41 protein-coding genes (2 of these 41 cut by a window edge) are annotated in these 57,671 nt (G+C 52.3%); 17 read left to right on the forward strand and 24 right to left on the reverse strand.

All coding sequences use genetic code 11. The features are described 5' to 3' along the window. From AC6I8V_RS23740 to AC6I8V_RS23750, 3 genes are all read right to left on the reverse strand, one after another. Positions 1–764, reverse strand: the 5' portion of a protein-coding gene (locus AC6I8V_RS23740) for an Fpa/YlaN family protein (RefSeq protein WP_497846846.1). 412 nt of this gene lie to the left of the window's left edge; the window shows 764 of its 1,176 coding nt (coding positions 1–764); its start codon is at positions 762–764; the stop codon falls past the left edge of the window. Positions 765–821: 57 nt separating this feature from the next. Further along, positions 822–1,847, reverse strand: coding sequence for a hypothetical protein (locus tag AC6I8V_RS23745; RefSeq protein ID WP_497846847.1), 1,026 nt, complete (start codon positions 1,845–1,847; stop codon positions 822–824). Positions 1,848–2,171: 324 nt separating this feature from the next. After that, positions 2,172–3,884, reverse strand: coding sequence for a membrane-targeted effector domain-containing toxin (locus tag AC6I8V_RS23750; protein ID WP_497846848.1), 1,713 nt, complete (start codon positions 3,882–3,884; stop codon positions 2,172–2,174). A 669-nt stretch (positions 3,885–4,553) separates the two neighbouring features. On the opposite strand from AC6I8V_RS23750, the gene AC6I8V_RS23755 reads away from it, so the two are divergent. Further along, on the forward strand, positions 4,554–5,273 hold the full coding sequence (locus tag AC6I8V_RS23755; protein WP_497846849.1) for a hypothetical protein: 720 nt from the start codon (positions 4,554–4,556) through the stop codon (positions 5,271–5,273). A gap of 170 nt (positions 5,274–5,443) precedes the next feature. Beyond that, on the forward strand, positions 5,444–6,184 hold the full coding sequence (locus AC6I8V_RS23760; protein WP_497846850.1) for a hypothetical protein: 741 nt from the start codon (positions 5,444–5,446) through the stop codon (positions 6,182–6,184). Between the two features lie 165 nt (positions 6,185–6,349). Here the strand turns inward: AC6I8V_RS23760 and AC6I8V_RS23765 are convergent, their stop codons facing one another. From AC6I8V_RS23765 to AC6I8V_RS23790, 6 genes are all read right to left on the reverse strand, one after another. Continuing rightward, positions 6,350–6,967: a hypothetical protein gene (locus tag AC6I8V_RS23765; RefSeq protein ID WP_497846851.1), complete on the reverse strand. Its 618-nt coding sequence runs from the start codon at positions 6,965–6,967 to the stop codon at positions 6,350–6,352. A gap of 50 nt (positions 6,968–7,017) precedes the next feature. Next, positions 7,018–7,656, reverse strand: a complete 639-nt coding sequence (locus tag AC6I8V_RS23770) for a hypothetical protein (protein ID WP_497846852.1) — start codon at positions 7,654–7,656, stop codon at positions 7,018–7,020. Positions 7,657–7,690: 34 nt separating this feature from the next. Next, positions 7,691–10,027 carry a fimbria/pilus outer membrane usher protein gene (locus tag AC6I8V_RS23775; RefSeq protein WP_497846853.1) on the reverse strand — a complete coding sequence of 779 codons (2,337 nt, stop codon included), beginning with the start codon at positions 10,025–10,027 and terminating at the stop codon, positions 7,691–7,693. A 6-nt stretch (positions 10,028–10,033) separates the two neighbouring features. Continuing rightward, positions 10,034–10,735: a fimbria/pilus chaperone family protein gene (locus tag AC6I8V_RS23780; RefSeq protein ID WP_497846854.1), complete on the reverse strand. Its 702-nt coding sequence runs from the start codon at positions 10,733–10,735 to the stop codon at positions 10,034–10,036. A gap of 1,313 nt (positions 10,736–12,048) precedes the next feature. Further along, a complete protein-coding gene (locus AC6I8V_RS23785) occupies positions 12,049–12,528 on the reverse strand; it encodes a hypothetical protein (RefSeq protein WP_497846855.1) in 480 nt (159 codons plus the stop codon). A 152-nt stretch (positions 12,529–12,680) separates the two neighbouring features. Next, the gene (locus tag AC6I8V_RS23790; protein ID WP_497846856.1) at positions 12,681–13,904 is read right to left on the reverse strand and encodes a hypothetical protein; all 1,224 of its coding nucleotides are present in this window, start codon (positions 13,902–13,904) and stop codon (positions 12,681–12,683) included. A gap of 623 nt (positions 13,905–14,527) precedes the next feature. On the opposite strand from AC6I8V_RS23790, the gene AC6I8V_RS23795 reads away from it, so the two are divergent. Further along, entirely contained in the window at positions 14,528–16,090 is a 1,563-nt protein-coding gene (locus AC6I8V_RS23795; protein ID WP_497846857.1) for a phosphoethanolamine transferase, read from the forward strand. A 59-nt stretch (positions 16,091–16,149) separates the two neighbouring features. Here AC6I8V_RS23795 and AC6I8V_RS23800 read toward each other — a convergent pair whose 3' ends face one another. The 4 genes from AC6I8V_RS23800 to AC6I8V_RS23815 all read right to left on the reverse strand — a co-directional run bounded on the left by AC6I8V_RS23800 (position 16,150) and on the right by AC6I8V_RS23815 (position 19,640). Then, complete coding sequence (locus AC6I8V_RS23800; RefSeq protein ID WP_497846858.1) at positions 16,150–17,544, reverse strand: L-serine ammonia-lyase; 1,395 nt, start codon at positions 17,542–17,544, stop codon at positions 16,150–16,152. A gap of 32 nt (positions 17,545–17,576) precedes the next feature. After that, complete coding sequence (locus AC6I8V_RS23805) at positions 17,577–18,842, reverse strand: serine/threonine transporter (protein WP_497846859.1); 1,266 nt, start codon at positions 18,840–18,842, stop codon at positions 17,577–17,579. A gap of 335 nt (positions 18,843–19,177) precedes the next feature. Continuing rightward, on the reverse strand, positions 19,178–19,387 hold the full coding sequence (locus AC6I8V_RS23810) for a hypothetical protein (RefSeq protein ID WP_497846860.1): 210 nt from the start codon (positions 19,385–19,387) through the stop codon (positions 19,178–19,180). 4 nt (positions 19,388–19,391) lie between these two features. Further along, positions 19,392–19,640 carry a hypothetical protein gene (locus AC6I8V_RS23815; protein ID WP_497846861.1) on the reverse strand — a complete coding sequence of 83 codons (249 nt, stop codon included), beginning with the start codon at positions 19,638–19,640 and terminating at the stop codon, positions 19,392–19,394. 220 nt (positions 19,641–19,860) lie between these two features. Between AC6I8V_RS23815 and AC6I8V_RS23820 the strand changes: the two genes are divergently transcribed. Beyond that, on the forward strand, positions 19,861–20,727 hold the full coding sequence (locus tag AC6I8V_RS23820) for a CPBP family intramembrane glutamic endopeptidase (RefSeq protein WP_497846862.1): 867 nt from the start codon (positions 19,861–19,863) through the stop codon (positions 20,725–20,727). Here AC6I8V_RS23820 and AC6I8V_RS23825 read toward each other — a convergent pair. Then, entirely contained in the window at positions 20,686–22,266 is a 1,581-nt protein-coding gene (locus tag AC6I8V_RS23825; RefSeq protein ID WP_497846863.1) for a hypothetical protein, read from the reverse strand. The two genes, AC6I8V_RS23820 and AC6I8V_RS23825, sit on opposite strands and share 42 nt — an antisense overlap. A 44-nt stretch (positions 22,267–22,310) precedes the next feature. Further along, on the reverse strand, positions 22,311–25,007 hold the full coding sequence (locus AC6I8V_RS23830) for a hypothetical protein (protein WP_497846864.1): 2,697 nt from the start codon (positions 25,005–25,007) through the stop codon (positions 22,311–22,313). A 307-nt stretch (positions 25,008–25,314) separates the two neighbouring features. On the opposite strand from AC6I8V_RS23830, the gene AC6I8V_RS23835 reads away from it, so the two are divergent. After that, on the forward strand, positions 25,315–25,869 hold the full coding sequence (locus tag AC6I8V_RS23835; RefSeq protein WP_497846865.1) for a VOC family protein: 555 nt from the start codon (positions 25,315–25,317) through the stop codon (positions 25,867–25,869). Positions 25,870–25,918: 49 nt separating this feature from the next. Then, complete coding sequence (locus tag AC6I8V_RS23840) at positions 25,919–26,368, forward strand: nuclear transport factor 2 family protein (protein WP_497846866.1); 450 nt, start codon at positions 25,919–25,921, stop codon at positions 26,366–26,368. 50 nt (positions 26,369–26,418) lie between these two features. Here the strand turns inward: AC6I8V_RS23840 and AC6I8V_RS23845 are convergent, their stop codons facing one another. Beyond that, positions 26,419–27,516, reverse strand: a complete 1,098-nt coding sequence (locus tag AC6I8V_RS23845) for an alkene reductase (protein WP_497846867.1) — start codon at positions 27,514–27,516, stop codon at positions 26,419–26,421. Positions 27,517–27,617: 101 nt separating this feature from the next. On the opposite strand from AC6I8V_RS23845, the gene AC6I8V_RS23850 reads away from it, so the two are divergent. Then, on the forward strand, positions 27,618–28,532 hold the full coding sequence (locus tag AC6I8V_RS23850; RefSeq protein WP_497846868.1) for a LysR family transcriptional regulator: 915 nt from the start codon (positions 27,618–27,620) through the stop codon (positions 28,530–28,532). A 33-nt stretch (positions 28,533–28,565) separates the two neighbouring features. Here AC6I8V_RS23850 and AC6I8V_RS23855 read toward each other — a convergent pair whose 3' ends face one another. From AC6I8V_RS23855 to AC6I8V_RS23875, 5 genes are all read right to left on the reverse strand, one after another. Next, a complete protein-coding gene (locus tag AC6I8V_RS23855) occupies positions 28,566–30,317 on the reverse strand; it encodes a hypothetical protein (protein WP_497846869.1) in 1,752 nt (583 codons plus the stop codon). Between the two features lie 99 nt (positions 30,318–30,416). Further along, positions 30,417–32,102, reverse strand: coding sequence for a hypothetical protein (locus tag AC6I8V_RS23860; RefSeq protein WP_497846870.1), 1,686 nt, complete (start codon positions 32,100–32,102; stop codon positions 30,417–30,419). A 105-nt stretch (positions 32,103–32,207) separates the two neighbouring features. Further along, positions 32,208–33,989 (reverse strand): hypothetical protein, encoded by a 1,782-nt coding sequence (locus tag AC6I8V_RS23865; RefSeq protein WP_497846871.1) that lies wholly within the window; start codon positions 33,987–33,989, stop codon positions 32,208–32,210. Positions 33,990–34,287: 298 nt separating this feature from the next. After that, the gene (locus AC6I8V_RS23870; protein WP_497846872.1) at positions 34,288–34,875 is read right to left on the reverse strand and encodes a hypothetical protein; all 588 of its coding nucleotides are present in this window, start codon (positions 34,873–34,875) and stop codon (positions 34,288–34,290) included. 582 nt (positions 34,876–35,457) lie between these two features. After that, the gene (locus AC6I8V_RS23875; RefSeq protein ID WP_497846873.1) at positions 35,458–36,846 is read right to left on the reverse strand and encodes a hypothetical protein; all 1,389 of its coding nucleotides are present in this window, start codon (positions 36,844–36,846) and stop codon (positions 35,458–35,460) included. A 189-nt stretch (positions 36,847–37,035) separates the two neighbouring features. Here AC6I8V_RS23875 and AC6I8V_RS23880 point away from each other — a divergent pair, with 189 nt between their 5' ends. Together AC6I8V_RS23880 and AC6I8V_RS23885 are read left to right on the forward strand one after the other, a co-directional pair. Further along, entirely contained in the window at positions 37,036–45,648 is an 8,613-nt protein-coding gene (locus tag AC6I8V_RS23880; RefSeq protein ID WP_497846874.1) for a hypothetical protein, read from the forward strand. 276 nt (positions 45,649–45,924) lie between these two features. Next, entirely contained in the window at positions 45,925–46,167 is a 243-nt protein-coding gene (locus AC6I8V_RS23885) for a hypothetical protein (protein WP_497846875.1), read from the forward strand. Positions 46,168–46,209: 42 nt separating this feature from the next. Here AC6I8V_RS23885 and AC6I8V_RS23890 read toward each other — a convergent pair whose 3' ends face one another. Next, a complete protein-coding gene (locus AC6I8V_RS23890) occupies positions 46,210–46,614 on the reverse strand; it encodes an H-NS family histone-like protein (RefSeq protein ID WP_497846876.1) in 405 nt (134 codons plus the stop codon). Positions 46,615–47,116: 502 nt separating this feature from the next. Between AC6I8V_RS23890 and AC6I8V_RS23895 the strand changes: the two genes are divergently transcribed. Further along, positions 47,117–47,956 carry a MetQ/NlpA family ABC transporter substrate-binding protein gene (locus AC6I8V_RS23895; RefSeq protein WP_497846877.1) on the forward strand — a complete coding sequence of 280 codons (840 nt, stop codon included), beginning with the start codon at positions 47,117–47,119 and terminating at the stop codon, positions 47,954–47,956. Positions 47,957–48,001: 45 nt separating this feature from the next. Here AC6I8V_RS23895 and AC6I8V_RS23900 read toward each other — a convergent pair whose 3' ends face one another. Continuing rightward, the gene (locus AC6I8V_RS23900; protein WP_497846878.1) at positions 48,002–48,772 is read right to left on the reverse strand and encodes a GntR family transcriptional regulator; all 771 of its coding nucleotides are present in this window, start codon (positions 48,770–48,772) and stop codon (positions 48,002–48,004) included. A 79-nt stretch (positions 48,773–48,851) separates the two neighbouring features. On the opposite strand from AC6I8V_RS23900, the gene AC6I8V_RS23905 reads away from it, so the two are divergent. From AC6I8V_RS23905 to AC6I8V_RS23935, 7 genes are read left to right on the forward strand one after another with little or no spacing between them, the layout of a single operon-like run. After that, entirely contained in the window at positions 48,852–50,135 is a 1,284-nt protein-coding gene (locus AC6I8V_RS23905; protein WP_497846879.1) for a M20 family metallopeptidase, read from the forward strand. 18 nt (positions 50,136–50,153) lie between these two features. Further along, entirely contained in the window at positions 50,154–51,752 is a 1,599-nt protein-coding gene (locus AC6I8V_RS23910; protein ID WP_497846880.1) for an ABC transporter substrate-binding protein, read from the forward strand. Between the two features lie 9 nt (positions 51,753–51,761). Then, positions 51,762–52,709, forward strand: a complete 948-nt coding sequence (locus tag AC6I8V_RS23915) for an ABC transporter permease (protein WP_497846881.1) — start codon at positions 51,762–51,764, stop codon at positions 52,707–52,709. Then, the gene (locus AC6I8V_RS23920) at positions 52,702–53,529 is read left to right on the forward strand and encodes an ABC transporter permease (protein ID WP_497846882.1); all 828 of its coding nucleotides are present in this window, start codon (positions 52,702–52,704) and stop codon (positions 53,527–53,529) included. Before AC6I8V_RS23915 ends, AC6I8V_RS23920 begins: the two co-directional genes overlap by 8 nt. Then, positions 53,529–55,169, forward strand: coding sequence for a dipeptide ABC transporter ATP-binding protein (locus AC6I8V_RS23925; RefSeq protein ID WP_497846883.1), 1,641 nt, complete (start codon positions 53,529–53,531; stop codon positions 55,167–55,169). Before AC6I8V_RS23920 ends, AC6I8V_RS23925 begins: the two co-directional genes overlap by 1 nt. Positions 55,170–55,179: 10 nt before the next feature. Further along, positions 55,180–56,403 (forward strand): M20 family metallopeptidase, encoded by a 1,224-nt coding sequence (locus AC6I8V_RS23930; protein WP_497846884.1) that lies wholly within the window; start codon positions 55,180–55,182, stop codon positions 56,401–56,403. A 2-nt stretch (positions 56,404–56,405) separates the two neighbouring features. After that, complete coding sequence (locus AC6I8V_RS23935; protein WP_497846885.1) at positions 56,406–57,512, forward strand: M24 family metallopeptidase; 1,107 nt, start codon at positions 56,406–56,408, stop codon at positions 57,510–57,512. A gap of 13 nt (positions 57,513–57,525) precedes the next feature. Here AC6I8V_RS23935 and AC6I8V_RS23940 read toward each other — a convergent pair whose 3' ends face one another. After that, positions 57,526–57,671, reverse strand: the 3' portion of a protein-coding gene (locus tag AC6I8V_RS23940; protein ID WP_497846886.1) for a hypothetical protein. The gene runs 1,174 nt beyond the window's last position; only the last 146 of its 1,320 coding nucleotides appear in the window; the start codon falls outside the window, past its right edge; its stop codon occupies positions 57,526–57,528.

Genomic DNA, 57,671 nt, shown 5'->3' on the forward strand with positions numbered 1-57,671 from the left:
TTAGTGGGTAAAGTTTCTGTTAATGGACAGTCTGGCATCGTCAAATCATCCGCTTGCACGGGAATATATTTAGCGACCAGTGCTTTGGCGGAAGTGAATAAACCCTGTAGCGATACCTCGCGGTGCGACATGGCTTCCGCCATAAATATTAAGTTGGCAGTCATTATTCTGGCGTCTTTTTTTGTGACTACCTTCCTGGCAAGAATTTGGTGGGACTGCGCTGCTCTTACCACAGCATGAGTAAAAGGTAAGCGTGGCTGTTTTTTGTTTTTACAATTGCAGTAATTATCTATTTTTTTACAGTCTGCCAGCCATTTCGCGCTACTGTAAAAGTCATGCAATTCCTGCGTTGGCGAGAATTCCCCGGTAGCTTTCTCTTTTACATCGTGGTGCTGGATGTTGTTTAGTCCTGAAAATTGCGCCGTCCGTAGAGAGAATGCGGGCGTCTGGCTGGCGATCTGCTCGCGACCCGCTAACGCAAGCTGATGCGGATTGGACAGATAAGGAGCGGTAGCCGATTGATAAGGTGATAATTTGGGCGAGCGGAGGATTCCGGCCACGGAGGAGCTGGGTTGAGACGCGCTGTTCAGAATTGGATAAACCGGTCGTAACGATGGCAAAGACGAGGAGCCGGAACAGGGAAAAATAGCGGGGCAATTTGTGACATCTGAGATGACGCTCATACGTTGCATGGAAGATATTTGAGGGGCCGTCCTGGATGTGAGGTTCAGCGTAGTAGAATTGATGTAACTAAAATCACTCATGATATTGCTCCCTGCTATTTTAATATATTAAGTCTGATCTGATCACCGCGCCTGTCCTTACGGTGTTTTTTTGTTAATTTCAGACTCGTTTATCATAGATTGATTAATATGCGTTGCCAGCCATGTATTAAATCCGGCAATGTCGTCGTTCAGTTTTTTGATAAACCGTTGCGTATCGCTATCTGGCGCCTGACACTGTGCCTTGTTGGGGGGTGCTAATAACGATTCGTTGCTGACGCGTCGCTTTGAGTTAGCCGTCGGGGAACAGGCAAGTATTCTTTGCTGGGTAGACGGCGATAAGGACGAAATTATCGACCTGTCTGCGTTTATTACTGTTGCTGCTGCCGTTGCTCTATTGATAACGGTTGTTCGGCCTGGACGGTATCCATGGATATACACCACGGCCGGTTCTGAAAGGGTGTCGACGGTGATCCTGCTGTCCTTCATTTCAGCAGCGATACGTTCTATCTCTTCGTCGATTTGTCGCGAGGTAAAATCTTGTTTGATTCTTCCTGTTTGGATTGATGATATTATAACGGCATGATTGTATGGAGCTTTTTTTGTTTCCTCCATCGCTTCACATAATGTTTTCCATTCAGGACCCATATAGCTGTGCGGAACATTTCGTGTTGCCTGGAATGTCTGTTTTGGTGGTCGTCCCCTCTTCGAACCCGGAACAAATCTTACTCCACTGGATTCCTTTTTTTTATTGCCGACAGGGCCACTGGCTTGTGGCCCTGCCGGATGTAAATTAACGCCTGCCATCATCTGTTTTTTCCCTTGCAGTGATACTGAAGAATCATAGCCTGGGGATTGCGTTGACGCCGATTGCTGTGAGGGCATGGCACTGAGATAGCGTGAATCGTAAGTGCGACTGTATGCAGCAAACGCGCCTGGTGCATAAGATAACGGGGTAAATTGTGTAGGTATTGGATTTTGATTATTCTGCCGGGATAAGGACAGCAAGGGTAAGTCTCTATTTTGTATTTGCTGAACAGAAGCTGGCGTTATGAACCGTTGTGGAGCAATATTGGAAGGTTGCCTTAGGCTATTTTTGTCAACCGGAAACCTGGAAATATCCATACTAATCCCCCCGTTATAAATCTATTTTGAGGGTATTTTATCTGTTAACGACACCCTCTACCTGAGTCAGAACGTCCTGATTAGCTAACATATTAATCCGCTTCTCGCAAAAGTTTGAATATTTTTCTCTGATAATAAGTTGATATTGTTTTTATCAGGATGGCAAAGAGTGAGAAAGTTTTTTAACACGATGTTTATGATGGTGGATGAGTGTTAACAGCCAGAAGCTGGCGGAGATGTTTTATGCATCAGAGTTCATGGAATAAAATCAGCGGCGTCCTGAGTATTGCAGGTAACTGCAATACTCAGGAGAGCACCGATAGGTTACGTATTTGTGCTGCGAGCCTTGAGCGATCGGCTGCCATCGGGATGCAGAAAGGTGATAGGGTGGGAAGCGCTAAATTTCACCCCTTTAGTCGGTATAAAGGCCAGCCCCTCCTCTTTTAAGCTTTTTATCAAATGTGACACGGTGTCAAATTTTCTATCGCTGATTTTTGTTAATAAAGCAGAATCAACATAGAATTTACCCTCATTATTGGTTTGAATTTTTGTGATGTGAATCAGACCGGCATCTGACTTATGTATCAATCTCAATTTTTCAATATCGTATATAACTTCACGCGGCTGCAAGGCGGTGGTCATTTTGCAGGTTACTGTGTCCGGCGATTTAACCGGCAAACTTAACAGCATATCCGACTGAATATAGCCCGGTCTTTGCTCAATGACGTGCGCATATCCCCAGTTATCCTGGGTGAGGGTCATGGACGTGTCTGAGGACTCATTAACTCTGATAGCCATCGCCCCGGTTGCAAGAGCGAGACCTGGCCTGTTGTAGCTTGAGAAAAACGCTGCATCGTCGACCAGGGCAAGCCATTTACCCCCATCCTTTTCCTGATAATCACTAATGACCTTCTGACTGTAATATTTGCTGGTCAGCGCTGTGTCTTCAGCGGTTAACCGAAGTCTATGCATGTAGAAGGTTGCTAATGAGTCAATCGCGACGACTCTGATGCCGTAGTGTCTGGCTTCTTTTACCAGTTCTGTAAATGAATGCTCTGGCGCGGTATTTGGCGCATTAATGTTATTGAGCTTTCTTTCCAGATCTTTGGAAAGAGCAAGATCGTCAGACGAGAAAAATATATCCAGGTCATGCTGGAAAAAATCAGATTCCAGCGAGCTGATATATATCGTTTTGACGTTCTGTTGCTGAAGAAATGACAGATTATCGACCAGGAAGCGGCTCCTTGCATCACTTCGATTATTACCACCAAGAACAATACCATCTGTTCTCTGAAAAATAGTTTCGATGGTATCCTGCGGCGTGTCGCTCTCCTTTGGTGTGGGCAGTAATAATTTTTTGGTGTCTGGCGTTAATGTGGGATAGTTGGCTTTGGCATCTTTGACCAGGTTTTCCACCGTAGCGTAAAATATTTTTTTGGCCTGTTGTTCATCTTCATCCCAGGAACCGTAGTTTTTATCTAAACCGCGATAAGCGTGCGCGATTTTCATGGTGGTTTCGCGCAAGTCCTGCGGAATTTCATAGGCATTGTGGGAAAAGGTCGTTGCGTTTTCTGCGTGAGGCTTATTCTCTGTATGCTGAACGACAGGTTTGGGGAAGGCTTTTGGTACCACCTTCGTTACGGCTCCTTTTGGTTTCACAGACTGATGGCTAAGGGTTGGGTTATCGGCTGATCGGGACGTGGCCAGTTGCTGATCACTTACATCGCGTAATGAAGCAAAGTTAGAACTACTTTGTCGCAAGCTGGGTTGTGGAAAAGTAGCACTTAGCATCTGCCTGGGTGGAACAGGTGAACCAGGAAAAGGGGGTACTGATGATACCGGACCGGGTATATGTGAACGGAATCCCGCCATGGAAAATGTCTGCGAGGTCGATGCTGATGCAATTGTCGGTAAGGAAACCGGAATCTGTTGAGTTGAGACGACTTGCGTTACGGGTACGGTTCTGTTTGGTGCTGGAACCGATTGGGTGAGAGATGTAGTTTGCGGTGGAGAGTTCCTTTGGATGCTATCAGGCATGTTATTTATCCTTTTGTTTAATAACTACGCGTGGATAGAGTGATTAACGTGAATAAAGTCTGATGGTTTTTGACTATATTTAAGACAGAAATGAAACCCGCTCAGGGTTTTCCGGATTATTCTCCTTATATATTGAAAAATAAAATCGATAAATTATCTGACTGATTTAATGGTATCAATTCAGACGACCTTCTGAATTTAATAGTAAACTGACCAGATTCCGGCAGGAGGTGATAACTGTCTTGCTTGTGAATGGACATAGTAGTCATCCGATTTCATCTTTTTCAATATTCACCTGCCTGATTTCAGGGTTTTATTATGAATGGTGAATCTGGTTACATCGCCTGTCACCCAGGTGAATCTTCCCCGGATTATTATGTTGCCGCTAGCAGAACACTCTTCCCGAGTTAATCAGGTCAAACTCCGCACGGCGTCTGATAAGTAGGCGGGAAGACGCTGAGCAACAAAAAGAGGATTCTGCCCAAATTGCCGTCCTGTCAATACAGGCGGTGAGCGGTCTTGATATGAACCAATCTGACCAGATGTATGGCAGGTGATGTGTACATCCTGAACTGTTTTTATTGATGTAAGTCAACAACATTAGAAAATGCCTGGCGGCAGGGAGAATGATGGCTAAAGATAATAAAAACGGTCAGGAGGTAATAAATCATGGAAGCTGTCACTTTAATAAATACATCCGGCTGCGCCTGTTTCAGAGAACAATCTTACCCGACAGAACGAAAAATCCTTATTGGTAATGACTGTCGTTCTGGCGAGATAACATCCAATAAACAAGGCGTCAGCATCCGACCCACGACGCTGGGCTATTTTAAGCGCGCAGTGCTATTTGTCTCCGCTGCCGGGCTTATTATGGGCGGGATTGTGAGTGGGCGTTATTTATTATCAAAGGGCAGCTCAGGAAGAAAATTACTGGCGACCCACGCTGGAAACGCTATTGACTGGAAAGAGCGGGATTTTAACGGCAATGCGACACCGGTGAGCCGCACAGCAACAACTTTGCAGCATAATCTTGATGAGATTCAGCATAGATACGAGCAGTCGCAGATCCAATGGTTCAAAGAGAGGGTGGATAAATTAACTAATGATAAAGGCTTCCCTGAGTTCTTTGTATTATTTGATGGCAGCGCGGAAAGCCTGAAAAAAGCCGTGCCGAGATTACATAAAAGGGATAACCGACGATTTATGCTGGATTTCGGCTTCCAGCGAGGACTGCATTTTTGTCTGGATAAGTTTAAAGAGATGCTGCGCGATGGATATTCTGGCAAGTTACCCTGTTTTAGCGTCGTAAAACCCACGCCAACGGCAGAAGAACGGACGCGCGGACCCAAATTGCGCCTGCCAGATAACCCTTTCAGGTATGGCGGATGATCGGCCCTCTCAAAAATCTTATTGCCAGAAAACGCCATTCTCCATCCGGAGTTGGGCGTTAAATCGGCCAGTTTAGCCTTTGTCATTTTTGACACTGGTCAATAAAAGGTAAGGAATTTCATCGAACCCTTATTTGCGGTATATAGTTATTATAAAACAGGAGGAAGGTTATGGAGTATAAGGTTGATAATTCAAGATGTCTCTATTTTTCGGTTTATGATAAAACCACAGAGGATGTGGAACCAAAGGCTTTAACACAAAAAATCAAGGCTGCTTTTAATTGTTCAGAACATTTTTCCTCCATTAAGATGGTAGCGAAGGTGGGAGCAAGTGTGTTTTTTTTAGGGGCGGTTCTGGTTTCGCTCTCTTATTACAAAGGAGGAGCGGCTAACGGTGCACTTCAAAATAATGATGACCGGCTAGCTGCACGTCATATGCCCCCGGCAGAAAAACAGACGATTTCCTCAGAGAATCAGGATAATGCTTTTATTTTAACCGGAATGAATGATCTGATTGATGCCGTTTTGCTGCTTGGCAATCCTGTCGAAGCCGCGAAAGTGATTGGTGAAGGAATAAAGAACGATCCCAATATTGTCCTGTTTAGCCGATCCTTAAAGAAATTTACCGGCCCGGAAACAAAGCGTCATAAAAGGAATATCAGCGAGGCAGAGTTTCTGGCGATGGCTGATCAATTGAAAGATCCCGTAAATAAACAGCTGGTAAAGCGGCTGGCAAAAGAGCTTAAGGCTGATTTCGGTCTGGAGAGATCGTATTCCGGAGTAAAAGAAGCAAAACACCATATAGGAAATGCGTTAATTGAACAAAAAACATGGACGAAACCGCGGGAAAAACCGCCAGCCGATATCGATGAAATATTGCGCGCATTGCTGGTAAAGCAAAATGAAAAATAACGGATAACCTTTTTCACCTCCCGGTTGCTCGTCACCTGATGCAAACAAGCGTAGCCCGTTGCCGGACTGCGCTTTGCTGCTTTTGTCATGCTCACAACCGTAGATTTCATGTTTCGCCGGGCGCTGACAAATCCATTCCCCTTTGGCTCATCGTTGCTCTCACCCTCACAAATAGGTCAGCTGAACCGTTACCCTGCCACTGACCGGCGTCGGACCGGAGAGATTCGCGATGGCTGTGCGCTCAAACCACGCCTCAATTGCCAGCAGGGCAGTGGTGGACTTCGGGGTGTTATAAGTATGATTTTCCGTCAGCGCGACGTCATCCTGGCTGCCGGGCTGGCTTAACACCAGCGCTACCGGGGCGCTCGAAGGGCCGGTCCAGCCGCTGTTATCCCAGGTCCGTTTTGCCACTCCCACCTCCCAGTTACCGTCACCTTTGCCTTGCCCCTGCAATGTCATTCGAAACGCCCCTAATGGCTGGCTGCGTCCCGGCGTGGTGAGCGCGCCAAGATTTTTGGCGGCGACGCCGTTGCTGCTTTGCGTCATGGGCGTGGCGGCGATGAAACGCAGGCCGGGGCGTTCACCCTGGGTACATTTCAGCGTCAGGTTGAGGGTTTTGCTTCCGCTCCATAAGGGAATGACCGCCGCACTGCCTTGTATCAGCGTGGCTTTTTTCCATTTCTGGTTCTCCAGGCTGGCGGCTGACTGGATGGCGATATCACAACTGGCGTAAGCCTGGCTGAGGGGAGTCAATAGCAGCAAAGCGAAAAACAGGCGGCGCATAGGGATTCCTGACAGAGGCACCCGGCAGCCTGGCCGCCGGGAACGCCTGATTAGTTATAAACCAGGGTCAACACCGTGGTTCCGGTGAAGGTGGTTTTTTCTTTGTTTTGCAGGGTGCTTTCGTCCAGCACAGCATTGACCTGCAACGTCCCTTCAACGGTCCTTGCCGCCGTTGCCGTGGTGGCGCTGGTACCCCAGCTCAGCGTCTGGGAATCGTCCAGTGTGAGCGGCGTGGTGGGCTGTAACTGCGTGAAGGCGGTAGCGAAGCTGCCACGCGCCAGTACGCTGTTGTCTTTGCCGTCGGCTTTAACGTTGTTCAGCGCCAGGGTATAGCTGCCTACCGCCGTGCTACCGGCTTTCAGTCCCCCCATCTGGGCGGCGCTGGCACCGTTCACCGGCGCAGAGCTGAGACCGCTGCTGTTGGCCTTCAGGGTGATACCGGTGCTGGCGTTGCCGTCACAGTCGATGGTGAAGGCTGCGGTGGTCGGCTTCAGGGTAATCAGCCCATTGCTGGCGGTGACATCCGCCCGTTTCAGGGTGCCAAAATCGGCATGTTTGCTGACCACCACCCCACAGGCAGCGGGTTCGATGGTGCCGCTGATATTCAGTTGTGCCGTGGTGGCGCTGATGGCTGATTGTATGCCAGTTGCGGCCAGCAGCAGTGCCAGCACGGTAACGCGTTTTTTCATAGTTTCCTCAGATTGGTTAGTAAAATTTCCTGCATCACAGGCAGGTGGCCGTCACGGTCTCAAAGGGCAGCGCAGCGTTCTGTTCTGCGGGCAGAGACCAGTGCATCCGGCATTGCCGCGCGGCACCGGCATCCCAGTGCGCATTAAGTTGCGGCGTGTCTTCCACATTCGGCACGTACACCGTGCCTTCATCCACCGCGGTGGTGATAAAGCGTCCAGACGGCGTGAGCACCGCGCTGCCTTTAGGCAGCGGGCGACCATCCGCCAGTAAAACGTGCATCAACGCGCCACGGTTATTGATCATCCTGAAGCGCAGCTGCGCCACGGTGGCAAATCCGTAGTTCATCTGCCGCGTGCCGTTATCGACATCGATGTTGTGCGGCAGGGTTTCGGTGTTCAGTTCCACCACACCCGGCTGATAACTGCCGGTCTCGGCAATCACCGCCTGGCCCCAGCGATCGCTCCAGACCGGCCCGGCAGGGGTGTCGATCTGAATACCGCTCACCGCCGGTTCCAGTCGGGCAACCGCAAAAGTTTCGCCCACCGGATAGGGGGAGAAGGTCACGCCGTTCTGATGCGCGACCACGGCGCCGGACAGCGAGCCAGAGAGATGTCCGTCGCTGCTGGCGCCAAGCGTGGCGGAAGTCAGATGCAGATTGCTCTGCATATCGCCGCTCATCCGGCTTTGGCTGTCGCGATCGTGTTCAACGGTCAGGCTGTAGCGGGTCTGTGGCGCGAGATCGCCCGCGGCGCTGACGCCCTGCTGATGACTCTCACGATCCTGACGGTAAAATCCGCTCAGCGTATGGCCCGCCAGCGGCAGCGACAGGTTCAGCCACAGGCTCTGTTCGTTGTGGTCAGCGTGATGGAGAGGGGACGTACGATGATCGTCCTGCCAGCTCATGGTCACGCTGGCCTCAGCAATCTGCCGCTGCCAGCTGAGGTTCAGGGAATGCGCGCGGCACGGCCCCTCATGCGACTGGCTGAGCCGCGTGCTCAGGGCGCCCGTCAGCGGGTGTTGCCAGCTCACGCCTTCGCTGATCACCTCCCGTCGCTGGCGGACCGGCTGCTCAGCCACCCCGTGGTATCCGGCACTGCTCAGGCTGTAGCCGGATGAGAGCGCCACACCGGCCGGGAGCTGCCAGTTGGCCTGCGTCTGGCTCTGGCTACCCGCCGTTTTATCGGCCGCGAGGCTGCTCGCCAGCTGGCTGTTAAGTTGCACGGATTGCCACGGTGTCAGGTTGATCCCCAGCGCCGCGTTGCCATAACGCGGCGTGGCAAGCGCTGCCAGCGCCAGCGTGGTCTGCCGGTTCAGCGTGAACGCCCGGCTGCCAGAGACCAGCCACGGCTGCTGTGGCGCCGAGCGCATCTGGCCGAAAGCGAACTGCCAGCCGCTGGGCGCTGACTGCCGGTTGAGATAATCGGCCGGTGTCAGACGCGACTCCCGCTGGCTGCCGTCACTGCCGGTGACGCGCAGCTGGATATCGCTGGTACGGTTAAGCAATGGCACGTCAGTCAGGCTGAAGGGACCGGCAGGCACCCGCGTGGCGTAAATCAGTTTCCCGGACTGGAACACCTCGACGCGTGAGGGATTGCTGCTGGCGTAGCCGTCAATCGCGCTGTCACTGTGCGTCGGTTGTAATGGCGACCAGGGGATGAGCTGCATCCCGGTGATCGGCCCACCGCTTACCAGCGGCGTGGCGAGGTTGATTTCTCCCACCTGCAGCTGCTGTCCCAGCGGTTCCAGCACGCGACGGGCATAGAGCCAGTTGCGGTCATAACGCAGCTGACCGTTTTCGTCGCTGATGGCCGAGGCGTGGCGCACCGCCCAGTTTTGCCAGTTGATGCCAGCCTCAAGATTGGCGTAATCCCAGCTCTGTCGTGCACCTGATACGCTGCGCAGGCTGGAGAGACGGTAATTGAGCATCGCTGCGGTGCCTCCACGCGTCCAGGACTGCGCCCGCGCGCCCGGTTGCGCCAGACTGGCGGCAGGTACCACCAGATGGACCTGTTGCACGCCCGGATCGAGCGTCACCGATGCCTGGTTAAAGCGATCGCTAAAGCGCGGGCAGGTTGCGGAGCCAGCGTCTTTATCCGCACGCAGACCGAGGGCAGCGAGAAAATCATCCCCGGCGCAGAGTTCTCCGGCGTCATCGAAACGCGCAGTATGGGTGCCCACCGGGCTGTCGTTGAGGGTGATATCGACGGGGGTTAATCCGCTGGCGAAGCGGTTACCGGTGGCAAAGCTCTCGGCGACCTGGCTGCTGATGCCCAGCATACGCAGGTAATCCGCATCAAAGGTGACGTTTTCCGCCAGGCACGCCTGCCAGGGCAGCAAGCCAAGCAGCAGGCGGATGGCTAAGCGCTTCATGGTTTATCAGCGTGAAAGCTCGAACAGCTGCGCATCGTCAGCTTTGCCATAGCGGGAGATCGGGGTCACCATCACCTGAGTCTGGTGTTTCAGATGGTCGGCGCAGGCTCCCTCAATGACCAGTGTTTCACCCGGCAGCACGTAGGCTTTTGCCAGTGAAATCGGTAATTTCCCCGGCATCAGCATGGCGTTCTGTTCCAGACGAATGACCTGCAAGCCGCTGTTGGTGACCGTCAGCTCGCCATTCTTCGCTGACCAGATCAGATCGCGGATCGGCTGCGGGCGCGCTTTACCCTCTTTCGGCACAATCAGCATCGGCAGATCCTGACGGATCACCAGCGACAGGTCATTTCTGCTGTCATGACTGGCCGGAATACCTTCAAACGAGACGCGCTTCAGGTGCTCACGGTCCAGTTTGTCTTTGCTGGTCAGGATAAAACGCACGCGCTGTGTCTGACCGGGTTCCAGGCGGGCCACCGGCTGGGTAGCCACCACCTGGCTGATCGGGTCGTCGGCCAGATTGGTCACTTTGCTGTACAGCAGCACCGGGGTGTCATCGGTATTTTTCACGTTGATACTGCCGCCACGCTCGGCCTCATTGATAATAACGACCGAGGTTTCTGGCACGACGCCGCTCGCGTGCAGCAGCGGGGAGCACATTAAGGTGAGCAAGCCGGCAAACAGCGACTTTTTCGTCTGTGTTTTCATGATTGGATAATTCTCGTTAGTGAGTGACTTGCCCATCATGCGTATGGCTGAAAAATGCCATGACATGATTCCCCGGCGGCGTAAATATCCGGGTGACAGGCTTTGTTATTTAATAATGGGATCAGAGGGTTCTTCTTTTCTCCGAATTTATGGGCGGTATGATAATTTCCCATTGATGGAAATCAATAGGCTGAAGTAAAGGCAGCGCCCTGTCTGTTGCGGGAATTAACAACTTATTAAAAACAATGTTGGCTTAACTGGCTGGTAATGGAGGGCTTTTCTTTTTTTATGTAATTATTGTGTTTGTTTTGTCGGGATAATAACAGTGATGGCCTGGTGTTGCAGAGAATAATCTTTAACCTGACCCCCTTATTCTTAATAATATCAGGTGGCAAAAAAAAGCCCTTCAGAATAGTCATTCTGAAGGGCGGGGAAACCGATTCCCAATGGGCACTCACTAACTAAAAACAAGCGTGAGGGATTACGCAAAATACCCATATGGGTATTCACCACGATAATCCATTTTAGAAATGATAATTTCCGGATAACCACCATGTCCGTCGGTGTTCGGACACAGATTCCCTGTCGCTATTTCCCCGGTGTGCAGGGATATCCGGGGATAACCCAACGGTGAGGCTGGCGTTCCTCTGATGCCACAGGCTGGTTTCATGGTCCTCTCTGCCCGTTGCATCGTTGATAACGACGGGCTGACGTAGAGTAGGGTTTACAGAGGCGACCATACCTGCCTTATCATGGGCAAAGGCTATCATTCTCTCATTGTCCGCGTACGCAGAGGGGGCGACCACGCAGCACCATGCCAGCAAAATCGAGCCGGGGAGTGTGCGTGTTGTTACGCGTCTGCGACCAGTAACGAGAGAATTCATAACCGTGCTTCCAGATATTATTCTTTGCCTGACGTTGTATTTTTAATGCGGCCATTCTGGCGATGATCGCTGACGGAAAAAAGGCATGACTACTAAGAATTTTTGTCGAGATGAACAAGAATATTCTTTACGAGGTGTTGTAATAAAAAAGGACGAAAACATAAAAAAAAAGGTTGGCCAATTATTCGGCCAACCCCAAGACCCTGGTCGAGGCACAGCTTGTATCTTCTGTATTCTGGTTCAGAGGAAGGTGTTGAGATACTGAGCTGCCTGTACAAATTTGCCACGTCAGCGTTAAAAAGCAATCATCAGATCAGAAATATCATGCCTAACTCTTGTTTTCACATTTCATAATTTCTGAACTCGGTCTGATTAAAATAAAATTATCCTTTACGATCCGCAAAGTTACGCCAGAAATATTTCGTTGTTTTAGTAACCAGCCACATTTATAGTGATTTCAGAGCCGATGCGCAGAATATAGTCAGGCGGGGCGCTGGGACCAAATAACGATTTGGGTGGTTGCGTCAGTTTGATCGTGATGCGCTTGCCTTTGATCTCGGCCGGCACCTCAATGTTCATCGTCAGATAATTGTTTAACAGCTCAGCACGCTTCTCCGCACGATTAACGTTGATGAAGGTCGTGCTGCGTGCGGCACTGTGCTGATGTGTAACCTGGTCATAGACATCAATCACCGTGTTGCCGATACGAATGGCAAGATTCCCGTTTTTGTCGCTTTTGCTGCTACAGGACGCGGCGCTCACCACGCGAAGGGTGGCTTTGTTGATGGGGTAGCCGTGGGGTTCGCGATCAACCACAAAATTGCTGAACTGGGCTTTACAGGGCTGGGCAGCAAAAACGCCAACAGGCGAACAAAGAGCCATCAGCATCATCATTCTGGATATAAACATGTTAATTCCTCGTCGGACGCGAAGATCAAATATTCTCATTACATTATAGCCGTGGGGATAAGAATATTCTTCAGATGAAAAGAAAAATCCGTGGCGAGATATCCTGGAAACATTGAAAGAAACCGGACGGGACCGGTTTCTTTTTTATTGCATTAGTTGTGATTGCTGACCATGGTTTTCAGCAAGTCTACTTTATAGTGCTTCTCCAGTGCATTATTCAGCGTTATAAAAATATTTATAACATCATCACTCAAACCAAGGCTCCGTAATTGCTGGAAAAAATAGGGTCTTGCACAGATGACCTCAATATCCGTTGTGCTGTCAATCACATGAATTCGTTGGCGTACTAAAGGATTTACTGTAACCGGTGGCTCGCAGGCGCCTGCCTGTTTAACGTCAACTTCCTTTTTACATTCGCTGTACAACATATTCAGCGAATTCAGCAGTATTCTCACCTTAATTCTGTCCACCTCAATGCTTTCCTGCAAATGAGCATACTCTACGCCGCAAAGGCAATAATTATCCCGTAGTTTTCTGTTATTGCTGACGTTTTGCCATAATTGCTCCAGTTTCTCCCTGAACTGCTGTAAAATTGCTTTTAATTCCCGGGAATTCCCCTGCCTTCTTTCCTGAAGATGGCGAGTTGCTTCTATCATTTTTGTATTTAGCATTTGAACGTCAGACGTGGCAACAGGAGAGGTGGATGCAGGGAGGGGATGGCAAATACGGCTGTCTGAAAATCCAGCGCGGGTCATAAAATGCGTTATCACCATTTTATTCAGGCGCTGCATCTCCAGGAGAATACGCGCGTCGCACTGACTCTTCTCAAGTTGCACCATAAAGGTTGGCGATAAGCGGGGGATATTGATGATAACATCCGATTTTTCCTTGTATATCCATGTGCTGAATAGTTGTTTATAGAGTAAGGTTGCTTTTCGGTTTTTGATTTTCTTAGCGAATTCATCACCAAGGGATTTATATAAACCATCCAGAGACAGCAGAAGTTCATTAACATCTTTATCATTCTGTTCGATCTTACGCATCACCTCCGTGTTATTCCTGCCGCTGTCGAGAAGCTTTATCAGTTTATCATTTTTTCTCCATATTTTATTCAGGTGTTTATTCAGGCTTGATAAATGTTCACCTATCCCGGCAATGCGACCTTCCTGCTTTATTTTCAACTTTGCTGAGTTTAATGAAGTGATGATCTCATTTTTTTTCACACTGTCAGGAGTTTGTAACAACGAGCGAAACGCCGGGAAAGAATTGCCAATGGTTCGGATTGAGCGTGTTAGCCATGACTGGCGGGCCATATCGGCTGACTGCGAAGCAGAAGTTGTAGCGAGGGGGCGGTTAAGCGTGGTTATGGCGTCCATATGTTCTTCCTTTCCTATTCATTTATGCGTTTTCCGAGAAGGGGAATTTGTACAGGTCATGGATGATAAGGTGATAATTAATTTCACCGCCATCATCTCATCTGCCGTTACCAATAAACGTTCCGTAATCTGACGATAATCGATTGGGAGCGAACTTTATTATCGGCTATTCGCTAAGTGAGATGTTCCGCTGAACGCTGATTTTTTTGTGATATCAGCTGTATATAAAGTCACTTAAGACGTGTTGTCAGGTAGGATGCAGAAACTTCCTGGTAAGTGTATCCGGTGTTCTTATTGAATAAGATTGTCGGACAGAAGAAAATAACATATTCATTTTCAGTGAATTATCTATCCAGCCTGAATTAAGGACTCAACAACATGTGTATTCAAAAGCGATTGAACCGTTTTTGTTGCAATCCCTGGCGACTGGTTTTCTTCGGTTGTTTGATTTTCTGGGCAATCATTGCCTCGTGGGGATTTTATCTTTTTTAAACATACGTTAAACAAATCATCATCACCTAGTTACAACATACTTAAAGATCTTATAAGAAATTCGCCATCCAGCGGCTGCAAAAAATCAAATCTGAACGGCAGGGTGAAATATTCCAGTGCAGGTAAATAAGTTGAATAAAACCAGTCTGTTTTGGCTTGGGCTGATTATGTTCTGCCCGGCTGTTTTCGTTCTTGACGAAAAATTAGGGACAATAATAAAGGTCTATGCCACCACGGTATTGATTGTTCTGGTCTCTGCGCTGTTGTTAAAGCGAAAATCGACCGTAATAGTGTCGCTGGCGATATGTTTCGCCTTATCTCTGTCAGTTGTTACTTCGCTTTATTTTTATGCGGAATTTGACACTGCCTTTTCGGCGGTTATGGCGGAAACCTTTATTCATACCAGCCAGAAAGAGAGCATAGATATGCTTTTGTACAACTATCCATACCTTATCGGGTTTGGTGTTGTCTTTCTGGCTTATCTGCTGTTATCGGGTTATATCGCGAAAAAAGTCTCAGAGCGGGTACTTGTTCGCTCAGGTGCGATCCTGATTATCTATTCCGTCATTACGGTTCTGCTGTATTTCATATCAGGTAAAACCCGGTCGGAAGATTTTATTGTTACCGAGAGATTCCTGGTCAATACCCCTTTTTATAACTTCGCGCCAATTGTTCGTGCCCTTGAAGAAGCAAAAATGGTGGATATCGTTACCCGCGCGAAGAATGACTTTAACTACACGCGGCAGGATACGGGGATTGATAATTATGTGGTGGTGATTGGTGAGTCGGCACGCAGGAAGGACCTTGAGTTGTATGGTTCCGCCCACGCCACCACGCCCTATACCGACGCGCAGAAAAACAACCTGCTGCTGTTTACCCATGCCATCTCACCCGCGCCGGTGACAATCCTTTCGGTTCCCGCTTCACTGGCAAAAGTCAATCTGGGTGAAAAGGTGCCTGTCGCTGCCTATGCTGACAATGTCATCGCATTAGCCAACAGTTTGTCGATGGACACCTACTGGTTCAGCAATCAGGGAAGTGTGGGGCAGAGTAATAGCCTGATTACCGCGATGGCGAAGCGTGCTAACCGTAGTAAATGGAATGACACCATTGGCTTTGATGGCAGCCTGGTGGATGAACTGGCCCCGGTGATCCAACAACCCGGCAAAAAGCTGATCGTTCTTCATTTCTATGGCAGCCACGAGCCGAGTTGCGGTCGCTTCCCGCAAGCGGAAGCTATCCGTTTTACCCAGGATGTGAATGACAACTGTTATTACAATTCAATTGCCTATACCGATAAGCAGCTGGGCCGGGTCTTTTCTTTGCTTTCTGACAGTCGTTCTTCGGTGATCTATTTTTCCGATCATGGGCTGATTCGCGATCCGCAGAAATATCAGGGCTACTATCATCACGGCATCAGCAATCCGGCGAAAGAAGCCTACGACATTCCCTTGTTTATCTGGTACAGCAGCAAAGTACTGGCAGCGAAAATGCGCGGAACGGTTTTCCCGGCTCCTTATTCCACCAGTAATAATTACTGGCTAATCAGCGACTGGCTGGGTGCGCGTCATGCGGACGGCAGACGTTGTGCTTCACCGTTAAGCGATTGCTATCAGGCGGCTGAAAAGATGCAGGTGATGGATGGGAACAAGCAGCTACTCGATTACGATGGCTTACCTGACGAGCTAAGATAAAAAAACCGCGCCGTGACAATCTGAAGCGGCGCGGTTTTCGCGTGATATCTGTCGGATCCTTACCACCAGCGATCCAGCGTCGTATTCGCTTCCCTGACTTCCACCGCCACCGCCAGCCCGCCTTGCGACGTTTCACGATAGTTGGCGTGCATATCTTTGCCGGTCTGGTACATGGCGGCTATCACTTTGTCGAGGCTGACGCGGGGTTCAGACGTGCGGCGTAACGCCATTCTGGCCGCGTTCACCGCTTTAACAGCAGCAATCGCATTGCGCTCAATGCAGGGCACCTGAACCTGACCGCCGAGCGGATCGCAGGTCAGCCCCAGGTTGTGCTCCATGCCGATTTCTGCCGCGATGCACACCTGCTCCGGCGTGCCGTCCCACAGGGCCGCCAGCGCAGCGGCTGCCATCGAGCAGGCCACACCCACTTCACCCTGACATCCCACCTCTGCGCCAGAAATGGAGGCGTTCATCTTATATAGCGAACCTATGGCGCTGGCGGTGAGATACCAGGTCGTTAGTACGTTGTCATCAACCGGACTGACAAATCTATCGTACCAGGTGAGTACCGCAGGAAGAATGCCGCAGGCACCATTGGTGGGCGCGGTAACTACCCGGCCACCCGCCGCATTCTCTTCACTGACGGCCAGCGCGAACAGGTTAAGCCAGTCGAGCGTCAACAGGGGATCGTTAGTCTGGCTGTCTGTGTTTTGCAGCAGCCGGTGCAGGGCAGGTGCGCGCCGTGGTACCCGGAAACGACCAGGCAGAATGCCATCCTGTACCAGACCACGCGCGATACCCTGCTGAGCGACTGACCAGATGTTACGCAGATGGGCGTCCAGCGTGGTTGCGTGGTGCAACGCCAGCTCGTTCTGCATCATCACCTCAGCGATGCTCAGCTGCTGGTTTTGGCAGATTTCCAGCAGGGCAGCTGCGCTGGTGTACGGGAAGGGAATATATTTCACCTCGGACTGAGGTTGTTGCAGCTCCGCTTCTTCAGCGACAAATCCGCCCCCGATGGAGAAATAGGTTTTTTCCGCGATGACATCCTTGTCATGCCAGGCGCACATGCGCAGGCCGTTTTCATGTAAAGGCAGCGATTCGTCATGAAAATAGATGTTGTCCTGGGCGGTAAACGGGACGCTGTGCAGCGTACCTGCCAGCGGGAGTTCTTTTTTGTTCTCAATAACGGCAAGAAATACCGGGATAGCATCGATGTCGACATCGGCTGGCGAGAATCCCGCCAGCCCCAGCATCACGGCGTTATCGGTTTGATGTCCTTTGCCCGTCAGTGACAGCGAGCCATAGAGATGGACATCGATCCCTGTCACCTGCTCCAGTTGTTGCGCCTGTTTAAGCTGCATAACAAAACGTTTTGCAGCCGCCATTGGCCCGATGGTGTGAGAGCTGGACGGGCCGATGCCAACTTTGAACATATCCAGAATCGAGATCATGGTATTACCTTTAGAAAACGGGTGGCCGACGGTTATGCCAGCAGTGAAAAACAGATGCCTGTCAGGGCGATAAGACCGATAACCGTGACAAAAACATTGCTCAGCGCACCGCGATACTTGTGCATAGCGGGCACTTTACGGATGGCATACATCGGCATCAGGAATAGCAGCATGGCAATCACCGGTCCGCCCAGCGTTTCAATCATGCCAAGGATGCTCGGATTCAGCGTGGCGACAGCCCAGGTGGTGCCCAGCATAAACAGCGGTGTTACCCAGCCAAATCCACGTTTGTCTTCCGTTTTGGGCTTGATATTGAGCAGGGCGTTGAAGCCTTCTGCCGCTCCCATGTAATGACCAAAGAAGGATTTGGTGATGGCAACGATCGCAATAATCGGTCCCATCCAGACGACAAAGGGCAGAGAAAAATGGTTCGCCAGGTAGGAGAGGATGGAGATATTTTGCGCTTTGGCTTCAGCCAGATGTTCCGGCTGCAAGCTCAGTACGCAGCTGAAGACAAAGAACATCACCGTGGCCACCATCATGATGTGGGCACAGGCGAGGATGCGTGAGCATTTCGGGTCCGCGTCAGCGCCATACTCGGCACGCTTCGCCACCGCAAATGACGAAATAATGGGGGAGTGATTAAACGAAAACACCATCACCGGAATCGCCAGCCACAGCGACGTAAGAATGCCGCTACCGGAAACGTCGAATGACAGAGTTTCAAGGGCTGCGCCGTTCCAGTGCGGGATCAGGTACAACGCCATCAGCAGCAGCGAAAAAACAAACGGGTAAACCAGGATGCTCATCGCCCTGACCATGATGTTCTGCCCGAACTGAACGATGGTCATCATGGCGAGGATCAGCAGCAGCGCCAGCAATGCGCGTGGCGGTGGCGTGATCCCCAGTTGATTGATCATCAGGCTTTGCACCGTGTTGGTGATCGCCACGCTATACATCAGCAGAATCGGGTAAATGGCGAAGAAGTAGAGCAGGGCGATGATTTTGCCGGAACGTGGTCCAAAATGTTCCTTTACTACGTCGGTGATGTTGGATTCGGGGGTACTGCCAGAGAGAACAAAACGGGTCAAGCCACGGTGGGCGTAAAACGTCATTGGAAAGGCAATCAAGGTCATGAGGATCAACGGTATCAGGCCGCCAATACCGGCATTGATCGGTAAAAACAGCACCCCCGCGCCAATTGCGGTGCCATATAAACTCAACATCCAAATAGTATCTGATTTTCGCCAACGATTACTGGTGAGGGTTGTTGCCTGCCTGGCATTAGATAGGCTCATCTAATATCTCCTTTTTTGGGAGGAATCTCCGTGAAGTCACTGTATGACAATGGTGTTTATTTTTCTGCTGATATGTTTTTGGTTATATATATGAGGGTATGAGTGATATGTGATTATCCGATAATTATATTGAGTATTTTTCGACGTAAAATAAGTTTACATGCTGGCGTAATTAGGATTTTCTCAGATGTGATGAGAATACTCAGATGTATATTTTCAGGTTTAAATCCGCAGGAAAGGGAATATTTCTGTTTTTTCTCAGAAGGAGGGGCTAACGTTACTCGTTCCGTTAACTGACATGGACGAGCAACGTTGGGGATGTCTACAGGACAGAATTATGCTTTTAATTCAAGCGCTCTCAGCCAGTCTCTGGTGCAGCACTCCCTACAGTACCGCACATCCCCGTTGCGCTGCTTAGCAATCGACATCGCTTGTGCATCACTGTATGCAGAACCTAAAAACAGGCTGACACCCTTATGGACATAATGACATTCCCGATTATGCAGAACATGGTTCTCCAGATAGTAAAATTTTGATTTATCCATTATTTTATCCCGGCATTGAGCTGAGCGGGATGAATGTCGTTTTCTGACTGCCACGATGCTGAAAACAGGTGGTGCAGAGGTTTACTTTGCCAAAATTATTGCGCGCAATCGCCAGCGCGATAATTTCCTGCTCCCACGATCCTATCAAAATCAAATCCTCCTTGTCGCTACTGGTCTGGCAGGTGTTTTTATGCAGCGTGTGATAACCGTCACTGTCTTTTGAGATACTGATGTAATAGGTTCTGGCATTCATATTTTTACCATTGTCATATCACCAGGTGAGGTACTGGTAAGATGTCACACCAGTTGAGGATGCGGAAGTACCCACAAAGGATAATTAGTGCGAAATAGGAATAATCCTATGGATATATTCGCTAAATTTGGAAACCAATGGAATCCATGCTTCAAAAAAATATTGCTTTAACTGTTACTTTTCAACCATTTGCTTTATGTTTTCAGACTAAGGACCGTCGATGTGGCTACTTTTGGCTTTAGCACTTTTGCTGGCAGGGATTAGCAGAAAATGTTCTTTAGGCATCCTGGCGGTGACGTTAGGCGTTGGGGCTGCGACGGGTATGCTGGACTGGCGTGCCTTATTTTTTATCGCCATGCTGGGACTGGTGGCACTTGCCGGTATCCGGTTCGGCCATCACCATCGGGTTCGCTATCTGCAAGAGATACTGGCGCTTGTCGCCGCCATCGCCCTGATGCTCCATCTGATACCCGGATTCCATAATCTTAAGGTTCTCGATCAGGTGATCGTCGGGCCGGAGAGCGCGCCGTTCTCAATGTACTTTAACGTCGATAAGGCGCTGGTGCCGTTTGTCCTGCTGATCGCCATGCGATCGCTGCTGGTAACCAAACCTGTCTATCTGGCTCCCCGATGGCAATGGTTGCTGCTGGTGTTGGCAATCCCCGCCTTGCTGCTGGCGGCGGTATATCTGGGGGGACTCAAGCCGGAACGTCATGCGCCAGCGTGGTTTTTCCAGTTTGCCTTAGCCAATATTTTCTTTGTTTCTCTGGCCGAAGAAGCCCTGTTTCGTGGTTATCTGCAACAGCGGCTGACCGGTATTATGCACCCGGTTTTGGCCCTGATGATGGCCGCGCTGCTGTTTGGCGCGATGCATTTCCCCGGCGGGATATTGCTGGTGGTGTTCGCTACGCTGGCGGGGATCATTTATGGGCTGGCGTGGATGTGGAGTGGACGACTCTGGGTGGCGACGCTGTTTCATGCGGCACTGAATATCGTTCATCTGCTGTTCTTTACCTACCCCATGTTGCAGCATGGGGGGCAGGCATCAATCATTCACCAGATGCTCCCAGTCATGCGGCTCTGCTGAAGAGGTAAAGGTGGTGGCATCGGCCCAGACGCTCTGGGCAGGCTGCCGCGGCGCCTCCGGTGTCGCAGTGCGGAGTTTTCTCGCCTGGGCGATAATCAGTCCCATCCGGGTGAAATTATAATCTGCGGAAATATGCCACAGGGTGCGCTGTAGCTGTGCGGTGCGCATCACCTTGATTTCCGCAGGGCACGCCTTATCCGTCAGAATATTGAGCAGCCGATTGCTGGTGCTGAACTTCTGCCAGGCAGAATAAATCCAGCGCAGCGCCGGTTCCGTGGGGAGTGGCTGCCGGGCTGTTAACGCGGCCCTGGATAAGCTAACCGGGCCAAATTCCACTTTCCTGATTATCAGATAACGCATCAGCTGGCCCGCCGTGATTCCGCACTCGATGATCGCCATCCCCATTCGCCTCTCAGAAGACCAACCTCCGGCGGAGGGGTATTTATTCAGTGCGTGTTCAATCTCCCTGCTTTTTTGTTCCGTGAGCTGCGCTTGATCGCATTTCCTCACCGTTTTCAGCGCTTCATCGAGCTTAGAAAATCCCAGACTCACCTCTTTGCGCCACAGCAGCAGGGCGAATTGTGACAGATTTATCTTCTGACGTTTGCCGTTGAAGAGGAAAACAGCCAGGGTACAGGCCGAGGTTTCATGGGAGAGCAGGGGCTGGTTAGCGGCATACCAGCTGTTAAACCAGATCTCCTGTTCCTGGGTCGTTTTGGCTCTGAAAACCTGTAGGGCGTTTTGCAGGGTATATTCGCTGATGCCGGGGATCTTCTTCAGGGCCTTGCGCAGGTGCTCTCCCTTCAGACCGAGCTTTTGATAGGCAGGCAGCTTCATCAGCATCACCAGCCGTTTAACCAGACAGGTTGCGTCGTCGATCGTCTCCAGCAGCCGCATCACCTCTTTTTCTGTCGCCTCCGGCACGACGGTGTTGGCCTCCTTCTCCAGAATCCGCAGAATTCTTGAGGCCAGATGCACATGGATACTCTTCAGCGCTCGCCGCATAAGCGGAACTTCCAGCTGCGGGCACCCCGGTGCCTTCTGCATGGTCATGACCCATCTTGTCTTTTCGCGCGGCTGCGGCAGGGGATGGCTGGTAACATAATTTTTAAACCACGTCAGGTCCGGGTCATGCTTCTTAGCCGACGCCAGGGCGTCAGCCACGGCGGTATCTCTCATCGCTTCGCCATGATGTTCCAGCACCGCCAGCAGTTGTTTACGCGTTAATTTCCCAATCTGCTCTGGGGTAAAGGGAGACAACAGTTGCTCAACCCGGGTCTGATGATCCAGCTTCGGGGCAACGTTTTTTCCCCAGAAATGATGAAAATTGGCCCACAATGCATTCAGGCATTCATTCTCTTCACATTGCGGGGCTGGCCTGCCAGACAGTTTCGCTCTTTTGGCGTCGGAGCTTTCCGGCCAGGTCGCGTTGCGCTTTAAATCGGTGATGTTCCCCGTCATGGCGGTGCCTGTTGCGGCAGGCAGGCTGAGTGCTACCGGGCGTGCCGCCAGGCGGGTGGTTATAGGTGATATAGCCATTTCAGTTCCGCTGAGAGTGAGGTGGATAAGGAGCCGGACGACAGTTACAACCAGGGTTGGTGCATCGTGGATGGCTGCTCCGGGTGGATGTCGGCTGACGATAACAGGGGGAGTGTCGGCTCGATGTCAGCCAGTGGCATCACGTCATCAGGTTTATCGCCCGCAATTTCAGGCGGAAACGCTAACGCGAAAGATATCGATTCGAGCAAGTCAAATGTCGTAAACGGGTTCGCGTCGGCATCGCTTAACGTCTCATCCTGACGCGTTAAAGGCGCTGCTTTTGCTGAACGGGTATGAACATCCAGGCCAATCTCCCATATGGCGCGCAGCAGCTGCGCTATCTTCATATCCTTAAATTCTGCCGGGCATCCCGTCTGCTTTAGCATCTGCTGCATACGCATCTTCAGGGTATCGTTTTCGTCGGTCGCCTGCCAGGCGGCCTTCATCCATGTCAGGATGTGCTGTGGAGGGGGAACCGCCTGGGCGGCTCTTTCGATGTAATCCAGGATGACCGAATTCACATAGATCCCCTTGCTGCTCAGGAAAATGCTCAGCATCTCCTGCCTGATTTGTAGCTCAATCAGCGTCAGACCCAGAGTGCTGAGCATACTGGCGCCCTGATCGTAATGACGCTGCCAGCATTCGCCGAGGCGAGCCTGAAGCTGCGGGGTATAATCCTTTTTCGCCTGATTGATCTTATTGACCTGTTTCAGCGTCTTGCTGACCACCGACGCGCCAATATGATGCCCGGCGTTACACAGCATGATGAACAGCTCTACCGCCTTCATCTCCGCCGGCATACCTTTTTTGAGCACCCTTTCCAGCTGCTCGCCCGCCGCGCCAGGAGCGAAATCGACCGCCAAATTATCGGCCCATTGCTGCCGCTCAGCCGCAGGGATGATTTTCAGCGCTTCATTAGCCCGGTACATATTGGCGGGTTTGATTTTGACGCCAGCCTGGCACAGGGCATCTTTTATCTTCGCATCGGACATTACTCTGCCCAGCAGCTGGAGCCGCCGCTTCAGCAACACCAGCCGAAGTATCTGGCATCGGGTAGGGGTGAGCATATGCCAGAGTTCAGTGACCGTTTGCCTCTCTTCGTCGGAGGCGGGATCGGGTTTTTCCAGCCTTTGCTGCATGACATGCCGCACGGCCGTTTTATTCACCCCGGACTGGTTCTCCTTCATCACGTAGATCAGGTCAGCGACGCAGATGTCCGCAATGATCTCATCCGGGAACTGATCGAGTAGCGCCCGCATCCGTTCCTTCTGATTTTTATTTCCCGCCCCTGTTTGTTGCAAAATGGCAGGATAATCAGCCAGCAGTTCAACCAGACAGGGATTTTCGATGGCATCGTTCATCCGGCCGCGCTTCGGCTGTCGCGCAGTAGAGCAGCGCAGCAGGGGAGTTGATGTCGACCATGCCGGCGTCAACTCAGGGGCTGCGGGCAGAGAAACAGGGATCGCGGACAGCGTCAGCAGCGAACGTTTTTGCACACAGCGGCTTATCCACGCCAGGGCGCAGCTGATCACGGTGATTTCCGCCCCCTCTCCGACCTCCCACAGCATACGCAGAAGTTTTGCCACCCCCCACTTCATCCCTCCTGGACGCCCACGATACCTTAGCAGGCGTTGCAGAAACTCCAGCGTAATGGCCGTGCCTCCGGCGGCAGGGAAAAGGTTGCGCCAGGCGGTCGTAAACCATGCAAATTCGTTCGTCGATAACACGCAGTTGGCCGCTTCAAACGCATAACTGACCGTCATATATTCCAGGGACGGGTCCTGCTGCTTCAGCAGCCGATAGAGTTGCGCTGCGGTGATCGGCGGCATGGCCGGAAGCAATACTCTGCCAAGCCATTTCAGGTCGATGCTCGCGCCCGTCAGCGGAATGTTTTCCAGTTTGCCCGTCAGCCAGAGACGTTGTTCCACTGTCGTCTTGTCATTGAAGACCTTGACGACTTTAGCGACCTGCGACAGCGAGATATCCATCCCGGAAAGTTGCAGCAGGTAGTACAGCTGCGGCGCGTTGATGGCGGGAGCAGCAGGAGAAAAAAACAGCAGAGCCGTAACAAATTCCCCTTTCAGCTCAATTTTCGCGGTATGGCACCAGGCGGCGATAAACCACATCAGCACAGGCAGTTTGACCGCGGAATTGCTGGCGCACATGGCGAGGTTCACTTTTTCGGGCGTCATGTTCACACCCGCGTTGATCAGCAGGTTCAGCACCTGTTGTTCTGTCTGCACCATCACCAGAATATCGGGTACCCGCAGCAGCAGCATAAGAAGCTGGAAGGGGGGCGCGATCTCACCGCAGATAAGCAACCATTGCGCCTGAATCACGGTGGCCAGCTCTGCCGCTTTGGCCTCCCGTACCATGGCTAACACATTTATTGCCGTTGCTGCCGCCACCCCGGTCTGTTTTCCCTGTAAAAAGTATCGCAGCTGTTCTGGCGTGATTTTTGCCAGGATATTGGCAGGGAGGTGCGAAAGCATTGCGGCTAACTCATTAATATTACGCGCTTTCTTATTATTCATGCGCCAGCAGGCGCTCAGGCTGCTTTGCAGCGTGCGCGAGAGAGTGATGGTTTCTTTTTCGGCAGGATGCGTGTGCGGATCAGGTGCTACAGCCGACGAAACCTGCGATACCACGGTGATGTTTTCACACAGAGCATGGTGCTGTCCCTCAACCGAGGGGCCTGCTTTGGGTGCTGTTGTTAAGGATGTTGCTGAGAGGGTAAACATAGGCCATCCGCTGGTTCATATGTATTTCCTTAATAAACTACTCCTCTATTTATCTTAGTTCCCATTTCAGATCACTGGCTGGCGATAAAAGTAGGTAAAGTTAAACGGACGGACTTTTCAACTCTGCGCATGGCAAGTCGGGCAATTCATTCATTTCATTTTTGCAACGATGAGTTTCAAACCATTCTATTTTGAAAATCCTGCAACCTCGATATGCTTCTTCCATCACGACATGACTCGCTGTCATCAGTGGCTAACCAACGCGATTTGGCCTGCGGGTCAACACAATAACGAAATGAGGTTTCAGATGAAAAGTAACGGTATCGCTTCAACTCTCTTTGCATCCGCCCTGCTGCTGGGCATGACGTCACTGTCTGCCCCGGCCTTCAGTGCGGCGTCTGTGCCGGTGGTGAGCGTCACGGGCGTTGATCACGCCGGTATCAACGTGCCGGACATTGATCAGGCGGTTGAGTTCTTTCGTCATACGTTTGGCGCACGGCTCGAATCTGATGTCACCCCTGGCGCGATCCCCGCAGCATGGAAAGCCGCTTTCAACTGGCGCCCATCGAGCGAGCTGAAACGTTTTGTGATGGTACGGATGCCAGACGGCACCGGCATTGAACTCTTCCAGTACAGCGGCACGGATATCAGCCACAGCCGTCCTCATGAAGATGACGATGCGGCAACGCATATCGCGCTGAGAACGGGAGATATCAAGGCGAGCTATGCAGCGCTGACCAGAGCCGGGCTGAAAACGCTGAACGAACCGGTAACCAATGCAGACGGTACGCAATGGTTTTATGTCCTGACCCCGTGGGGATCGCAGATTGAACTGGTCGGCAAAGTTAAAAAAACCCGCTAACGCGCCCCCGCGACAACATCTGAATTGAAGAATCAGGAGAAACAGTGTGATGAAAACGATAATTGCTACCGGTGTACTGCTGGCCACGCTACTGACCAGTTCAGCATCTTCATTTGCGGAGAAGGTGACCATGACCCTTTCAACCACCGAGCCAGCAGGGTTGCAGCAACTGATTGACCGGCATTTTGCCATCTGGAATAACCCGGATGCCGCCGAAAGAGCGAAAGGATTTGCGAACGTCTATGCGCCGGACATCTTTTTCGCCGACCACAACGGGATGTCCACCGGCTACGCCAGTATTGCGGCTGCCATCAGCAACGTTCAGGCGCAGCATCCCGGCTTCAGATTTACCACGCAACCGGTTGAATGGAACCACGGCATCGGGCGGGTCACCTGGGGCTATGGACCGAAAGGGAGCCCGAACCTGGTACGCGGTGAAGACGTGTTCACGGTCAGTAATGGGAAGCTGTCGAGTGCACGGGTATTTCTCAGCAAATAAGTGACTGCCGGAGGATGCCGCTCAGCATCCCCGGCATCAATGCCCCCGGTTTAAACCAGCGCAGGATAATCGGTATACCCTTGCGCATCGCCACCAAACAGGGTTGCGGGATCGCTGATCGGCGCCAGTGAACGCTGGTGCTGAAGACGGAAAGGGAGATCCGGATTGGAAACAAACGGGCGGCCGAAGGCGATAAGGTTAACAAGATCCGCATCCAGCATGCGCTGCGCTTTTTCCATCGTGTAATTACCGGCCACAATCAGGGTTCCGTGGAAGCTGGCCCGCAGTGCTGTACGGAAATCATCCGGCACCTGCGGTGCGTCATCCCAGTCCGCCTCCGTCAGGTGAATAAACGCGATGCCTGTGGTGTCGCACCACGCGGCCAGCGCAAGAATCGCATCAATCGCTTCCGGATCGTTCATACCGCGCTGGGTAATAAAAGGCGCAACGCGAATGCCGGTGCGATCGGCGCCGATCGCGTCACCGATCGCGCTCAACACCTGTTGGGCAAAACGGATGCGGTTCGCGAGACTTCCGCCATATTCGTCAGTACGTTTGTTAGATGTACGGCGCAGGAACTGGTCGATCAGATACCCGTTCGCGCCATGCACTTCAACGCCATCAAATCCGGCTTCGATGGCGTTGAGCGCGGCCTGGCGATAATCAGCAATGATCCCGGCAATTTCAGCGGTGGTCAGCGCACGGGGAAGCGGGCACGCCTGCATCCCTGCCTGACCCTGTTCATCCACTATCCATACCTGCGCATCGGGGGCGATAGCGGAGGGGGCCACCGGCCTGCCATCAGCATGGAAACTGGCATGTGACATTCTGCCGACGTGCCACAGCTGGCAGAAAATCCGCCCACCTTTCGCATGTACCGCCGCGGTGACTTTCTTCCAGCCTGCAATGTGTTCAGGCGTATAAATACCCGGCGTCCAGGAGTAGCCCTGTCCCTGGGCGGATATCTGTGTCGCCTCTGAGATGATCAGACCGGCGCTGGCGCGCTGAGCATAGTATTCGGCCATCAGCTGCGTCGGAATATTGCCAGGCTGCGCGGTGCGGGCGCGGGTCATTGGGGCCATAACGATGCGATTTGGCGTGGTGAGGGAGCCTACGGTTTCTGGCTGAAATAAGTTCCTTGCTGACATCAGTGAATCCTCAGATAACGGAAAGGAAGAACTTTAAACTTTATTGATATTTTTGATAATGTGGGTAGAAGCTGAAGGTCTATTCGGAAAAACAGAAGAATATGGGCAAGCTTGAAGATCTTTCTTTGCTGGTTTCGGTGGTGGAGGCCGGGAGTCTGGCTGCTGCCGGGCGGCGTCTTAACCTCTCTCCGGCGACCATGAGCGCCCGATTAAAGGCGATGGAAGAACGTTATCAGACGCGGTTGTTCAACCGCTCAACCCGTTCCATTGCCCTTACGCGTGCGGGTGAAGATTTTTATTATGCCGCGCTCCGGGTGCTGGAAGAGATGTGCCATGCCGAATCCAAACTGTTGCAGAAGGAAGGGGAGCTGAGCGGCAGCCTGCGCATCGCTGCGCCTTCCGATTTTTCCCGTCAGTATGTATCTCCGGCGCTGATGGCTTTTCTGCAACGCTATCCCAACGTGCGTGGTTCACTTTATGTCAGCGAGGACGTGGTGGATTTGATTGCGCACCGGCTGGATATGAGTATCCGCTTCGGCAACCTGCCGGACAGCAATCTGGTGACCCGCTTTATCCAACCCAATCACCGGGTTCTGGTCGCTTCGCCCGAGTACCTTGCGCGCTACGGCTCCCCGCAAAGCGCGCAGGAGCTGGAACAGCATCACTGTCTGGTGATTGAAAGACGTGGAGAGCTGCTCAACGAATGGCGATTTGAGACGGAAGGGGTGGTGACGGCGATGCGCGTCACTCCGGCTTTTTGTTGTGATGACGGCGCCGTGCTGCGGCAGTGGGTGCTTGATGGCGCAGGTATTGCCAGCAAGTCGTGGTGGGACGTGAAGCGCGATGTCGAACAGGGGCGTTTGCAGGTGCTGCTGCCCGACAGTTTTATTGGATTCAGCCCACTGGATCGCAGACAGGTGGGGCTACAGTTTGTCTATCCTGAACGTCGGTTGCAGCCACAGCAGGTCACTGAATTCAGCACATTTTTTATCAACTGGCTGACGCAGCCGACCTGACCTGGCCGTTATCATGCGTTATCCCTTAACGCGTCAATTTCCCTTGCGCTCAAAGGATGTTGCCAGAGGAGCATGTATCAGACGTCGTCTTTTGGCGGGTTCCTCAGATAAAGAATGCGGGCTGTTTTCCGTACGTGGGTGGGATGAGATCGAGATAAGGGTGCCTTTCTCATCGTACAAAGAGATCGTTTGAGGGGGGTGAGCCGGTGCAGACGAGGTGATGGGCGAGCCAAGGAGCATGGTGATCGCATCATCCAGGTTTGTTACGCTGGGCGGAGCCTGCTCCCTGGCAGTAAAATCGATAACTAACTTCTCATCGTCATCCGATTCAGCGCGTGGCAGGGCAGCAGATTGCGATAACGCCGCCGTGCGCCCTGCGTTACGCCGCTCCGCCTTAATATGTGAGAGGGTCTGGTTTATCAGGCTGATGGGTATGGCTTTTTTATCTGCCCACAGAAAGCGCAATATCCTTGCCAGTGTGACATTCGCTGGCTTGAGTCGCTCCGGGCAATGGCTATCGTTCAGCACGCTTTCCAGCCAGCTTTGTGAAATTTTATAGGTTTTCCCCGAAGCGCGTCGCCCGCACGCCTGAAACTGTTTCAGCTCATCCGGCGAGCATTCTTCACCGGCCGCCGACAGCACCGACGTCAGTATCGAATAGGGGGGTTCCAGCCCTTGTTCTATTAAGGCCTTACACAAGTGCGACCAGTTAAATGGCGGACGCCCGGCATCAAGCAGCACGGTGCCGAACCAATGCAACCAGGGATTTTTAGCTGTCAGGCTGATAGGGTATTTGACCAGAATAGCCTGAATCCACGTCCGCTGTTCCACAGAGATATCCGCTTTGCTGACGGCCAGAGCGTCCTGAATCACGCAATAGGAGAGTTCCTCGCCTTTTACGCGTAGCAGCAGCCATATCACCAGATCGTTGAGATCCTCCGGGCGATCGGGTAGCCGCACCACCTTAAGTATTCGCCAGAAATGGCAGCGAATATTCACCGTCTGTCGCCAGGCAGAGGGAAACCAACTGCGGCAAATAGCGGGAATCTCCGTTTCGCTGGCTTGCCAGGCAAATTTCACCACATCTTTATCAATCTTCAGGTTTGCCACCTGGAGCGCCTGTTGTAGCTGAGAGATTGAACGAAACCGGCCCGCCATGTCCGGATCCTGTAGCAGCGTATACAGTTTAATCAGCGGTATCGTTGTGCGCGGGGATGCCTGCCAGTGGGTAACGATCAATTCAGCGATTCGTTTACAGGAATTCTGCCCGGCCACGGCCAGACATTTTTTTAGCGTTCTGCCGCCCATCGCAAATTTGAAAATCAGCAGGACTTTGCGCATTTTTGCCTCTGAAAGTCCCACACAATGCGGCGAGCTTAACAGCTGTTGTACACCGTCCTGGGTTTTCGGCAGCATTGCCCAATCACTTCTGATCAAATCGATAGTGGCGCTATCCACCTTTGCGTTGATGGTTGCCACTGCCGGGGTTAACAAACGCGGACCTGCCTTTTTCCCATCCTGTAGCAGGAGATACTTTGCTTCATTCAGCGTCAGGGTTTCACGTTGCGCCGGGGCGAGTCTGAAAAGCGTTTTTTCCACATCGTAAAGCCTGCACAGATGTGTGAGGCGGGGGCTGGCTTTATGCGTTAGCTGCGGCGCGTTAGTAGATAAGGTCTGGCCGGTATTTGCCGCATTAGTCAGGTTTCGGGGTAAATCAGGTTGTCTGACCTGATGCTGCTCGGGGTTGAGCGACAGGTTCAGGCTGGAGGAACTGGCAACACGCATGCAAACCTCGTCCATGAGTCAGTGGGTAGATAAAGGTGCAGGCGGGAAATTATATGATTCCTGCTCAGGCAAAAATGCCGTGGGGCGCGCAGTTTCGATTCAATCCGGTATATAAGCCTCAGCCAGGTGTTCCCACTCATGATCTTCATTACCAGGGCGTTCAAAGGAGATGTCGTCCGTAAAGAGTGGCGCAGAGGGCGTGGCGACCGGCGCGGGCATCGCTAAAGCGGGCAGGGCTGGAACATCACTCAGCGGCGCGACATAAACAGTTTTGAGCACATTACGCAGCGTAAACTCTGAGATATCTGCGCCGATTTCCCACAACGCGCGCATAAGAACCACGGTATTCATCTTTTTTATTTCGTCAGGACAATCCGTTCGTCGCAGCATTTCCAGCAAGCGGGCCGATTTATCTTTGTCGGAATAGGGAGTCTCGGGAAGGGCATGTTGCCTGAATTTTTTTATGATGTGCTGCCAGGTCTCCCGCATCCATGCGAGTGTTTGCGGTGAGGGAAGCTCAGCTTTGATCGCCAGACCGCTGCGATACATCGCGGCGGGATCGAATCGTTGCCTGACGTATTTCAGATAGGCCATCAGCTGCTTGTCCGTTATCCTGCAATCGCGCATGGTCATGCCCAGCATCTTCTCTCCACTCATCTCGCTCTGCAGCGAATAGAGGAGCCATATTTCCCCAATCCCGGCTTTTTGTTGGTCCGTGAGTGTGACCCGGCTGCACTCTTCGGCGCGTTTCAGGGCCTGCTGTGCCATGGGAACGTTGATCACGACACCTTTTTTCCACAGCATGTGGCAAAATTTTGTGGCGCTCATCGGTGGGAAATAACCTTCACTCAACAGTTCAAACAGTGCCGATGCCGGTAGCTCGCAGGAGAGCGCGACCTTGTTGGTCTGGAACCATAAATCAAACCACTTTTGCAGCGGGCGGCTGATGGTTGCGCTGTAGATAGCACGGGCAGATTTCAACATATGCTCGCTCACCCTGACTTTCAGATAAGGATTCTCTCCCAGCAACGCTTTATAAAGTTGGGCTTTTCCCAGCTTCAATCCCTGAAATTCGGGGTTGCCAAGCATCGCAAGTACCTGGCTGATTTCGCACGGCTTGCCAGGGATAGGCGGCAGAAGCTCGCCAATCACTCTCTTTTCACCTTCCGTGACCACCGCATATTTGACATCCAGAATGGATTTTAAAGTACAGGTCACCATCTTCACCCCGATATTCCTCAGCGCGTGGCACATGGGATTGGCTTCCAGCACCGGGCAATCCGGCTCATCGAGCATGGTTTTTATCCATTCGGTATGATGGCCTTTCACCGGAGTGGGATGCGTCAGCGCGTATGTAGATATCCAATCCTGATTATGGGTCGGGACTTTTGCCAGTGCGGCCCGGAGGGCGCTGGCTATCGCAGGTGGATTGATTTTAATTTTATATTGAGTGAGCACCTGCTCCAGATGACACGATTCTAAACCCTCTATTTCGTCTGGCGGGAATTGCCGCAGCAGAAGCTCTATTTTAATCTGCTCGCTGCTCTGCTGGTCGACATACTTCCAATAGTCCGGGAAATTGGCCCACAGCTTTTTAAAACAGATGTTGTCGCACGCCTGAACGACGGGATTAGCCGCTATCTTCAGTTTTTTGGGCTTATCGCTCTCTGGCTGGTGGCTGTTATTGGCGACCATCAATTGATTTGATAGCTTGCGTTTTCCGCTAGCGGCCGCTGTTGATCCTATTGGTACTGAAAATGATGATTCAGGGGAAACCCGGTCCATAAGTTATCCATCAGCGATTGAATTGCATAATAACGATAGGTCGGGAGAAAAATATCGCCCTGAAGGAATTAAGATTATTGTCGGATAAATAACGTATGAGCCGGGTTATAGCCACTCCATTTGGCTGCTGCGGGAATATTGATCTTCCCACTGATACTCTTTATCGACGGAATCCTGGGTTTTAATGGTTAACGTTCTGCCCATCGGTCCCGAGTCGAACATGCCGAACAATGTATCCATCTCCCGATCAGGCTCGCCGGGTGAGAGCGGTATCCATCCGGCAGGCAGGGCCAGCTGGCGCAAAGTATCAGTTTTAATTTCTATGGCGGGCAACATTTCCTCCTCATCCTGAAACAGCGGGGAAGGAGGGCAATACTGGCTGGCTTCAGACGAGGAACTCGCCTGCGCAGGAGCTGGTTTTGCGCTGATGTGAAAAGCATCTTTTAGGGTCGTGTAAGAAATGTCGATATTTTCGCGCCACAGCAAACTTAACAACTTAGACGGCGTGATGCTGAGTGGGCGCCCCTCATGTTGCAACAGATTAATTATCCAGCGCACCAGCTTTTCATTATTGATCAGAGGACGCTGTGCCAGCGCACTCTTAATCCATAGCCGCTCTGCCGGGGAATGTGTCATCCAGACTGCGGTGTGGGCAATTTCAATTGTCGATCGGCTTATCCGCGCCAGTTTCTCTTTTTCGAGCACTGAACGCGTTTGCTGCGCAGATATGTCGGTACTGATGAGTTTTTCCAGCAATTTTCCGGCCTGCCTCATTAACGTCATATTTTCATTGCTGCGTTGCTTCAGCATCCTGGCCTCAGTCAGTACCTCCTCCCAGCATTGCTTCACTTTATCTGTCGGCAGGGGTGATCCCTTAACTTTTATCGAGTTCAGGAAATTCGCTAAGGTAGAAAGGCTGACTTTTACCCCGACAGCGAATAGAAGATGCCACAGTACCGGGGCATCGATGCGTAACGCCGGATCTTTTGTGCTGAGCAGAAATCGTAATTTCGGCGCCAGACGCCTTTTATTTTTGGCGATGGTTGGCCAGTTTTTGTAAAACCACGCTTTCTGCTCCTCTGAAGGGATTTTTACATGGAGCGTTTTAGCATCTCTCACCATCAGACGTTTACTATTTTTATTCGTATGATGGATGACTGTAAAAAGCTGCTCCTCCTTTCTCTTCAGGCAAAACGGCTGATTCAGCAATGCGAGAATAAGTACCGTCAGCTCGTGACTGTCGCTGCTATTCGTCAGGTTGGTATTATTGATCCATGCGACTTCCTGGGGCGAAAAAGGAACCTCGACCGGTGAATGGATGCGCCGCATCTTATTAAAATCGAAGAATACGCCGATGTCCCACAGTGCGCGGGCGATCTGGAACATCGTCAGTTCTGCATTCTGTTGCAGCGCCATCTTAATCACCGTTTTGATTCGCGCCGGGGTATTGGATTCATCTTCAGTTTGTTGCCACCAGTCTTTAATCGAACCCTGCAACGGGGACATATCTGCCCGCGCGATAGACAGCGCATTCTCTGCCGGCGTTTTCCCAATCCCGAGTTTGAAGTTATCCTCCATAAACTGACGAAACTGCCGGGTTGAGATCGACGAAAGTTCTTCACGAGTGAACCTGAGCAGAGTCTGTCCGATACGGGTGACCAGTGTTTTATCGTCATTGGTTTTTTTGCTAAAACCGGTAAACGCCTGGCGCAGGTCGCGCAGAAAAGTTTCCTGGGGCTTTTTTCTCTCTCTGAATGGCGCCGGATGCAGACGAGCGGCACTGAGATGGACTGAACGCATATGCTTAGCCAGTGGTCGGCTTTGCGTTCCAGTCGGGGATTTTGTCAGCAATTTCAGGGAAGAGGTTATTATCAGATTATCAGGCATCAGCAATCCGCCATAAGTGTGGCCCTGAAAGATGAATAATAGCTATTCAATGATTAATTCGCGTTCACTCCATGTGATGAAAAATTTTCCGTGGCCAGTGAGCGGATAATCGGCAAGAACAATGGGTCTGGATAGCGTCCAGAAGATCATTGCGCGGCGTGATTGCAGCACAGGCATAGAGGTGATCGTTATACCCTCTGTAGATCAAAAATCTCTATGCCTGGCTTTTTTCTGATGACTCTTCATACGGAAGAGTAAAAAAGTGGTCCAATTATGAATTGATGAATAATGCCTGTCTTCAATGCTTATGGAAGAACGCCATGCAAAGTTTTTGCAATCGTCTTTGCAGACTCAGGCTGTTAAGTTTATCCTGAACAATCATTAACTTTGTTGCTTCGGTGTGATTAGCATGTGCAGGCACTTCATTCGCCGCTCCCTCGTCATGTGCCGCCAATATGGTATTCAGCACATGGCTTATATCCTCACTACCGCCTTTATAATTATGTGAGTTGTCGACTGAGTTATTATTGACGCGTCCATTGTCGCCGTGGAAATGATAGTTATTTGTAACCGGAGCAGAAACGGAAGTCGGATGTGTCTCAATGGATTTGACCGAAGACGCGAATAGTGACTTCCGTTCTACTTCTGCCTGATAACCAGCCGGAATTGAACCTAAACCCTCACGGAAATTCGGCTGAATAACAACATATCCTTCATCTCTGCCTCCGGGCATGGTTCTGATCAATTCGTCACCCGTTTCAATCATAATGTCATGACGATGGATATAAATGATATTTTTCTGGACGTTTCCTTTAATCCCTTCTGTTTTAGAGCCATCCTGTTTAACCAGGGTCAAAGAATCACGCATAATTTTTGCAAATGGCATAATGTTCTCCGGCTTCATCCTTGTGGTATATCTGGATAATATCAGACATGAAATTAAAGTGCATGACTTGCGGTAATGAGAGTCCGGCATCCCGAACTCTTTCTGGTTTAAGCACTTAGAGAGCGGAGAGACTAACTATCAGGTTTAATTCAAACCTTTACTCACGAGAAATACACATCCTTGTCCTTCGGTAAAAAGTTGATTCTTTATCAAGCATCATAGTGCTTTCATAAAGGCACATTCTTTAGAGAGGATCATATCAGCATAGAGGTAAACGGCGCAGATTGCCAGTAACGCTGTTCTGTCACCCTCATTGGTTATTTTTGCAGTTCAACTGATTCTAATTTAATGACTTTCTAAATCAGCAATGCTGGCAATTTGTTGCGTCTGAGATCAGGCAGCCAGAGATAAACGGAAAACAAGGGTGCCAGAGAGCGGGGGCTGAACCGCAACGAAACGGTGAGTAAGAGGCCAGCGGCCTCAGGTGGATGTCACTCTCTCCTGAGGCTTTTCTCTTTCTGCCGTTCGCTAATGCTTAAGGCAGAAAACCTCCTTCAACGCTGATAACAAGCAACGCCTCCTTTACTGACTCACTCTGACGCGGCGGCTGCGATTGGCTGCGTCCGGTAGCAGAAAGGCTTCATAACTGAGGTCAACGCCAATATGCCACAGCAGGCAGAGTAGCTTTGCATCTGAGGGAGACCCCAGTTGCTGACGCAGGAGCAACCGTTTCTCTTTGGGGTTGCTATATCGCTGCACGTTTGCCCAGGCATCGTTAACCTGCCGGAGTTCTTCCGTTGTAAACGCAACGTTGCAGGCCCTCTCAGCTAAATCCATCATCTCATCGTTCACCGGCACGCCGATCATTTCGAGAGCCGAGCGCGTCTGAAGCCACGTAATTCCTGTCCCTTTAAGACTGAGCAACAGCATTCCCAGTCGTTTCAGCAGCGTCATATTGGGTACCGCCCAGACGGTTCGCCAGTGAGGATTAATCTCCCGTTCCGTCTGCTTCATGTGATTTATCGCCTGTTCCAGCATAGCAACGCTAATAAACTCATCCTTCTCATACAGCAGACGCCACAGCTCAAGCGAAGCGATATGTTTCGGCCGTCCCTTCTGACACAACAGAATCACCAGCTTAGCCGTATCCAGTTCACCGGTCAGAGCAGGCCAGCAATTTTCGAACCAGACAGTGAGCGTTGTTGCGGGTTTAAGCACCCAGGCAACTTTGGCCTGCGTTACCAGGTTTTGCGCCAGTTCGATACCCGCCAGTGTCAAAGCCGCATGTATCGCGGTGTCCGACATAATCTGGTAAGCGATAAATTCCTGCTGTAAAGCGACCAGACGTTCCATCCAGCCAATATATTTGGCAGGAAGATTTTTCAGATCTTCCCTGAGGCGTTCTACCTGTTTCTCGGTGATGCCCGAATGAAAAGCGGCATGAACCCGACAGAGGGTAATGATGTAGGGACGCGTACTATTCTCCAGCAGAGCCTTTTGTATTTGCCAGGGATTTAGCCGGGGAAACGCGCTTACCAGACGCATTACCGTATCAATCCAGCTACTTTCTCCGCGCTCCCGGTATATTCTTTCCCACTCAGGATTAATCAGCGGCCTGAGTTCGCGCGGCACCCGTGCTTTAATGGTTTTTATGGCATGTTCGGGTAAAGATTTATCGATAAAATCACGCGCATGTTCGGGCAGAGCGTCAAATATCTGCTCAGAAGTAACGTTCATCCGTTCTTTATAGGTGAACCTCAATACCAATCTCTCAACCAGCTGGTCCAGACTGTACTCGGTATCCTGAATCAGCTCTGCCAATAACATTTTAATTTTTATGTCATCGGTATTATTCGGGGAAAGACCTGGCATCACGGAGGTATTGCATACCTCAGCGATGGTTCTTTTTCGGGAAGAGGTATTCAGGGATAAGGATGAAGCCGATATCGAGAGCAATGCGGGAACTTTCATATGGATTGTGCCAGAGGGAAAGTAGATAAACGAATAGTATTATCCCAGTATAGCTTCTCCATTCAGTTATCAGGGTTAGACCTGTAAAAAATTCATTTCCCACGCCTGTTTTTTTCTCGATCTGGCACTACAGTTGATTTGGCCTGTCAGGCATGGATATTTTATCAGAAATTATAAGGAATGTGAAAAGTGAGAACCTGCAATTTACTTTCTGATTTTTTTAATAGCGACTCAATCTATACTGGCGTACTTGATCTCCATAATGTTTTGATCGGTTCGGTGAGAAAGATAACTAATGTGCCGATAAGCGTGATTGGCAATCAGGTGGCGAAAATCATTCCGGAAACCGACTTTTTTGTTTTAAAAACTGAAGACGACTATAAAAGCGATAATTATCCCTATAAACATTATCTTCATTTATCGATAGCGATAAAGATTATGATGCGGGAGAGCAATAAGAAACTCCTGGATAAACTTTATCAGCCAGAAAAAAGATCACGCGCAGAACAGGCAACCCGGAATTTTTTCGATTTGATTGGCCTTGAACCCGGCACTCCTCTTGAGGTGAATCAGGCAGTCTTCAGGCGTCTTGTTAAAACACTGAAAAAAGGCAATGCGTTACGCAACCCATCGGCAGATGCGCGCCCGACGCTGATAGGGCGCGATACGGTGCTGTTGAGTTTTTTTTCTTCTTTTATTTCACCCAAACTCATTACATTGCCTTTAATTAATAAAGGAATAAAGTCTCTGGCGGTAAAAGGCATCTCCCTGCTATGTCCGCCGCTGGCGGGAATGATTAATTACATTAGCAACTTCAATCCGGTGGGGGAATTATTTCCTGATATATCAATCGAAGAAAATTCACGTCGAATGCAGAGGGAAATAAAGTTGCGTCATCATTCCCCACGACAAAAAAATCGTGAGGAAATAGCGGCGCAGGAAAAAACGGGATCTCGGGAGGAAAGCGGTCATTCGGGTACTTCATCCAGTAGAACACGCGCGAATACCCCACTTCTGGGAGGATTAGGCTCAATGGCGTTGACCGCCAATAGCCAGCTCCCCGGAGGCAATATGGCCCGACTCACCGGCGTCGTAACGGCACTGGGTGCGGGTTTGTACTTTGGCTATCAATATCTTTCTTATAACGATAAAAAGACACCTGTTGTAGCGGATGATGAGCTGGAGAGTCAGCATGAGGTATCTGCCGGCAACAAACCACCTGCCTATAGTCTGACCGGGAACATCGCGGTAGATATCAGCTGTTATAACACCACCAGCAAAGTCAGAGAGTTGCTCCATTCGGATAAGACCGGCCTGAGATTGGTTGACGAGTTCAGCCAGTATATTTTTGATGAATACGGCGATTTAAATATCAAACATGCCGGAAATATAATAACCAACTGGAATATCACCGCCTTCACTCATCAGGATCGGGATGAGATGAATCTGTTCCTAACCTATGTTTTTTCTGTCTTGCTCACGCCGCTGGGGAAAAAGAATGCGGTAAATCTCAATAAACTTATTACCGCGTTAGGTATACGGGTTAACGATATATGGCAAAAGAATGCAGATGGTGTAAGAAACAACACTATCACGCAGTCGCTTGAACAGCTTCGCTCTTATGCTTCAAGAGTATTGGTCAGCACATTAGGGGTTATTGATTTAACCAAGTTAGAAAAGCTAATCCAGTTTTTCATTGTCCAGTGCGCCCCTGATTTTGTCCAGTTCGAAAATCATAAAAGAGGCAATGAATTGGTGATTTCGAAAGGTATTCATTACTACTGGATTAATATGGGGATGCGCTATCCGGAAAATAAACGTATGTCGTTTGAAAATTTCCAATCCGCGCTAACCGAAGGTGAAATTACGGCATTTATGCTGGCAAGAGGCAGACAGTATAAAGTGCTTATCGAGCCTGATCAGGAGCAGGCCCGCTACGAAAATTACTTCAGAAAAGTTAATCAGCATTTTTTTGCTTACCATGAAAAAGATGTCGAGCTTGAAAATGTGCCGACCATCACTTTTGAAGATATCATTGAAGTAAACTACCTGCCGCTGGGAGTGAACACCCGGAAGCCGATGAATTTTGACCAGCGAACGTTGCAGGTGCATGGAAGACCTTACCGCGATCCGGTCATTGAACATCTGCCGGAATATAAAAATTTCGGTGATGTCATCCGTGGTTACCCGGATGGGATGCAGGCTGTCTACGAACGCATGCCCAATATGATTCCGATGGCTATGCGCAACCATATATCAACCGATACATCGGCATTCACCCTGCGAGCACATCCCAAACGAGATGAGTTAAAAAGCGAATATGAAAGTCTCTCCCGAATGGTGGATGAAAAGCATGTGGCGCTTTATGAAGAAGTTTTCACCATGGGGATGCAGCTGACTACCGCCGCGGAAAAGAGTTTTATTTATGATGAGAATGTCGAAATCATCACCATTGAACTTGATAATAAAAGATTTAAACCGATTCGTTTAGTCTTCATGTCAAAAGCGACAAGACTAATGCCAAATCTGGCTGAAACGATGGTTTACAACAGCCGTAAAAAGTATGCGTTGAGTATTTTTTTTGCAGCAATCCATAAAGTTACCGGGGAAAAACGGTTCTTTTGCGCTAATGTTGAATCGAGTCGCATTCATCCACAGTTGCCCGTGAAACGGCTGCTGGTGAATAAGACGGAAGACATCCTTACCTTAGAGGACGAATTTCTGGATGAGCAATATGTCTTTGAGGATGGAAAGCAATTCTGGGACCCCTGCGAGCCGATTATTGAACCGACCACCTCCTTATTAAGTCCACCGGAAAAAGCCGGGCTATTTATTAAGGAACATGTACAACTCGCCAAAGCGAAATGGTGTGCATTCACCCGACCCGCTAAGCAAATTGTCGTGCTATTTTCAGAAAAAACACTGGGACCGGCGAAGATGGCGATGCCGATGATTATTGCCAGGGCCGTTGAAAACCGTAAAACTCTCCGGGCCTATCAAAAGGAAAAACTTTACAGGGCAGGTGAAACAAAAAGCGAGCAAGAGGAGAGAAAAGGAGCGTGGGGCATTATCGCCGATAAGCTGCCGCTGAAGCCCTGTTATGACCTGGGTAAAGATTTATTCTTTAACTATGAAGATAAAGAAGTTACCACAGCGGCACAGAATATTGTAGAAGCTGGGTTGTGCGGGCTGGATATTCTGGTCCCGGTCGGCATAATGAAAAATTTAATGGCACTTGGGCATGGGGCAAAAATTTTATGGGTTAAAGTGATACAGAAAGAAGCCGAAATTAAATTACTGAGAGAAAGCATAAAAATCGCCTATACCTTACCCCAGACCAGCAGACAACGTTTTTCGGAAAAGATCTTAGGGAAGATTATTGTCATTGAGCAGGAAGTCGTTAAGCTGGAGGGGGCAATAAAATCGACGAGGGATGAAATTTTCAAGGCGGCATTGTTATTATCATCGACGCCCACGACCACGATTTATCCCCTCAGTAATGCCAATTTCATCAATTCCCTTCCGGCTATTCTTGCTATGTTCAAGAAAGAAATGAAGGAACTGTATTCTGTTATGAAAATATTACCCTTTGAACGCTGGAAATCTCCAAAGGGTAATATTTCTGAAACTGAAAACTATGCGTTACCCATACCACCTAAAGGCCAGATACCTTGCTATTCTGAAGGGAGTCAGCCTAAGAATGTCACGGTAAATATATTTGATATTCATATGAAAAGCCCTGAGCTGTATCAGGACATGTTTTTTGCTGCATTGAATTCCAGTGATGTCCTGGACATCATCGCTACCGCGAAAAATGGCGGCTGGAAAATAGCTAATGACTATGATCAAATGGCAATGTATTGCTTTTGTGCTTTTGCTGTGCCGGTAGGGGTGTATGTCAGCGAGATCCTTGAACTTGAAAATTATTACCGACTGAACACCAACACCAGCGTAATAAATGCACCTTTGTTTTATAACTACTTCAAAAGAAACTTAAATCATAACGCAACGATTGGCAATATTATATTGACCACCGAGCAAAATCTGCTCATCTCTCAGGCTGTGGAAACAATTGATAAAGTTTTTAAGAGTAATATTCAGGCGTTCGAAGATAACTATATTTATATGCTGACCGATCGATTATTCAGTCAGGATGCTGATTTGTTATTGCGTGCTGCTATCGGGAGTGAAGATGAGAAAAAAAGTGCCGGAAGGTTTTTGCAGCAAGAAATATACTATGATCTCGATAAAACAACGTTTTATTCTACACGTACGTCTGCGCAGGAAAAATTTCACATTGAGGTGATTGATTTTTTTACTGACTTTATTGCCCAGACGCTCAGAGAGCGGCCCGCCGCGATAACATTATTTAGCCAGAACCTGGCAACCTTTAGCCACCGCAACGAACAATACCGGCGTCTGCATCCAGATTCCGTACTGCTCACGCCGGGTGATTTTATTACTACGCGCGCAAAAATAAAAAGTTCCATCGCCAGAATCTATGAGAAATACTCGCGCATTGAATACAGCGCCAGAGTGCTGGCAAACTATGAGATGGATGAGTGGTCTGGCGCTAGCGCACAAGCCGACTGGATGGCGTTATTGCAGGAGTATATGGCGCCCGAGATGCGCTTTCAGGATCTTAAATCCTTTCTTGCTGATGTCACCAAAAAAGTGGCTGCGGAATGGCAGAAAGCGCTGCGTAATGCAGCCACGTCGCGGGAGATCAAAATTATTGATGCCGACGCGCTTAAATCTGAATTTCTCACTCTGGTGAAGAATGTATTTAAAGAGTGTTGTGCGCTCCACCCTTATCTTTTGTTTAGCCAATATTATCTGGTTGATGATGGCAGTTGGTTTACTTTCCTGACCAACGATTTTATTTCTGAAACGCACCGTCGCTCCCGACGTCAGGTGTATCGCGAACATCCTTTCTATCCGCTACCGTCGGTGGACGATCCGGCGCTGATTGAGATAATGATTTCGCCTCATCAATATTTGCAAACAATAAGTGGCGTTGAAGATAACCGATTATATAAAACGTCATTAAATAGTCTGGTGCACTATTTTGTTTATTATTCTCAGCTTCCTTTCCACGAACGCCTCTATGGACATCATATCACGCCGCTTTCACCGGAAAGGGTCTCATCCAGAGATGTGACGATGCTCATTAATATGATCATTGATGAAAGCGGAGCCATCATTGACAGCCAGAGAAGGGTGCTTATGCGCTATTTGCCGCGCGATATGTTACTCGACGAAGATCGGTTGCTCCAGCTGCTCAGCGATATCTTCCATCTGTCTTATCCTGCTGCGCCCAATTTATATCATTGGATTTTCTACCAGCTGCAAAGTGAGATAAATTCGCCGGACGTGACGCTGGCACAGTTAACAGATGCGAATTTTATTCACCGGCAAAGTAATGAACTCAGCCAGCTCTATCAACAGATTCTTGAGATCAATGATGGTGCGACGACGCAGGCAGCGCGACGTTATATCACGCTGGCAATCCGTCATCTGCTGGCCTTCTCGGGAAAACTCTCTGCGATCGATCCGGTTCTGACAAACAACTCCCTGAGCAATGCATCCGCACAACAGCTTTGTCTCGGCGCCATCATCGCCAACCAGCTCCGGTTTGGCGCTGTTTCGCACGGAAACCTGCTGCATTTATTTAGCATTGCCCTGCGTGATGCGGGCATCGTTCCCTTTGCCACATCGGCGCTGCGGCAGATGGCGCTTTTCACTATGCCGGGTCGTCATTATGCGGAAGACGTCCTTAAGTTGCTGGCTTCTCATCTGGAGCAGACCGCTAAAATGCAGACGTTTATCCTCGCCTGCGTCAATGCCAGCCAGGCACTGGCGGCATTACTGGCTGAATTAACATTCGCCACTGTTTCACCTGAACAACATCAGCAGCTGCTTGCTCAGGGTGGCAGCGCCATTAAAAGTCAGCAAAATTTGCTGACACAGGTAATACCGACGAAAAAAGAGCTGCAATGGCGTGAGGCACGTAACCGGGGAGCATTAACCTTCACCTGGTATCAGGCCGGGGGACCTGACCGGGGAATGCGACTGGCGGGAATCGGTTTCGACATCCGGAACGCAGAAGAGGGGCTGCTGCTGCCTTTAGCACTGCCACTGCCCGTTTTAGGTGCTTTACGTCAGACACCCGCCGTGCGCACGGATGACGCATTAACCCACCTTTGCTTTGGTGATGGAATATCGCCAACCCTCAGCTTTAACCGCAGCGCGATAACCCCCGCCGCCAGCAACACCGGGCAGGATGAGAGCGTGAGCGCCACCTTCAGTCAGGATCTGAAATCCAGGTTACAGGATCATTTACAGCTCCTCGCAATGGCGACAAATGAGGCGGAATTTAACAGCAGAAAAATTCAGACTGAAAAGTGGCTGACGCAGCACTTCCCGTTTTTTGGCGAGAATGACGTCATGGTCGAGCAGGTTCAGTCTGAGCGCATCCTCTCCCTGGCGGCAGATCCTGACGTGAATCAGTGGAAAATTCGCAGCGTTGCCAAACCGGCAACTATGTCAGCAGTGGCATACGTTGAGCAGGCCATTACCGGCGTGATGGGGAAATTTACCGACTGGCCAGCGGAAGCGGCTTTGTTAAGTTCCCGCCGGGAGTCTGGTCATCTCCCATCCCCGGCCGCACTGCCGGAAAGCGGCTTCAGCGGCATCTGGTGGGAACCGATGCGGCTGGTTTGTTACCTCGGCTTTAACCATGACGGTCAGCGGATGCTGTACGCCAGCCTGGTGGAAGATCGTGAGGTGCTGTACCCGCTAGCCGACGCAGCCGTGCATGGCAGAATCTGGGCGTCGCTCTCCCTGAAACAGGAATTAACTCAGGACGTTGCTGCGTTACGCAGCGGCCAGCTGCCCGCACAGATGTTTTTTGCCCAATCCGTCCCGCTGGCATGGCGTAAACTGACAAACCAGACTGTGGAGAACTGGCACCTGATGTCCGATGACGCGGCCAATGCGCTGTTCAGCCAGAGGGTATTTTCCCCGGATTCCTATCTGCAATCTGAGAATGGCGACAATGCCACCCTGAAATTGACCCCTTATACGCTGCAATATCACAACGGGGATTTGGTCTTTATCTTCAGTCACAATAATCACCGCAACATCATGTACCGCGTTCTGGATACTCAGGGTGAACTTCAGGAATTTCTCACTGAACGGACTGACTGGCCGCAGCAGATTGACCCATCCGCCAGCATTCCACCGGAACAGTCGTTTGGCGCGACGATGCAAAGATTCCTGGCCGATGAGCAGCAAAAACTGATGCCTGACTTTGTGGCGCTGCTGAACGTCACCGAGCAGCAGCAGCTAACGACGTCCTGGCGACGTGAAGAGGCGGCACAGCGTGAATATCGCTGCTTACTGGGGGATAAGGCGGTGGGCATCCCGTTTCGCCATAAAATTTGTAGCGAATCACTGGTCGATTTAAATCAGTATTTGATGGCTGGCGGGCGAGGTCTGGCTACCGAATTGCAAAATAGCATGGAAGAGAATATTGAGCTGACGCCCGGCATCTGGAATGTCTCGTCCTGGTGGGATGCTGATCTGTATGACGACAGGGCCTGTAACCGCACCCTGGCGGATTTAGAGATAAGAAGAAAATTGTTTACGGCGCTGGAAAAGTACATAAGCAGAAGTGTTTATGTACAGAAGCTGCCAACCGTCGCTGATTTCGCCTGGGTCGGAGAGGGGAAGCGCATTCTTGTGCGTATCATTGAGGCTATCGGGTGGTTCAAATCCCACCAGGCGCCACGCTTATTACCCCGTGAAGAGATGACGCGCTGGCAGCAAAGCTGTCTGGCGCAGAATAATTTTTTCAGTCATTACGGTCAGCTGCCGCATGTAACCGCGGATATCTTTATGCAGCCCTGGGAATATCAGGTTGATGAACACTGGACGGATATCAATTATCTGTTCTGGCAGCAGACGCTGGATCAGCTGCGGCTGTTTGCCTCTGGTGTGCCTGCGGCCGAAGCGTTGTTGCGCAGGTTTTTGCCGGATGCGGACATCCGGCAGCACATGGCGCATTTTCAGCAGACTATCAATGGCCCGTTAGCCTACTGGCAGCAGCCTCATCAATCTGGCCAGCTACTGATTATCCGGCCAAAAACAGCCTCTCAGGGATTACCTTTAGCGCAGGTAAAACGCAGGCAACCGGCGGGGTTGCTACTGTCGGCATGTGCGGGAGCCATCTCTGGGAGAGGAACCCTGGCGCCCCTGGCGCTCAGCCCGGAACAATATGATGATTTGTCGCTGGAAAATGCGGCGTCAGTGCGTAACGCCTCCGCCGAACTGCGCGTCGCGGGCGTCAATGGTGAACCCCGGTTACTGAAAGATTTTGTTGTCTGGACTAAATATCGGCTTTCCGGTCCGCTGTTTATGAATGAACTTTCCGGCGCGGGATTCTTATGCCGCTTACAGCAGCGCATTAATCAGGTGATGGCAGCTGAAGCAGAAGGGTGGAGTGTCGAAGAACGTGATTTTTATACTGCGCTGAGTACCACGCAGTTTCTGAAAATCGAAGATTTTGCCGTTGATAATAAGGTTCATCGGCTGGATTTTTTTAAAACGTTGTTTGCCAGCGATTCGCTGGTTACGCGCCTGATTATGCCCGATCCTGAAATGGTCTTTGGACTGCTGTGTGATCTGCACCCGGAGTGGGGTGAAAAGGACATCCGCTATGAATGGTTTTTATTCAGGGAAACCTTTGGCGTGAAACCCGACGGGGTGCTGCGCTTTGCGCCTTATCTGATCGGTATATAATCAGGGGATAATCTCGCGCTGGGGGAACCTGAACATTATCGCGTTCAGACATTGCATCTGGATTTAGCTGACGGGCGGCGTCACTATAACGTGTGGCTGGGTCCCGCCGTGTTTAACGCAGAAGCGCGGACTTTTGATTACACGGCACCGGGCGAAGATGTGCCGGGTTGATCACATCATTCCCTGGGTAGAGAGCAAGGCTCCTCCTGTTGGTTTCATTATTATTTTTCAGCCGCGCCTTCGCTGCTTTGGCAAAACCAGCGTATTCTGCATCGAATGCAGCAGGCCAAACCCCAGCGGTTTGCTGGTAAATCGCTGGTTTTAATGAGCGGGGATAACCGCATTGATTACCCGGCGGCACTTTATCCTGAAGCTGAACGTGCGGAAGCGACGCTGATAAACATGATGAGAGATCGGGGAAACGACCTGCGCGTTATTCGCTATCACGGTCAGGGGCATGGGGATGTATTTGGCTTATCACTGCTGGACACCGTAAAAAAAATGTCACAGTGCTGCTAAAAAAGGCGATGCACTTAAATAACGGTGCATCGCCAGAAATGATTAGATCAGGAAATCATCCAGGCTTTTCTTGCCTTTATCAATCGCTTCTTTGATTACCGCCGGAGTACGACCCTGTCCGGTCCAGTTTTTTTCCTGGCCATTCTCATCGATGTATTTGTATTTCGCCGGGCGAGGCGCACGTTTTTTTCGCGTCTGACTGGCGCTCTGCAATGCCCCAAGAAGCTCGTTAGGATCAATACCTTCTTCCAGCAACAATTCACGATACTTCGCCAGTTTTTCTTCTTTTGCCCGCACGGCGCTTTCTTCGGCCTGGCTTTCATCGCGGCGCTCGGCAACAACAACACTTAATTTTTCCAGCATTTCTTCCAGTTCAGCAAGATGCAGGTCACGCGCCTGAGCGCGCAGGGTGCGAATGTTGTTTAACGCCTTAAGAGAATCACTCATAAATATCTCCAGATAAAAGTCTTGAGTCGGTGAACGAATAAAATTTAACAAATAAATGTCGTGATAAAAGGTATATGAAAGGAGATTTTGATGTCCTCATTTTCATGTCAATAAGTACATCACAGTTAGATCGTAGAATAAAGTACAAAAAATCTTATTTGCACGCTTCGCTTATAAGATCTGTCTCACAACTTTAACCTCATTCATTTTTTTAAAAGATTTTTGCCGGGTTTTACCTGAAGCTTTCTCCAGCGAAAGTTTATTGCTTAAACCTATGGAAAAATGTCGGCCTTGCCGTCTGGCTTACAATGATAAGCAGATAATATGAAAGGCACCGCAGGTTCGCCGTTTGCGCAAAATCAGCAAGGTTACGCCAATTGCTTGTTTTATAAATAACATTCCCGAATAAATCATAATACAGCGCCTGGCAACTCAGTATACTGCCGCTATCTGTCGTTGCGGCAGTAAATAATAAACTTCTGATATCATTCGGGAACAACTTATGCATACCACTCAGGCAGCAGCCAAAAATAAACTGACCCCCGTGGTGTTAGCCACCGCAGGGATTTTCCTGTTGATAAGCGCGGCGTTGTCATCAATGCCTGGCGCGCAGGCCGCAGATAAATCCGCCGTTAAGGTGGGTATTATGAGCGGCGAGGACGAAGACGTCTGGCGTGAAGTGGTGAAGCAGGCCGCCAGTAAAGGGCTGACGGTAAAAACAGTGGTGTTTAATGACTACAACCAGCCAAACGAAGCATTACAAAATGGTGAAGTTGATGCCAATGCATTTCAGCACCAGCCGTTTCTCGATAATCAAATAAAGGTCAATCATTACGATATCGTCCGCGTCGGTGATACGGCGGTGTGGCCAATTGGTCTCTATTCGAAAAAAGTTAAATCAACTGCCGATCTCCGGCAGGGAGCGGTTGTTGGCGTCCCTAACGATCCGGCGAACGAAGCCCGTGGACTGAACTTATTGCAGCGCGAAGGGGTATTGAAACTTAAACCGGGTGCCGGCATCTTCGCCACCACTGCGGATATTATCGACAATCCGCGTCATATCGAAATCAAAGAACTGGATTCCGGTATTATCGGACGCTCGGTGCCGGATCTCGATGCCGCGATTGTAAATACCGACTGGGCACTGAAAAGTGGACTGACAAAACAGGATCGTATCGCGCAGGAAGCGGTGAAAAATAATCCCTATAACAATTTCATCGCGGTGAAAAAAGAGAACGTGAATGCCCCCTGGGTGAAAACGCTGGTGGCGTCGTATCAGAATGATGCGGTGAAAAAAGTGTTTGATGAAGTTTATAAAGGAACGGGCATCACCGCCTGGTAAGGCGATCATTATGAGGCGCTGAAAGGCGCCTCCATTGCCGTCTGATCATCGAATCTCATTCACATACATAAAATGCTCGGTGCTAAAGCGGTGATGCGCGAGGATCACCGGCACCGCGCTTTGATCATACGACACCTCATCAATCACCATCACCGCATGGGGAAGGGTCAGCTCCAGTAAGCGGGCGTCTTCTGCCGTCGCCAGACAGGCGGTGATCTGCTCACGCACCGCCGCCACGCGCACGTCATAGCGTTCAAACAGATAGCGATACAACAGCGGCGGCAGCGCGTCCGGGCCGGGGAAATCAGGCAGCCGCGCAGCCGGCAGCACCAGCGCTTCATGCATGGCGGCATAGCCATTCACCCGACGCAGTCGCCACAGTCGATAAACCTCATCACCCGCATTGATTTGCAGCTTCCCGGCCTCCGTCGCCGTGGCGAGATCCCGCTGGTAATCCAGCAGCAGGGTCTGGGATTGCAGCAACCCTCCCTGTTTATCGTGCAGGCGGAAATATTGAAAAAAGTGGCTCAGATTATGCAGCGGCGCCCAGCCGGTAACCACCGTACCGGTTTTACGTCGCCGCATCAGCATCCCTTCGGTGGTGAGTGCCGCCAGCGCCTTACGGATAGTACCGACCGACACGCCAAAGTCCGCCGCCAGGCTGTTTTCGCTCGGTAATACCGTGCCCGGCGTCAGCTCCCCTTGCAGGATCGATTCGCTGATATGTCGCTTCACCACCTCGTACAGTGGCGCCCCTTCGCCATCACTCAGACGACCGAAACTGAGCACATCCTGTTCGTCATTCTTTTTTTGCATAGTTCGGATTTCCGGTTGACCGCCGCGCGTTAATTGCATTATCTATAAACTATATAGAAATACAAGATAAGCGACAGAAATGGCCCACGCGACTCCCCTTGAGAAGGCGTTCAGCGTCATCGCCGATGACGGTGCTGCGATGATCGATGACCTGCAACAGATGCTGGCGGTGGATACCTGTTTTCCGCCGGGCAACGGCTATGCGCAATTTGCGGACCTGATGACCGGGCTGCTGACGCCGCTGGAATTTCAGTTTCAGCGCGTGACGGTGCCGGAGTCGCTCTGGCAGGCACCGGACGGCAGCGCGCAGGGGGAACGGGTGAACCTCATCGCCGCGCTGGCGAGTGGCGCGCAGGAGAACTGCAACCTCTACTTCCACGTCGACACCGTCCCGGCCGGGGATGGCTGGCGCTTTCCGCCGCTGGCTCTGACCGAGGCCGAAGGCAGGCTGTATGGCCGCGGTGCCGCCGATATGAAAGGAACGATCGTTGCGGCGCTGGCTGCGATTCGCGCAGCGCGACAATGCGGGCTGCGGCTGCGTTTCAACCCGGTTTTCCTGCTGTGCAGCGATGAAGAAGGGGGGCTGTACCCCGGCATCCGCTATCTGGCGGAGCAGCAATGTTTCCACGGCCATATGCTGAGCTTCAACGGCGGCGCGGTGCCGCGCATCTGGGCGGGCTGCTTTGGCAGCATCGATCTGAAAATCATCGTTACCGGACGCTCCGCTCACTCCGGCGATCCGGTCGGCGGTATTAACGCCATCGAAGCCGCGGTGCCGCTGATGAACGCGCTCCATCAGCTGAAGCAGCAGGTGGAAATGCGTGAATCCGCCATGCCGTCCCCGCCACATTTCGCCGGAAAACCGCTCACCTCGCGCCTGACGCTGGCGGCTGCCCACGGCGGCAGCAAAGGCTCAACCATCCCGGAACGTTTTGAACTGCTGATCAACCGTCGCTATGCCCCCGAAGAGGCATTCGCGGACGTCTGGCAGGAGCTGGTGGATTGCGTGAATCGGGCGATGGCAGGCACCGCCGCGCGCGATGTCACCCTGCAAAAGATTGGTCATCTGGCGCCGGTGTCCGATCCCGGCGGCCCGCACTGGCCGCGCTGGCAGGCGGCGCTGAGCCGGGGGTTTGGTTTTGACGCAGCGGATTTCGCTGCCTGGGGATCGTCCACCAGCTCGGATATGGGCTGGGTGCAGCAGGCCGGTATTCAGGAAATTTTGCTCGGCGGCCTGGCCCGCCCGGATAACCGTATTCACGCCGCGGACGAGTACACCACCATGGCGGATTTAGTCGCACTTGCGCAGTCCATTTTGGCCTATCTGGCCGATGATTTTTTGCCAACCCAGGGTCACCAATAAACCAGTGAGGAAGAGAAGATGTGTGCAATGAAAGGGTTAAACCGCCGGCAGTTTATCGCCAGTTCCACCGTCGTGACCGGCGCAGCGTTGCTGCCGTGGTCCTTTTCCACGTCTGCGGCGACCGTCTCCAGCAGCACGGTGGGTGGTACGCCGCGTAAAGGTGGCGTGTTGCGCATCAGCGTCGATCAGGCGGTAACCATGCTGAATCCTCAGCAGGCGCGGGTAAACCCGGAATATCTGGTGGCGGAGCTGCTGTACAGCGGGCTGACGCGTCTGACCCAGGAGATGAAAGCCGAAGCCGATCTGGCGCAATCCTGGCAACCCAGCGCTGACCTGAAACAATGGACCTTCACCCTGCGTCCCGGCCTGCGCTTCAGCGATGGCTCGCCGCTGACGTCGGCCGATGTGGTCGCCAGCCTGCGGGCGATTCTCGATCCGAAAAACGCCTCGCCGGGCCAGCACAATATCGGGCCGATCAAAACGGTCAGCGCGCCGGATGCGTCAACGGTAGTGATTGAAACCGACGCGCCCTACGCCGATCTGCCGGTGATGCTGGCCTATCCCGATGCCAAAATCATTCCCGCCAGCATCGCCGGTGGCGATCTGACCAGACTGAACAAAGAAGCGCTGGGAGCCGGGCCGTTCAAACTGGTGTCGTACGACCCGGAACGCAAAATCGTGGTGGCGCGTAACCCGAACTACTACGACCCGCAGCGCCCTTATCTCGATGGCGTGGAGGTGATGGTTTATCCCGATGGCGTCGCCGAGAGTTCGGCGCTGATCGCCGGTGATACCGACCTGATGCTGTCAGCGCAGTCGAGCGAATTTACCCGTCTGTCGAAATCGGCGGGCGTCCAGCCGCTGCGCGTGGCGTCCGGCCAGTTCCTCAATATCAACATGGGCTGCGATCAGAAACCCTTTAACGATGCGCGCGTACGTCAGGCGCTGGCGCTGTGCGTTGATCGTCAGGCCACGGTGGATTTCGTTGCCAACAGCCTGGGCACCGCCGGGGAAGATAATCCGGTCAACAGCGCCTATCCCTTCTTCGCGCAGCTGGCGAAAAAAGCCGTGGATTACAGCAAAGCCAAAGCGCTGCTGGCTGAAGCCGGATATCCCAACGGGCTGGATCTGAAACTTATCGCCTCGGATAAACCCTCAACCCGCACCCAGCTGGGCATTGCGCTGCGTGAAATGGCGAAACCGGGCGGTTTCCGCATTGAGGTGCAGACCATGGCGCACAGCACCTATCTCGACCAGGTGTGGAAGAAAGGCAATTTCTATGTCGGTTTCTACAATATGCAGCCGACGCCTGACGCGGTCTTCTCCCTGCTTTACACCTCCAGCGCAGCCTGGAACGAAACGCGCTGGAATAACGCCGAATTTGATGCGGCAGTGAGTGCCGCGCGTGAAACCGCTGATACGGCACAGCGCACCAGCCTGTATGGCAAAGCGCAGCAGCTGATGTACGACGAGGTGCCGTCGCTGATCCCCACCTTCTTTGATCTGCTGGCGGCCAGCCGCGATTACGTCGGCGGCTACCATCTGCATCCGCGCGGCGCGGTGTTCCGGCTGGATCACAGCTGGCTGACGGATAAAGCCCCGAAACGTACGGTTTAAGGAGCGACTGTGACCGCAAGTTATCTGCTGAAACGCTTCTTTCTGATGATCTACACCCTGCTGGTGGTGTCGTTGCTGGTGTTTGGCATCACCCAGCTGCTGCCGGCCGATGCCGCCGTCACGCTGCTGGGGCAAAACGCCACGCCAGAAGCGCTGGCGGCGGTGCGCGCGCGCCTCGGGCTTGATGCGCCAGCCTGGCTGCAATACTGGCACTGGCTGACGCTGGCAGTGCAGGGGGATTTTGGCGTCTCGATGCGTAACGGGCTGGCGGTGGGACCGACGCTGCTCACCGCGCTGTCGCGTTCGCTGCTGCTGGCGGTGTGCGCGCTGCTGCTGATGCTGATTATCGCCATCCCGCTGGGGATCTGGGCCGCAGTGCGCCGCGGCAAAACCGCCGATGTGCTGGTCAGCGTGCTGTCGTATATCGGCATCTCATTCCCTGAATTTGTCACCGCCACGCTGATGCTGCTGCTGTTTGCGGATGTCTGGCAGGAGTTGCCCGCCACCGGTTACGTGCCGCTGACGGAGAACGTGATCAGCGGAATTCAGCATCTGATCCTGCCGTCGGTCACGGTGGCGTTAATTCTGGTGGCGCATGTGTCACGTATGGTGCGTTCCGAAATGGTGGACGTGCTGCACACCGATTACATCCGCGCCGCCTGGTTAAAAGGGTTATCGCGCCGCCGCATTCTGTGGCGTCATGCGCTGCGCAACGGTCTGTTGCCGACCATCACCATCGTGGCGCTCGACGTGGGTTATCTGTTGGGCGGCATCGTGGTGGTGGAGGAGATCTTCGCCATTCCGGGCATTGGCCGCGAGCTGATTGTCGCGGTACAGGCGCGTGATCTGCCGACCATTCAGGCCGGGGTGATGATCCTCGCTGCGACCTATTCCGTGGTGAATTTCCTCGCCGATGCCGCCTACGTCATGCTTGATAAACGGATTACCTATGCCTGATATCCTGAAACGTCTGGCCCGCTCGCCACAGGGGGCGGCCGGATTGCTGATTTTGCTGGTGGCTGCACTGATGGTGCTGGGCGGCGCGCACGTTGCGCCGTTCGACCCGGAAGCCATCTCGATCCTCAGCCGCTATAAACCGCCGGGCGCGGAGCACTGGTTTGGCACCGACCAGATGGGGCGCGATATTTTCAGCCGCGTGCTGGTGGGCGCCCGCGCCACCATTTTGCTGTCGCTGCTGGCGACCGCGCTGGCGATGGTCATCGGCGCAGTGCTCGGCACCGCCAGCGCCTATCTCGGCGGCCGGATTGATGAATTCACCATGCGTACCATGGACGCGGTGATGGCGATCCCCAGCCTGCTGTTCGCCCTGCTGATTGTCAGCACCCTGGGGCAGAGCAGCTTCAACGCGGTGCTGGCGATCACCATCGCCTTTGTCCCCGGCATGGTGCGGATCGCGCGCAGCGTGGCGCTGGCCGCGCGCCAGCAGGATTACATCAACGCCGCCATCGCGCGCGGTGAGGCGGGTCACTACATCATCCTGCGCGAGATGCTGCCGAATATCCTTGCCCCCATCATCGTAGAGGCCACCATCCGTGTCGCTTTCGCCATCATGCTGTTCGCCACCCTGAGCTTTCTCGGTCTGGGCGCGCAGCCGCCAGAGCCGGAATGGGGGCTGATGGTCTCCGAGGCGCGTGATTACTTCTTTAATGCGCCGTGGATGATGTTGATCCCCGGCCTGGCCATTGCGCTGGTCGCCATTGGTTTCAACCTGCTGGGCGATGGCCTGCGCGATGTACTCAACCCGAGGAATCACTGATGAATTCGCAGAATAACGCGCCGGTGCTGACGGTGGAGAACTACAGCCTCGATTACGCCTTGCAGGGCGGCGGCACCCTGCCGGTGCTGCGGGATATTACTTTCCAGCTGAAAGCGGGAGAAGTGCTGGGGCTGGTGGGAGAATCAGGCTCCGGTAAAACGACGCTGGGCTGGGCGATTATGCGCTGGCTGGCGCATAACGCGCGCGAACGCAGTGGCGACATAACGTTGCAGGGGCAAAGTCTGCTGCGCCTGCCTGCGCCACAGCTGGCGGCGCTGCGCGGCGCGAAGCTCGGCATGATCTTTCAGGACCCGAGCGCCTCGCTCAATCCGACGCTGACGCTGGGCGAACAGGTCACCGAGGTGTTGCGCCGCCATCGCGGGCTGGGCGCGCGTGAAGCCCAGGCGTTAGGCGAGTCGCTGCTGCGCGATGTCGATCTGAAAAATCCGGCGCAGATGATGAAACGCTATCCGCATCAGGTTTCCGGCGGTGAAAAGCAGCGCATCCTGATCGCCACCGCGTTTGCCTGTCAGCCCGATTGCCTGATCTTCGATGAACCGACCACCGCGCTGGATGTGATCAGTTCGGCGCAGATCCTCGATCTTTACCAGCGGCTGCGTGAAGAAACCGGCGTCGCCTCGTTATATATCTCCCACGACCTGGCGCTGGTGGCGAAAGTGGCGGATCGGGTGTGCGTTCTGGAGCGGGGCCGCATTGTTGAAGCCGCTGACAGCCGCACCCTGTTCCGCGCGCCGCAACATGCCTACACCCGCAAACTGATTGAGGCGGTACCCAATCCGCAGCAGCGTTTGCTGCACGACGCGCCGGGCCAGCAACCTTTGCTCAGCCTCGAAAATCTCACCATTGATTACGGTCGGCAGGGGATGCTGGATCGCCTGCTGAAACGCCCGGCCAATGTGACCCGCGCCGCCAATGCGGTGTCGCTGACGGTCCATCAGGGGGAAATTTTGGGGGTGGTGGGTGAGTCGGGGTCGGGTAAGTCCTCGCTGGCGCGCGCCATCAGCGGGCTGGTGCCGTTTATCGGCACTCTCGACTTCTGTGGCTACAGCATCTTTGGCCGTGCGCAGATGGATAAAGAGTATCGCCGCCGCGTGCAGATGATTTTTCAGCATCCGGATGCATCGCTCAATCCGCGCATGACCGTTGGCGAGATCATCGCCCGGCCGCTGCGGCTGTATGGCCTGCCGCCGGGCGAAACCGAAGCGCAGGCGGTGGCGCGTCTGCTGACGGAAGTGCGTTTACCGGTTGAGTTTGCCGGACGCTATCCGCACGCCTTATCCGGCGGCCAGAAACAGCGCGTGGCCATCGCGCGCGCCTTTGCCTGCCCGCCGGATCTGGTGATCTGCGATGAAATCACCGCCGCGCTCGATGTCTCGGTGCAGGCCACCATTATCGAACTGCTGCTGGAGCTGCGCCGTCGTTACGGCACCGCCTACCTGTTTATTACCCACGATCTCAACCTGATCCGCCAGATTGCGCACCGCGTGGCGGTGATGTATCGCGGCGACGTGGTGGATGTGGTGCCCGGCGATCGCATGATGCAGCAGGCGCAGCATCCCTATACCCGTGCCCTGCTTGAGGCAGTACACGTTCCTGACTCCCCTAAATCCGTGGCATGACGAGAAACTCATGAAACCTGAAGATCTGATTCATCATATTGATCGTGATTTTTGTCTGAATTTTCTGGCAAAAATGGTGCAGCACAAAAGCTATAGCGCCACCGATGGCGAACGTGAACTGGCGCGCTATATGGCGGCGCAGATGACCGAACTGGGGCTGGAGGCTGAGCTGCAACGGGTGCCGGGCGAGCGTTTCAACGCCATTGGCCGTCTGCCCGGCAGCGGTGGCGGCCACAGCCTGCTGTTCAACGGTCATCTGGATACCAACCCGGTAACCGAAGGCTGGACCGTCGATCCCTGGGCGGGAAAAATCGACGATCAGTTTATCTACGGCATCGGCGTTTCCAATATGAAAGCCGGGGATGCGGCCTATTTCTGCGCGCTGAAAACCCTGATTGATGCTGGTGTGAAACTGAAGGGCGATGTGATCCTCACCTATGTGGTCGGCGAGTTGCAGGGCGGCATCGGTTCGCTGGCGGCTATCGAACAGGGGGTGAAGGCGGATTACTTTATTAACGCGGAGCCGACGGATTTGCAGGCGTTAACCATGCACGCCGGATCGCTGATGTTCACCATCGAACTGACCGGCGATACCCGCCATCTTTCCAAACGCGAAGAGGCGGTGGACGCCATCGTCGCAGCGGTGGAGCTGATCCCGCAAATCAATGCCATGACCTTTAGCGGCGCGAAAAGCGACGAGCACCTGAAGGTTAACCGCGGACATATCGGCACCGTTCACGGCGCGCTGGGACGTGAACTGGAGGAGTGGCGCCCGCCGCAGGTGGCTGATTTTGTGCGTCTGAAAGGTTCCGCGCGCTTTGCGCCAGGGCAGACCGTCGCCGGGGTGCTGGCCGATCTTCAGGCGCTGCTGGATCAGCTTTGCGCCCGTCATCCCGGCCTGAAAGCGGAACTGTATGACGATGGCGAGCGTGACAAACCCACCATGCTGCCGTTTGCGGTGTCGCCGGACTCGCCGATTGTCAAAGCGGTCAATAACGGCTGGCAGCGCGTACGCGGTACCACGCAGCCGACCGGCGTTATCACCCCACCGGCGTTTTTTGGCACCGATGCGGCGCATTTTTATCAGCACGCGGGCATGGAAGGCATCGTCTGCGGCCCCGGCGGCAAATACAACACCATGCCGGACGAGCGCGTTGAGATCAGCGATTTCCTCGATATGGTGCGCATTTATCTGCTGGCGATCCTCGAAATTTGCCAGCCGGTTGAGGCGTAGCGATGCGAAATGAAGCGCTGAGCCGTCTGCGTGCGGCGATGCAGCAGGCCGATGTTGAGGTGATGCTGATCGATCATGGGGAACTGCTGGCATGGCTGACCGGCTACACGGTGTCGGAGACGCTCTATCGCGCCTGCCTGGTACCGCTGGCAGGCGACCCCTGGATGGTGCTGCGCCAGCTGGACGAGGTGCCTTGTCGCGCGCAGTCGCCCACGCTGGATATCGTCAGCTATGCCGACTGGGATGATCCCTGGCAAACGGTGGCCGCCAGCCTGCAACAACGCGGTTTTGCCCGCGCCCGTCTCGGCGCCGATTTTTACTCCTATGGCATGACGGTGCACAGCTGGCAGCAGCTGTCGCGTCATTTGCCGGAGGTGCAGTGGCGCGATCTGACCGGCATCAGCGATCGCCTGCGCAGCGTCAAAACCGCGGCGGAACTGGTGACACTACGTCAGGCGGCCGCGATTGCCGATTTTGCCATGCAGCGCATTGGCGAAGCGGCCACGGCAGGCTGGCGGGTACGCGATGTCGCGGCGCTGGCGGCGCGTCATTTTCTTGAGCAGGGGGCGGATACGGGCGAGACCGGGCCGATCGTGATCGCCAGTGGCGACAGCGGTTTTCTGCACGCCAGCGGCCATGAGCAACGGTTGCAACGCGGCGATATTCTCCATGCGGAGCTGATCCCCAAGGTGCAGCATTACAGCGCGCGTCTGATGCGGCCATTTGTGGTGGGCGGGATCAGCGCGGCACAGCAACAGCTGGCGCAGCAGCTGCTGGCGATTCAGGATCGGCAAATCGCCGCCCTGCGGCCTGGGGTGCTGGCGAGCGAGGTGGATGCGGTGGCGCGTGATGCTCTGCTCAGCAGCGGTTTACGCCCGGCCTTTACCAATGTCACCGGCTATGCGCTGGGGCTGTACACGCGCACGCCGCGCCCCAGCGATTTCTCCTGTTCGTTTCATCCTGGCGCGCAGTGGCGGCTGGAGGCCGATATGGTGTTTCATCTTTATCTGTCGGCGCAGGGCATGGCGTTCAGTGAAACGGTGCGGGTAACGGCGGCGGGAGGCGAGCGCCTGACCCGCGCGCCACGGCAGCCGGGCGCGCTGGCGTAGCGGCCGCCGCTGGTTAGATCGGCGTGTCGTCCATCGCAAACTCCTCCTCCAGCGTTCTGGCGAACGCTGCCACATACTGTTCGAGGACGGCCGATGAGGCAAAATCGTTGTTGATCAGGGCGTCGATCTCACTGTCTGACGGCGGCATGGCAAGAGGCT

The organism is Pantoea sp. X-Soil-TKNS-1207, assembly GCF_059730485.1.

Bases quoted from the DNA above. Each gene is read 5' to 3' on its own strand.
- AC6I8V_RS23745 (WP_497846847.1), bottom strand. From the start codon at position 1,847: ATGGATATTTCCAGGTTTCCGGTTGACAAAAATAGCCTAAGGCAACCT.
- AC6I8V_RS23750 (WP_497846848.1), bottom strand. From the start codon at position 3,884: ATGCCTGATAGCATCCAAAGGAACTCTCCACCGCAAACTACATCTCTC.
- AC6I8V_RS23755 (WP_497846849.1), top strand. From the start codon at position 4,554: ATGGAAGCTGTCACTTTAATAAATACATCCGGCTGCGCCTGTTTCAGA.
- AC6I8V_RS23760 (WP_497846850.1), top strand. From the start codon at position 5,444: ATGGAGTATAAGGTTGATAATTCAAGATGTCTCTATTTTTCGGTTTAT.
- AC6I8V_RS23765 (WP_497846851.1), bottom strand. From the start codon at position 6,967: ATGCGCCGCCTGTTTTTCGCTTTGCTGCTATTGACTCCCCTCAGCCAG.
- AC6I8V_RS23770 (WP_497846852.1), bottom strand. From the start codon at position 7,656: ATGAAAAAACGCGTTACCGTGCTGGCACTGCTGCTGGCCGCAACTGGC.
- AC6I8V_RS23775 (WP_497846853.1), bottom strand. From the start codon at position 10,027: ATGAAGCGCTTAGCCATCCGCCTGCTGCTTGGCTTGCTGCCCTGGCAG.
- AC6I8V_RS23780 (WP_497846854.1), bottom strand. From the start codon at position 10,735: ATGAAAACACAGACGAAAAAGTCGCTGTTTGCCGGCTTGCTCACCTTA.
- AC6I8V_RS23785 (WP_497846855.1), bottom strand. From the start codon at position 12,528: ATGTTTATATCCAGAATGATGATGCTGATGGCTCTTTGTTCGCCTGTT.
- AC6I8V_RS23790 (WP_497846856.1), bottom strand. From the start codon at position 13,904: ATGGACGCCATAACCACGCTTAACCGCCCCCTCGCTACAACTTCTGCT.
- AC6I8V_RS23800 (WP_497846858.1), bottom strand. From the start codon at position 17,544: ATGATCTCGATTCTGGATATGTTCAAAGTTGGCATCGGCCCGTCCAGC.
- AC6I8V_RS23805 (WP_497846859.1), bottom strand. From the start codon at position 18,842: ATGAGCCTATCTAATGCCAGGCAGGCAACAACCCTCACCAGTAATCGT.
- AC6I8V_RS23810 (WP_497846860.1), bottom strand. From the start codon at position 19,387: ATGGATAAATCAAAATTTTACTATCTGGAGAACCATGTTCTGCATAAT.
- AC6I8V_RS23815 (WP_497846861.1), bottom strand. From the start codon at position 19,640: ATGAATGCCAGAACCTATTACATCAGTATCTCAAAAGACAGTGACGGT.
- AC6I8V_RS23820 (WP_497846862.1), top strand. From the start codon at position 19,861: ATGTGGCTACTTTTGGCTTTAGCACTTTTGCTGGCAGGGATTAGCAGA.
- AC6I8V_RS23825 (WP_497846863.1), bottom strand. From the start codon at position 22,266: ATGGCTATATCACCTATAACCACCCGCCTGGCGGCACGCCCGGTAGCA.
- AC6I8V_RS23830 (WP_497846864.1), bottom strand. From the start codon at position 25,007: ATGTTTACCCTCTCAGCAACATCCTTAACAACAGCACCCAAAGCAGGC.
- AC6I8V_RS23835 (WP_497846865.1), top strand. From the start codon at position 25,315: ATGAAAAGTAACGGTATCGCTTCAACTCTCTTTGCATCCGCCCTGCTG.
- AC6I8V_RS23840 (WP_497846866.1), top strand. From the start codon at position 25,919: ATGAAAACGATAATTGCTACCGGTGTACTGCTGGCCACGCTACTGACC.
- AC6I8V_RS23845 (WP_497846867.1), bottom strand. From the start codon at position 27,516: ATGTCAGCAAGGAACTTATTTCAGCCAGAAACCGTAGGCTCCCTCACC.
- AC6I8V_RS23850 (WP_497846868.1), top strand. From the start codon at position 27,618: ATGGGCAAGCTTGAAGATCTTTCTTTGCTGGTTTCGGTGGTGGAGGCC.
- AC6I8V_RS23855 (WP_497846869.1), bottom strand. From the start codon at position 30,317: ATGCGTGTTGCCAGTTCCTCCAGCCTGAACCTGTCGCTCAACCCCGAG.
- AC6I8V_RS23860 (WP_497846870.1), bottom strand. From the start codon at position 32,102: ATGGACCGGGTTTCCCCTGAATCATCATTTTCAGTACCAATAGGATCA.
- AC6I8V_RS23865 (WP_497846871.1), bottom strand. From the start codon at position 33,989: ATGCCTGATAATCTGATAATAACCTCTTCCCTGAAATTGCTGACAAAA.
- AC6I8V_RS23870 (WP_497846872.1), bottom strand. From the start codon at position 34,875: ATGCCATTTGCAAAAATTATGCGTGATTCTTTGACCCTGGTTAAACAG.
- AC6I8V_RS23875 (WP_497846873.1), bottom strand. From the start codon at position 36,846: ATGAAAGTTCCCGCATTGCTCTCGATATCGGCTTCATCCTTATCCCTG.
- AC6I8V_RS23885 (WP_497846875.1), top strand. From the start codon at position 45,925: ATGCAGCAGGCCAAACCCCAGCGGTTTGCTGGTAAATCGCTGGTTTTA.
- AC6I8V_RS23890 (WP_497846876.1), bottom strand. From the start codon at position 46,614: ATGAGTGATTCTCTTAAGGCGTTAAACAACATTCGCACCCTGCGCGCT.
- AC6I8V_RS23895 (WP_497846877.1), top strand. From the start codon at position 47,117: ATGCATACCACTCAGGCAGCAGCCAAAAATAAACTGACCCCCGTGGTG.
- AC6I8V_RS23900 (WP_497846878.1), bottom strand. From the start codon at position 48,772: ATGCAAAAAAAGAATGACGAACAGGATGTGCTCAGTTTCGGTCGTCTG.
- AC6I8V_RS23905 (WP_497846879.1), top strand. From the start codon at position 48,852: ATGGCCCACGCGACTCCCCTTGAGAAGGCGTTCAGCGTCATCGCCGAT.
- AC6I8V_RS23910 (WP_497846880.1), top strand. From the start codon at position 50,154: ATGTGTGCAATGAAAGGGTTAAACCGCCGGCAGTTTATCGCCAGTTCC.
- AC6I8V_RS23920 (WP_497846882.1), top strand. From the start codon at position 52,702: ATGCCTGATATCCTGAAACGTCTGGCCCGCTCGCCACAGGGGGCGGCC.
- AC6I8V_RS23925 (WP_497846883.1), top strand. From the start codon at position 53,529: ATGAATTCGCAGAATAACGCGCCGGTGCTGACGGTGGAGAACTACAGC.
- AC6I8V_RS23930 (WP_497846884.1), top strand. From the start codon at position 55,180: ATGAAACCTGAAGATCTGATTCATCATATTGATCGTGATTTTTGTCTG.
- AC6I8V_RS23935 (WP_497846885.1), top strand. From the start codon at position 56,406: ATGCGAAATGAAGCGCTGAGCCGTCTGCGTGCGGCGATGCAGCAGGCC.